At 43.4% G+C, this 48,539-nt stretch carries 38 protein-coding genes and 3 pseudogenes; 20 read left to right on the plus strand and 21 right to left on the minus strand.

From position 1 onward, the window contains the following. Positions 1-523: 523 nt before the first annotated feature. Positions 524-844 (plus strand): hypothetical protein, encoded by a 321-nt coding sequence (locus RIC07_RS31920; RefSeq protein WP_446398031.1) that lies wholly within the window; start codon positions 524-526, stop codon positions 842-844. A gap of 160 nt (positions 845-1,004) precedes the next feature. Here RIC07_RS31920 and RIC07_RS31925 read toward each other — a convergent pair whose 3' ends face one another. From RIC07_RS31925 to mgsA, 3 genes and pseudogenes are all read right to left on the minus strand, one after another. Continuing rightward, positions 1,005-1,751 (minus strand): 4'-phosphopantetheinyl transferase family protein, encoded by a 747-nt coding sequence (locus RIC07_RS31925; protein ID WP_446398032.1) that lies wholly within the window; start codon positions 1,749-1,751, stop codon positions 1,005-1,007. Positions 1,752-1,796: 45 nt separating this feature from the next. Next, a pseudogene (locus RIC07_RS31930) lies at positions 1,797-1,925 on the minus strand (DUF4870 domain-containing protein); the annotation flags it as partial. 380 nt (positions 1,926-2,305) lie between these two features. Continuing rightward, on the minus strand, positions 2,306-3,613 hold the full coding sequence (gene mgsA, locus RIC07_RS31935) for a methylglyoxal synthase (RefSeq protein WP_446398033.1): 1,308 nt from the start codon (positions 3,611-3,613) through the stop codon (positions 2,306-2,308). 369 nt (positions 3,614-3,982) lie between these two features. On the opposite strand from mgsA, the gene RIC07_RS31940 reads away from it, so the two are divergent. Further along, positions 3,983-4,195, plus strand: coding sequence for a hypothetical protein (locus RIC07_RS31940; RefSeq protein ID WP_446398034.1), 213 nt, complete (start codon positions 3,983-3,985; stop codon positions 4,193-4,195). A 66-nt stretch (positions 4,196-4,261) separates the two neighbouring features. Here the strand turns inward: RIC07_RS31940 and RIC07_RS31945 are convergent. From RIC07_RS31945 to RIC07_RS31960, 4 genes and pseudogenes are all read right to left on the minus strand, one after another. After that, positions 4,262-4,906: pseudogene (locus RIC07_RS31945) on the minus strand (DUF3226 domain-containing protein). A gap of 2 nt (positions 4,907-4,908) precedes the next feature. Continuing rightward, positions 4,909-6,048: an AAA family ATPase gene (locus RIC07_RS31950; RefSeq protein WP_446398035.1), complete on the minus strand. Its 1,140-nt coding sequence runs from the start codon at positions 6,046-6,048 to the stop codon at positions 4,909-4,911. 2 nt (positions 6,049-6,050) lie between these two features. Beyond that, positions 6,051-6,677 (minus strand): hypothetical protein, encoded by a 627-nt coding sequence (locus RIC07_RS31955; protein WP_446398036.1) that lies wholly within the window; start codon positions 6,675-6,677, stop codon positions 6,051-6,053. A gap of 284 nt (positions 6,678-6,961) precedes the next feature. Next, positions 6,962-7,660, minus strand: coding sequence for a glutathione S-transferase N-terminal domain-containing protein (locus RIC07_RS31960; RefSeq protein ID WP_446398037.1), 699 nt, complete (start codon positions 7,658-7,660; stop codon positions 6,962-6,964). Between the two features lie 391 nt (positions 7,661-8,051). On the opposite strand from RIC07_RS31960, the gene RIC07_RS31965 reads away from it, so the two are divergent. From RIC07_RS31965 to RIC07_RS31990, 6 genes are all read left to right on the plus strand, one after another. After that, a complete protein-coding gene (locus RIC07_RS31965; protein ID WP_446398038.1) occupies positions 8,052-10,760 on the plus strand; it encodes a PAS domain S-box protein in 2,709 nt (902 codons plus the stop codon). A gap of 26 nt (positions 10,761-10,786) precedes the next feature. After that, positions 10,787-12,430, plus strand: coding sequence for an ATP-binding protein (locus RIC07_RS31970; RefSeq protein ID WP_446398039.1), 1,644 nt, complete (start codon positions 10,787-10,789; stop codon positions 12,428-12,430). A 31-nt stretch (positions 12,431-12,461) separates the two neighbouring features. Beyond that, on the plus strand, positions 12,462-13,946 hold the full coding sequence (locus RIC07_RS31975; RefSeq protein WP_446398040.1) for an ATP-binding protein: 1,485 nt from the start codon (positions 12,462-12,464) through the stop codon (positions 13,944-13,946). Between the two features lie 267 nt (positions 13,947-14,213). Further along, complete coding sequence (locus RIC07_RS31980; RefSeq protein WP_446398041.1) at positions 14,214-16,163, plus strand: ATP-binding protein; 1,950 nt, start codon at positions 14,214-14,216, stop codon at positions 16,161-16,163. A gap of 383 nt (positions 16,164-16,546) precedes the next feature. After that, complete coding sequence (locus RIC07_RS31985) at positions 16,547-17,941, plus strand: collagen-like protein (RefSeq protein WP_446398042.1); 1,395 nt, start codon at positions 16,547-16,549, stop codon at positions 17,939-17,941. A 200-nt stretch (positions 17,942-18,141) separates the two neighbouring features. Continuing rightward, positions 18,142-19,248: a mechanosensitive ion channel family protein gene (locus tag RIC07_RS31990; RefSeq protein ID WP_446398043.1), complete on the plus strand. Its 1,107-nt coding sequence runs from the start codon at positions 18,142-18,144 to the stop codon at positions 19,246-19,248. 193 nt (positions 19,249-19,441) lie between these two features. Here the strand turns inward: RIC07_RS31990 and RIC07_RS31995 are convergent, their stop codons facing one another. The 4 genes from RIC07_RS31995 to RIC07_RS32010 all read right to left on the minus strand — a co-directional run bounded on the left by RIC07_RS31995 (position 19,442) and on the right by RIC07_RS32010 (position 21,772). After that, positions 19,442-19,753, minus strand: coding sequence for a type II toxin-antitoxin system RelE/ParE family toxin (locus RIC07_RS31995; protein WP_446398044.1), 312 nt, complete (start codon positions 19,751-19,753; stop codon positions 19,442-19,444). Further along, positions 19,750-20,019: a type II toxin-antitoxin system ParD family antitoxin gene (locus RIC07_RS32000; RefSeq protein ID WP_006101934.1), complete on the minus strand. Its 270-nt coding sequence runs from the start codon at positions 20,017-20,019 to the stop codon at positions 19,750-19,752. Before RIC07_RS32000 ends, RIC07_RS31995 begins: the two co-directional genes overlap by 4 nt. A 112-nt stretch (positions 20,020-20,131) precedes the next feature. Then, a complete protein-coding gene (gene tgt, locus RIC07_RS32005; protein WP_446398045.1) occupies positions 20,132-21,256 on the minus strand; it encodes a tRNA guanosine(34) transglycosylase Tgt in 1,125 nt (374 codons plus the stop codon). Positions 21,257-21,319: 63 nt separating this feature from the next. Continuing rightward, on the minus strand, positions 21,320-21,772 hold the full coding sequence (locus RIC07_RS32010; RefSeq protein WP_006102097.1) for a hypothetical protein: 453 nt from the start codon (positions 21,770-21,772) through the stop codon (positions 21,320-21,322). Positions 21,773-22,166: 394 nt separating this feature from the next. Here RIC07_RS32010 and cobS point away from each other — a divergent pair, with 394 nt between their 5' ends. After that, positions 22,167-22,958, plus strand: coding sequence for an adenosylcobinamide-GDP ribazoletransferase (gene cobS, locus RIC07_RS32015; protein WP_446378368.1), 792 nt, complete (start codon positions 22,167-22,169; stop codon positions 22,956-22,958). Between the two features lie 165 nt (positions 22,959-23,123). Here cobS and RIC07_RS32020 read toward each other — a convergent pair whose 3' ends face one another. From RIC07_RS32020 to RIC07_RS32030, 3 genes are all read right to left on the minus strand, one after another. After that, positions 23,124-23,921, minus strand: a complete 798-nt coding sequence (locus tag RIC07_RS32020) for a DUF3153 domain-containing protein (protein WP_446398046.1) — start codon at positions 23,919-23,921, stop codon at positions 23,124-23,126. Positions 23,922-24,235: 314 nt separating this feature from the next. Beyond that, a complete protein-coding gene (locus RIC07_RS32025; protein ID WP_446398047.1) occupies positions 24,236-25,540 on the minus strand; it encodes a TldD/PmbA family protein in 1,305 nt (434 codons plus the stop codon). 37 nt (positions 25,541-25,577) lie between these two features. Continuing rightward, complete coding sequence (locus RIC07_RS32030; RefSeq protein WP_446398048.1) at positions 25,578-26,414, minus strand: WecB/TagA/CpsF family glycosyltransferase; 837 nt, start codon at positions 26,412-26,414, stop codon at positions 25,578-25,580. A gap of 775 nt (positions 26,415-27,189) precedes the next feature. Here RIC07_RS32030 and RIC07_RS32035 point away from each other — a divergent pair. The 6 genes from RIC07_RS32035 to RIC07_RS32060 all read left to right on the plus strand — a co-directional run bounded on the left by RIC07_RS32035 (position 27,190) and on the right by RIC07_RS32060 (position 35,120). After that, positions 27,190-29,991 carry a DUF4114 domain-containing protein gene (locus RIC07_RS32035; protein WP_446398049.1) on the plus strand — a complete coding sequence of 934 codons (2,802 nt, stop codon included), beginning with the start codon at positions 27,190-27,192 and terminating at the stop codon, positions 29,989-29,991. Positions 29,992-30,030: 39 nt separating this feature from the next. Beyond that, positions 30,031-30,828, plus strand: a complete 798-nt coding sequence (locus tag RIC07_RS32040) for a hypothetical protein (RefSeq protein ID WP_446398050.1) — start codon at positions 30,031-30,033, stop codon at positions 30,826-30,828. A 78-nt stretch (positions 30,829-30,906) separates the two neighbouring features. Further along, positions 30,907-31,587, plus strand: coding sequence for a class I SAM-dependent methyltransferase (locus RIC07_RS32045; protein WP_446398051.1), 681 nt, complete (start codon positions 30,907-30,909; stop codon positions 31,585-31,587). 49 nt (positions 31,588-31,636) lie between these two features. Then, the gene (locus tag RIC07_RS32050) at positions 31,637-32,854 is read left to right on the plus strand and encodes a glycosyltransferase family 4 protein (RefSeq protein ID WP_446398052.1); all 1,218 of its coding nucleotides are present in this window, start codon (positions 31,637-31,639) and stop codon (positions 32,852-32,854) included. A gap of 51 nt (positions 32,855-32,905) precedes the next feature. Further along, positions 32,906-34,015 carry a glycosyltransferase family 1 protein gene (locus RIC07_RS32055; RefSeq protein WP_446398053.1) on the plus strand — a complete coding sequence of 370 codons (1,110 nt, stop codon included), beginning with the start codon at positions 32,906-32,908 and terminating at the stop codon, positions 34,013-34,015. A gap of 331 nt (positions 34,016-34,346) precedes the next feature. Beyond that, positions 34,347-35,120 carry an FkbM family methyltransferase gene (locus RIC07_RS32060; protein WP_446398054.1) on the plus strand — a complete coding sequence of 258 codons (774 nt, stop codon included), beginning with the start codon at positions 34,347-34,349 and terminating at the stop codon, positions 35,118-35,120. Between the two features lie 4 nt (positions 35,121-35,124). On the opposite strand, the gene RIC07_RS32065 is transcribed toward RIC07_RS32060, so the two are convergent. From RIC07_RS32065 to RIC07_RS32075, 3 genes are all read right to left on the minus strand, one after another. After that, on the minus strand, positions 35,125-36,300 hold the full coding sequence (locus RIC07_RS32065; RefSeq protein WP_446398055.1) for a glycosyltransferase family 4 protein: 1,176 nt from the start codon (positions 36,298-36,300) through the stop codon (positions 35,125-35,127). 68 nt (positions 36,301-36,368) lie between these two features. Then, positions 36,369-37,259, minus strand: a complete 891-nt coding sequence (locus RIC07_RS32070; protein WP_446398056.1) for a glycosyltransferase family 2 protein — start codon at positions 37,257-37,259, stop codon at positions 36,369-36,371. 72 nt (positions 37,260-37,331) lie between these two features. Beyond that, the gene (locus tag RIC07_RS32075) at positions 37,332-38,147 is read right to left on the minus strand and encodes an FkbM family methyltransferase (protein WP_446398057.1); all 816 of its coding nucleotides are present in this window, start codon (positions 38,145-38,147) and stop codon (positions 37,332-37,334) included. 462 nt (positions 38,148-38,609) lie between these two features. Here RIC07_RS32075 and RIC07_RS32080 point away from each other — a divergent pair, with 462 nt between their 5' ends. Further along, positions 38,610-39,428, plus strand: a complete 819-nt coding sequence (locus RIC07_RS32080) for a glycosyltransferase family 2 protein (RefSeq protein ID WP_446398058.1) — start codon at positions 38,610-38,612, stop codon at positions 39,426-39,428. Positions 39,429-39,507: 79 nt separating this feature from the next. Here RIC07_RS32080 and RIC07_RS32085 read toward each other — a convergent pair whose 3' ends face one another. Together RIC07_RS32085 and RIC07_RS32090 are read right to left on the minus strand one after the other, a co-directional pair. Then, positions 39,508-40,848 carry a flippase gene (locus RIC07_RS32085; protein WP_446398059.1) on the minus strand — a complete coding sequence of 447 codons (1,341 nt, stop codon included), beginning with the start codon at positions 40,846-40,848 and terminating at the stop codon, positions 39,508-39,510. Between the two features lie 58 nt (positions 40,849-40,906). Continuing rightward, the gene (locus RIC07_RS32090) at positions 40,907-42,313 is read right to left on the minus strand and encodes an O-antigen ligase family protein (RefSeq protein ID WP_446398060.1); all 1,407 of its coding nucleotides are present in this window, start codon (positions 42,311-42,313) and stop codon (positions 40,907-40,909) included. A gap of 202 nt (positions 42,314-42,515) precedes the next feature. Here RIC07_RS32090 and RIC07_RS32095 point away from each other — a divergent pair, with 202 nt between their 5' ends. The 4 genes from RIC07_RS32095 to RIC07_RS32110 all read left to right on the plus strand — a co-directional run bounded on the left by RIC07_RS32095 (position 42,516) and on the right by RIC07_RS32110 (position 47,313). Continuing rightward, complete coding sequence (locus tag RIC07_RS32095) at positions 42,516-43,979, plus strand: SLBB domain-containing protein (protein WP_446398061.1); 1,464 nt, start codon at positions 42,516-42,518, stop codon at positions 43,977-43,979. 325 nt (positions 43,980-44,304) lie between these two features. Next, complete coding sequence (locus tag RIC07_RS32100; RefSeq protein WP_446398062.1) at positions 44,305-45,396, plus strand: exostosin domain-containing protein; 1,092 nt, start codon at positions 44,305-44,307, stop codon at positions 45,394-45,396. 53 nt (positions 45,397-45,449) lie between these two features. Next, positions 45,450-46,184, plus strand: coding sequence for a class I SAM-dependent methyltransferase (locus tag RIC07_RS32105; RefSeq protein ID WP_446398063.1), 735 nt, complete (start codon positions 45,450-45,452; stop codon positions 46,182-46,184). Positions 46,185-46,221: 37 nt separating this feature from the next. After that, positions 46,222-47,313: an exostosin domain-containing protein gene (locus tag RIC07_RS32110; protein ID WP_446398064.1), complete on the plus strand. Its 1,092-nt coding sequence runs from the start codon at positions 46,222-46,224 to the stop codon at positions 47,311-47,313. Positions 47,314-47,365: 52 nt separating this feature from the next. Here the strand turns inward: RIC07_RS32110 and RIC07_RS32115 are convergent, their stop codons facing one another. Together RIC07_RS32115 and RIC07_RS32120 are read right to left on the minus strand one after the other, a co-directional pair. After that, positions 47,366-48,154: a hypothetical protein gene (locus tag RIC07_RS32115; protein ID WP_446398065.1), complete on the minus strand. Its 789-nt coding sequence runs from the start codon at positions 48,152-48,154 to the stop codon at positions 47,366-47,368. Between the two features lie 201 nt (positions 48,155-48,355). Next, positions 48,356-48,539 (minus strand): annotated as a pseudogene (locus RIC07_RS32120) (transposase); the annotation flags it as partial.

Here is a 48,539-nt window from a genome sequence, read left to right on the forward strand (position 1 = left end):
CGGTGCAAAGTGCAAGACCGTGGCACCTAGTCGAGTGGCTGCTTCTTGGGGGGTTAAACTAGACATTGCCTGACTATATCAGAGAAAATGTCTAGTTATGTCACTAATTGTCTAGATATTTACGGACTGTTAGTTAACCCCCCTTCACCCCCTCACCCCCTCACCCTCTCACCCCCTCACCCCATCTCCCTGGGAACCCTGGCGACTAGCAGGGTATTGCTGATTTTTATCTCCCCACGCTAAATTTCATCAAAACTTTACTTAAAGCGCCAGGTTGAAGGTGTGAGGCTTTACATAACTTTAGTTAGGGTATTGAATGAAAGCCAAGTTGTGAGTATTTAGGGCTTGGCATCAACAAGGAACTAACGCAGGAAACAGGGTGTAGTTAAGATGTGTAGCCTTCCGCACAATTATTCAGTCTCTACAGATAAAGGAATGCGTAAGTTCTGGACAAGTTTTTGTAAAGATTGCTGAAATCAAGGTAATCGCACTGAATGTACCAGTAGGGATTGAGCCGCTAACAGTGATTGTACTGCTCGAAACACTAATCTTCGAGCCAGAAGGCAAAATCTCAACCACCGATCGCAGGAGCCTAAAACCGATGAATAGGCATAAGCAGTGGAAAAAGGCATGTTTCAAAGTGACGACTTGGGTTTTATCCGAGATCGTTTTAAATGTGTTGGGATTGGATGATTTGGCTGACTATAGTGAATTTATTTTTGATCCAGAGGTGATCGTCTCTCAATATCATTCTGTAATTCTAGTGGCTCCCCCTCACCCGCCAGAAGTTGAGCAAGATTCGCTGTTTGGTCAAACAATCTGCGATCGCGTCGAGTTAGTTTAAGTCATTCGTCATTTGTCATTCGTCATTCGTCATTCGTCATTCGTCATTCGTCATTTGTCATTTGTCATTTGTCATTCGTCATTTGTCATTTGTCATTCGTCATTCGTCATTTGTCATTTGTAACAACCTGAACGTTTAGTCTAATACTTTGTCCAGGAACTTAATGTTCAAACTCAAGACATTTGATCTGCCAATTCTGCCCGAATACGGCAACAGCCGCTACATAATCTGATGCGGGGGTTAGGGGAAAAATCGACCAATGAGACGCCGCGTTAGAGTCTCCCGCGATACTCAGCAATTTAGCCGACTCTCCGGGCATCAGAGCGACTTCAATGTCTGATAACTTGGCTAACCCATCACCTGTTGCTTTTAAATAGGCTTCTTTGCTTGTCCAACCGTTGAAAAACGCGAGTTGTTGCTGATCCCCAGCCAGAGTCCGAATCGCAGTATATTCTTTTGGTGTAAAGAAACGTTGTGCGAGTTTCTCTGCATCAGGCATCGGACGCCGATATTCAAGATCGATCCCCAGGTCAAGAGTTAATGATAGAGCATATAAGGCTAATCCATGAGAATGAGAAAGATTAAAACCCAATGTTTGATTAGGGTTGCTGGTTGTGAGCGTGGGTTTGCCACGGGGACTATAGTCAAATTGGATTTGATTAGGCGGTTGATTTAAATAGCGACCTAAGATTGTCCGTAAGATCCCCCGACCTGCAATAAAATGGTTGCGATCGCGCTCAAAGTAGAATCGCTTTGCCCGTTGCTGTTCATCTGGGGAAAGGAGTTGTGCGAATCTCTCGATCTGTGCGATCGGTTGATTGAGATCCGCCCGCCAGACATGGATCTCCTGGGTAGAGAGGACTAAGGTAGAGGGTGGAGGATACCAAAGACGTTTCCCAGTGGTCATAACCTACACCAATCTAAAAATAAAAGGATAGCGGTAGGGTTGGTTAGGATCATCCGTCACGAACAAAATGACAATGGGGATCGCCACAGAAATAACCACTGAACTCAAAAAGATTGAGCCATGGCACAGGGCGGATAAAAGTTTGCGTTGATCGAAATCATGCTGATTAGTCATTAGTAACTCCTAGTATTAGTAAGCTGTTATGCATTTAAATTGGGTATTATAGCAGTAGACACATCGATTAGGACTTTCCGAACTGTTGTAGAGACGTTCCGCCGGAACGTCTCTACTAAATGATGTGTCCTAACCGCTATGGCGGTTGCTATAGTAGCGAGCAAGATGCTCGCACTCCAAGGATTTTGCCCTTGTTGGCATTAAGGTTTAAATGCCGAACAGCTTAGGTTGGTGGAAATAAACTTAACCCTATTAAGTCATGTTGACAAGCCTTAAATCCTTACATAAACGTAGCTTGCTTCTCCCGAAGCGAGTATGACGAATGACGAATGACGAATGACAATCCCCACCATTCACTTTAATTGTCCCCACCTACTTATTCACTCTGGTTCACTAACGGGTAGTTGTTCATCGGCAGGCTTGGACACTTCCAGGGGAGCAATGACGGTTAATCCCTGGGGAATACATTCAATCGTGACTGGAGTTGTGCCAATAATTTCCCCATCGACAACCACTTTTTGGGGAGGATTGGTGTTGACTTTAATTTGTCCCGTCCGTAAACAAATTGTATCCTCTCGACGGGCGGCTCGCCGCATCAATGCTGCACCGAGTAAATCCACGATCGCATCCATGGCTTCGATTTTGGTGTTTTGAGTATTAATCGTGACTTCCAATAACCCATCATTGGCAATGACTTGTCCCATCCCCTGTGCCATCAGAGAGGTTGGCGGTGCAGCATTGGCGATGGTAATGGCGGCGGCTTGACATTGACTGGTAATCCCAGCAATCTCTAATTCTGTCTCAAAAACGTTGTGTTCGTTGAGTTGCTGCATCCCTGCCAAAATATAGGCTAAGACGCCTAGGCGTTTTTTTGCCTCTCGATCTGCTCGTTCTACGGTTTCGGCTTCAAAGCCAATCCCAGCCAGTAAAATCATCGGATGCTGATTGCACCGTGCGGCATCAACCACCCGGGTAATGCCTGATAAAATCAGTTCACAGGCGGCGCGAAGTGTGGTGGGAATCCCTAACGCCCCCGCAAAGGCATTGGCGGTGCCTCTGGCGATGATCCCCAAGGGAATCTGGCTACCAATCAAAGCACCCGCCACAGCCGAAACTGTACCATCTCCACCGGAGGCGATAATCAGATCCGCACCGGATGCGATCGCCTCTTGCGCCAACTCTACCGAAGAGCGATCGGGCGTCGTTAGGTGAATATCTAGATGCAGTTGGGGTTTTAAAAGCTGCTGAATCAGCGTTAAATCCTTCTCAGCGTTGCCTTGACCCGAAACAGGGTTAAAAATCAGGTAAGCGAAGCGATTTTTGGCAAAATTGGCGATAATTGCTTCAGCCGTGGCAAGATTAGTAGCCAGAGGGACATTGTGAACATTACAGATGCGTAACAATGCCTGAATGTCCGGCTCATGGGGTTGAGCGTAAAGGGGATCGATGAGAAAAATCACCGCAACCACCTGACCTGTAGCCACTTCCGCCGCGATTTGGGCATCTCCGCCCAAGGGACCCGACAATAGGCACTCAACCTCTAACTTACTCCGGTCGTGAATGCGTTGTCCGGTGGTTCCGGTGGCGATTAAGCGGTAACGGGAGAGGATGGGGGTGTATTGTTTGGCAAAGTTAGCAATATCGTCTTTTTTGCGATCGTGGGCAATTAAGGCAATGGTTGGGGACATGATGGGAAGGCGGAATTCTTATATATTAGTGTAAATCTCACTGACTTAAGCTGGTTTTGTAGTAGGCACAAAGCGTGCCAGAAGCGCTCGCATCGCTGACTACAAACTCTAAAGCTGTAGGGTGGGCATTGCCCACCAGCATACCCATCATCTTAGTGTAGAGAGAATTGGCGCAGTTGGGAGCAGTTATTTATTTGAGCCGATGTTCAATTCGATACAGTTTGATAATTGTTGCCCCATCACTCCATCAGATAAGTCTATCGGGGGAATCAGCCGCACTACATTTGACTTTACGCTGTTAGGCATCATACAGTCTTATCCAGCAAACTACGATTCGATTTCGTTTGAAAGTCCAATCGAGGAACTCTTATGCTTAGAAAAGTTATTGACTCGGATCAAAATACGCTTTATGGGGTTTATTATACGGTGTATGGGTCACTCGCTGGTGATGAGCAATTAGTGAAGTCTTACCTCTGGGCAGGTCCTTATGATGACATGAAAACTGCTATCAATAAAGCTCAAGAACTAAGACATTCCCACCAAGAGGATGTATCATTTCTTGTGAAAAAGTATGTTGAGTGAAAAACTCAGACAGTAACCTCTCAGATGGCGATAATTTTTAAGGGTTAATTCCGGAAACTTGTCAACTTATAGGTTGTACAAGTTCTTAAACCAAGTCATAAACGGTTGAGCTTGGGGATGTTGGGGATTCAAAATACGCTCCATGATAGCATTATGCAATTGTCGTCCGGGTGGATTTTGCCATGCTAGCTAGGTGTAAATATTCGCTTTATCAAGATGAGCATCTTTAAAAGGTGCGCCTCTATGTTTGGCTTCGGTTACGACGTCTTGGGCGTATTGCCAAAACGGTTCACTCTCACCGGGTATCATGTAGGCTAAAAATGTTTCCAACATTCCTGCCTTTTGGTTATCTGGCATAATCCAGATACCAAACTTGATTCCATTTGTACTATGGATCAATCCTGTTTTTGGTAATTGTTCAGGAAAGTCAGGAATACTTTTTAAGCAGGCGTTTCTGATACTTGTCCAGCGTGCCGATAAATCATCATCTGCATCCACTATTAATCCTAATGTTGTCAATCCTGACTCTTTCAGTTCTGTGGAGATTACATCCGCATCAATAAAGTTATCACTTCCATAGGATTCAATGTAAGGAACTTTTATTCCTATGTCTATCCAAGGAATTCCATTAGCTTCAATTAGCTCTGGTATGACTCGTTTATCCTGATCTCCCTCTACAATAAGCTTCTTCGGATAATACTTGCTTGCCATTTCTAACGTACCTCAATCCCTCGTTGAGCCGCGATGACCATCTCACGTTCAGTGAAAACGACACCTGTTTCTTTACCAGGTTCTATTCGTTGAATTGTAATTTTATCTTCAGTGTCTTGTTCCTGACTGGCAAGGCTAGCTAAGCTAGTCCAACAATCACTATTGTGAGTCGTTGCGAAAACTTGTACATTTAAGTCTTTTGCCGTTTTCCAAATTAGTTTCCACATATCTTCCATCGCTGTGAAATGAAGTCCCGTATCAATTTCATCAACCAGCAATACTCCACCTCTAGCACATACCGTTGATAATGCTAGACCCAACATCCGCCATATTCCATCCCCCATACTCCCAATCGGAACGCGCTGATCACTGTCAGCAAGACGCACGACAAATCCACTACGAGACTCTGAATTTCTGAGGGTTTTAGACGTAATAGAAGCAAGACGCTCAATTTTAGGTTCAATCGTCTGAAGTGCTTTATAGACAAGCATTTCCTCTGGTGTTAAAACGACCTGATCAAATAAATCAGTCATGTTGGTTGTTGTTAAAGATGATGATGTAATATATTGAGTTGTTGCGGCATTTTTTGATGGCTTACCTATAACTCGCCATCGACGAATATAATCTTCAGATAGTCCTCCATTAGAGGACAAACTGCGTTTCCACCCCTCTCGCTTATTGCCATCAGTCCACAAAATTTTAAAAGCAAGTTCTATTAAGTTATCTGAAAATTCTTCAACTACACTGGTAGATTCATCAAATTCACTCTCTGAATCTACCTTAGAAGCAATCGGTTGTTTTTCTATAGATACGAAAAGTTTATTTTCAAGATTATCATTTGAAGCCAATATTGAAAATTCACTGCCTAATTCAATTTCATGACCGTGAAAAAGATGACAGATATCAAGTTCACGCTCTCTTCTGCCTCTTCTAATGTCATCACTCCAACAATATTCACCTCTGTTAGTCAGAGCCTCAAGTAATGGTTCAGGATTACCTCTGGAGCATAGAAGTTGAATTGCCTCTAGTATTGATGTCTTACCACTGTTATTTTTACCAACGAGTAAGTTAACTCTGCCAAGCTGCTGAAGCTCAAAATGTTTGAAACAGCGGAAATTATTTATTGTGAGATTTTTTAGCATATCTAATTTCCTCCGGTGCTTGTAGATAAATAAGCTTGAATGGGTTGTAAGAGGATTGCCAAAATCTTATCGACCTCTTTAATATAGTATTCTAACCGATCAATCAATACGGTATGTTCCTCTAAGACCAAAAACCGCCATACTGTCCCCGTTGTTACAGCACCATAAATTTTATCAATTTTATTTCCAGCACTTTGATTAAATATCTGGGCGGCGACCATTTCGGCAATACATTGACCAAAGCCTGAGGTAATTTTTTCATTCTTCGCTTCGGTAATTGTAATTACTGGAGCGTTGATATAAAATTGTTCTGCTGAACAGCTCAGAATAAAGTCACAATAGCCTTGCAATCCTTTCTCGACATCGACATTGAAATCCGTTCCAGAGAATAAACTGACTTGATAGTTAACCTGTCGCCTAACTTCTGATAAAACCGGAGCAATAATAAATTCAGAACGGGCTTTTTCGGTATCAATTGCTGTAGCTAGAGGGATATACTCAGCTAACGTGAGCGTTAACAGTTCTGAGGGGTGTACGCCTGGGATATTCGCGAATACGTTTTTAGTTTCATCAACCGTTAAGCCAAAATCTTCCTTGACTTTAGCTAAGGTAAAATTGCTATATGCCATTAGTAAATCTCTAGGTTAATTGGAATGTTACTGACTTAAAACTGGTGGGTTGAGCGAAGTCGAAACCCACCCTACGGTATATCAAAGGTTTCGGCGATTCCCTAATGCTTATTGAGCGTGCCTAACCTGTCATTCTGAACGAAGAGAAGAATCTGGAATTGACTTTCACGGGAAGTCTATAAACCTGAGTCAGGGCGGGTTTAGTTACATCTGGGTGCAACCAAAAAGATAGTAGTGAAACCCGCCCCTACACACTTAACACTCACCTTGACGCAAATGACAAATTATCGCTGATCCAATTGACGGGAACCAAATAGGGCGTCTCGTGCCTTTTCATCCATGTTGCTGACCCGTTTATCACTCAAAAGTGCTAACCCTCGCTGTACCGCAGGTCGCTGATTAATTGCGTCAAACCATCGCTGAAGATTAGGATAATCGGCTAAATTTTGTCCCTGTTTTTCATGGGAAATAATCCAGGGAAAAATTGCTATATCGGCAATGGAATACTCACCAGCAATGTACTCGACTTGGGAGAGTTGTTTATCGAGAACGCGATACAAGCGAGTGGCTTCATTTGTATAGCGATTAATCGCATACGGGATTTTTTCCGGTGCATATTGGCGGAAGTGGTGCGTTTGTCCCAGCATGGGTCCGACGCCTCCCATTTGGAACATTAGCCACTGAATTACAGCATAGCGATCGCGCGGTTGTTTGGGGATGAACTGTCCGGTTTTGTCCGCTAGATACAGCAGAATTGCACCCGACTCGAATAGGGATAGGGGTTGACCCTCAAATCCTTGGGGATCAACGATCGCAGGCATTTTATTATTGGGACTGATGGCGAGAAAGTCTGGCTTGAACTGATCCCCGGCGGTGATGTCTACCGGAATGAGATTGTAGGGGGTTTCAGTTTCCTCCAACATAATGCTGATTTTCCAGCCGTTGGGTGTGGGTCCATAGTAGAGATCGATGGGATGTGTCATGGTTGAATTGTTCTGCATCCTTTGCCTTGACTATACACTCTGAAGGGGTGACAAGCTACTTGGGATCTAAGGTGTGGGGTGTAGAGTTTTCCCGGATTGAGTATCTCCTCTTCCGCTTGAAAGTCCGGACGTGATACCTAAATGGTACCTTAATTAGGCATGATTTCTTCCCGAAAATTTCACTTTTTCGAGTTAAGCTGATTCGATTTTTTTGGTTATTTATTGTTAGAACCTTAACGAAGTTAATTTTTATTAAAATTCAGTAGTGTTCATTAATACATTTGCTAGATTGAGCGTGTCAACCCGGTTTTACTGTGAAGAAATGAAACTTTATTTTAACAGTTGAAACGTCCAAGTGAACGGTAAAAGTTTGAGTAAGTTGGAGAGGGAGATGAATGAGCAAGTTAAAACAAAACTCCAACAAGAAATACAGGATCTGCGCGATCGCTTACAGCAGGCTGAGGCGGAATTGCGAGCGTTTAGCCCAGACACCGTGGAGGCTATGGAGTTTGAGCCTCCAGAAACAGATAATATCAGGCGAGACAATCCATTCCTACTGCAAGCGATTCTGGATAACACCACCGATCTGATGGCGGCGCTGGATTTGAACTGGCGCTATATTGCCTTTAATCAAGCGTATAAAACTGAATTTATCAAGATTTTTGGTGGAGAAATTGATAGGGGTACGAGTTTGATCGCAGCCCTTGCCCATTTACCCCAAGAACAAGCAAACGCGCAGGAAATTTGGGGGCGGGCGCTACGGGGTGAAGAGTTTACTGTAATTCAGGAATTTGGCGATAGTCGCCGCGATCGCAATAAGTATCAGCTTACATTTCACAGTATCCGGGATGACCGGGGACAGATCCAGGGCGCTTTACACATTGTTAAGAATCTTAGCCAGATTGAGGCGCAAACCGGGCAATCTATCCAGGCGCAAGCCGCCCTACAAGAAAGCGAAGAACGATTCCGCAATGCCTTTGACTATGCCGGAATTGGCATGGCACTGGTTGACTTAGACGGGCGCTTCATGAAAGTTAATCAAAGCTTGTGTCAGATGACTGGGTATTCGGAATCTGAATTACTCGCCACCACCTTTCACGCGATTACCCATCCTGACGATTTAGCCGCCGATGTCACCTTGGCAAAACGATTACTAGGGGGTGAAATTCGCTTCTATCAACTGGAAAAACGCTATATCCACAAACAGGGGCAGATCCTCTGGATTCTGTTAAGTGTTTCTTTGGTTCGCGATTCCCAGAATCAACCGCTTTACTTTATCGCCCAGATTCAAGACATTAGCGATCGCAAATCCACCGAAGATCAATTACGTCAACATCAGCAACACTTGCAATATCTACTCACTTCCAGCCCTGCGGTGATTTTTAGCACCCAGCCTGATCCAAATTATAAGCTGACCTATATTAGTGAAAATGTCGCGAATATTCTGGGTTACGTCGCACAGGAATTTTTGAATGGCGCTAATTTCTGGCTCAATCATATTCATCCTGAGGATATTAACTTGATTCTCCAGGAATTACCCCAACGGTTAAAGCGGGGGAATTACTCCTTTGAATACCGTTTCCGCCATGGGGATGGAACCTATCGCTGGCTTTTGGATGAAGGGAAGTTAATTCGGGATGAAACGGGTCAACCGATTGAGGTTGTTGGGTATTTTGTGGATATCAGCGATCGCAAACAAGCGGAGTTAGCCCTAAGCCGCAGTCGAGAACTCAAAGAAGCGATTTTTAATGAATCCACTGATGCCCTATTTTTAGTTAATCCAGACACGGGACTGACGATTGACTGTAATCAACCCGCCGTTGACTTATTTGAAGCGGCTAGCGAAGATGAACTAATTAATATTGAAGGACATACTCTGCAAAAGTCCCGATTTACGCCAGAAGAGTTAGCCAGTATCCATCAAGCGATTAATCAGTACGGCGTTTGGAGTAAAGAAGTCGAATATATCACCAAAAAAGGGAAGCCATTCTGGGGCAACTTAGCAGTCAAGCGAATTCATGTTGCTGATACAGCGATTAATTTAGTCCGGGTTACGGATATCACAGCTCGCAAACAAACAGAAAAAGATATGAAACTCCAGGCTGTGATTACTCGAAACATGGCAGAAGGGATTTGTTTGGTTAGTGCGACTGACAAGAGGATTGTGTATGCCAATCCCAAGTTTGAGCAGATGTTTGGCTATGAAGGAGGTGAACTCAAAAACAAATCTGTGTCTATTCTGAATTATGAAGATGAGAAAAATAGCCCTAAAAAAACATCCAAAACTATTACGGACAACGTGATTAAAAATGGCGAATATACTTACCAAATTCATAACGTTAAAAAAGATGGAACTCCCTTCTGGTGTCAAGCGACAACGTCTCGTTTTGAGCATCCCGACTATGGCACTGTTATGGTTGCTGTCCAACAAGATATTACCGTGCAAAAGCAAACTCAAGATCAACTCAAAGCCTCCCTAAAAGAAAAAGAGGTCTTGCTCAAGGAAATTCATCACCGAGTTAAAAATAATTTGCAAATTGTCAGTAGTCTGCTGCAAATGCAGTCGCGGCGAACCAAAGATGAAGACGTGGCGTTAGTCTTGCAAGACAGTCAAAATCGCATTGCCTCGATCGCCCTGGTGCATGAAAAGTTATATCGGTCTGAGAATTTAGCTCAGATTGATTTTGCCCAATATGTTCCCGATTTAATCACTCATTTGTTTGATTCTTATAACATCAGTTCTAGTCAAGTTCGCATGTCCTATCAGGTTGAGGATATTGCTCTCGCCATTGACACAGCGATTCCCTGTGGCTTAATTTTAAATGAATTGGTGTCTAATGCCCTAAAATATGCCTTTCCAGAACATCAAAAGGGAGAAATACAGATTAAATTCCAGCGGAATACTGATGACTCGCTTACGCTTAAGGTTCGTGACAACGGTGTAGGAATACCCAAGTCCTTTGATATTGAAACAACCCCCTCATTAGGTTTGACGCTAGTTTTGGGATTAGTCGATCAAATCGATGGAACCTTAGACCTAAATCGTGATTCGGGAACAGAATTTACCATCACCTTTAACCATAAACTCAGAACTCGATAATGTATAGAACCAAGGATCATCCAATTATGTATACTAAACCACCGCCTAACTTAAAACAAACAATGAAAATTCTCGTCGTTGAAGATGAGAGAATTATCGCGATTAATCTAAAAGAGAGCTTAGAATCCCTCGGTTATACTGTACCCGCGATCGCAGCATCGGGAGAACAAGCGATTGAAAAAGCTACCGAGTTTCGTCCCGATTTAGTGTTGATGGATATTTGGCTAAAAGGGACTATCGATGGGATTGAAGCGGCGCAGCAAATCTGGGATCGCCTAAAAATTCCCACAATTTATGTCACCGGACATTCGGATCAAAGTACGGTAGAACGGGCAAAAATTACCGCTCCCTTTGGCTATATCCTCAAACCCGTTAAAGAACAAGCTCTTTATGTAGCGATTGAAACGGCACTCCAGCGATATGAACGAGAACAATTACTCAGCGCTATTCTTCGAGGGATTGGAGATGGGGTGATTGTTACCGATAAAGACTGTCGGGTTCAGTTTCTGAATCAGGTGGCGGAATCGTTAACGGGTTGGCAATTAGCGGAAGCCAGAGATCGGGAATTAACGGAGGTATTTAATATTGTCGATGAGCAAACCCAGCAACCTGTCGGCGATATGCTGAAAAATGTCCTAGAACAAGAGACAATTATTTATTTAGAAGAGCAGATTTTGTTGATCCCCAAGCAGGGAAAGCCGATCCCTGTTGCAGATAGCATTGCTCCGATTAAAAATAATAACGGTGCGATCGCGGGAGCCGTTTTGGTGTTTCGTGATGCCACACAACAGCGTTTAGCCCAGGAAAAGAATTGCGCCCTGGAACGTGCCCGCCAATTAGAGTATGATATAGCAGAACTGCAATGTTTGGATCTGCTCCATGATGAAAGTTTAAGTACCGCGTCATTAGAATTGCCTACATCTCCGGCAAAGATTAAATTGGCAGTTCGGATTCTGGAAACCATCTTAGATCAACAGAGTTTATTCGGTTCACAACTTCGTTCTGATGTCACCGTTATTGCTCGTTATTGGCAAATTGTCCAAGAGCAAGGCAAGCAAAAGCTCAATCTAGTGAATGATTTGCTGGATATCCGTGCGATTGAGACAGAGGTTTATCCCTTACAACTAACGTTGATTCAATTTTCCGAGTGGATGCTTGATTTGGTTAAACCGTTTGCAGCTTGGGCGCAATTTCAGCAGCAACAGTTGCATATTAATATTGCTCCGAATTTACCCCCTTTGGTTTCAGATCAGTTAAGTTTGACTCGGATTTTGAAAGAATTACTAAATAATGCATTTCAATACACGCCAGCCGGGGAAGATATTGGGGTAACAGTGCGGGTTGGGGGAGCAGGGGGAGCAGGGGGAGCAGGGGAAGATAAGGAGGTGTTGATTCAACAGTTTACTGTCGAGATTCAGGTGAGTAATTCTGGGGTGGAGATTCCCCCAGATGAACTGACGAAAATTTTTGAGCCATTCTATCGCATTCCTAGTCCCTATCCCTGGAAACAAGGAGGAACAGGTTTGGGATTGACAATGGTGAAAACGCTGGTACATCGACTCCAGGGCGAGATTGAGGTGATGAGCGATCGCGACGGGACAATGTTCACAATTTTTATACCAAGTTTACAATCCCAGGGGACGGAGGTGGAGCATGATCATGATCAGTGAAATTTGTTTATCTGAAACTGACATAGCAACAATGGCTCGAATTCTGGTTGTGGAAGATGAGAGAATTATTGCGCTGAACCTGAAGGAAAATTTAGAAGCTTTGGGTTACAGCGTTGTCGGAATTGCCGCCTCTGGAGAAAAAGCTGTAAAGAAAGCCTTGGCACTGCATCCTGATTTAGTGCTAATGGATATCTGGTTACAGGGAGACATGGATGGGATTTGTGCGGCACAACAGATTTGGGATGAGTTACAAATTCCGGTGATTTATTTAACCGGACATTCCGATAAAGTTACGTTGGAACGTGCAAAAGTAACCGCACCCTTTGGTTACATTCTCAAACCCGTGAATGAACGGCAATTATCCGTGGCGATTGAAATTGCCTTGCAGCGCTATGAACGGGAACAATTTTTGAGTGCGGTGCTACGGGGAATTGGGGATGGAGTAGTTTTGGTAGACAAAGATTGTCGGATTCAGTTTATGAATCGGGTGGCAGAAACTCTAACTGAGTGGCAATTTACAGACGCAAAAAATCGGGAGTTAACGGATGTATTTAAACTCATTGATGTCCAAAGCCAGCAGCCTGTTAATAACCCGGTGACTCTGGCGTTAGAACAAGATAAAATTGTCTATCTTACCGATGATATTGTCTTGATAACCAAGACGGGTCAACCCCTACCGATCGCAAACAGCGCCGCACCGATTCGGGATAACCAGGGGAACCTCGCCGGGGCGGTGTTGGTATTCCAAGATATACGCGATCGCAAGCAAGCCGAAGCCGCCTTGCGCCAACAGTTAGAAAAGGAACAACAACTCAATCAGTTTCAACGGCAATTTATTCACACCGTTTCCCATGAATATCGCACACCGCTCTCGATTATTCAAGCCTCAACCTTCCTCATCGAAGCCAATGGTTCATCGGTGCAATCTGAAAATAACCTGGTGAATTGCCAGCGCATTAAACAGGCGGTTAAATATATGGTGGGATTGCTGGAAGATGTATTAACCTTTGGGCAAGCTGAAGCCGGTCAACTTATACTTGATCCGGTTCCCTTGGATTTAAACCTCTTCTGTCAACAGCTTATTGAAGAATACCGCTTAATCGCTGGCGAACAAGCAGAAATAAAATGGATCAGTTGCGGTAAAGGTCAAATGGCTTATCTGGACAAAAAATTACTGCAACTGATCGTGCGAAATTTACTCACCAACGCCTTGAAATATTCTCCCGAAAAAAGTCCAGTTTATCTGACATTGAGCTGTGAAACTGATAGGCTAAAGGTAGAGATAAAAGATAATGGTATTGGGATTCCGCCAGAGGATCAACCCCATATATTCAATCCATTCCGCCGCGCCAGCAATGCTGGGACTATCCGAGGTTCAGGTATGGGATTAGCGATTGTTAAAAAAGCTGTTGATTTACATGGGGGTACAATAGCCGTTGAGAGTTCGTTGGGGGTTGGGACAACGTTTACCGTTACATTACCATTTCCCAAAACCCATGTCTGTCCACTACTTTGATTCTCGTTTAAAACTGCATCAAAATAGTACATTAAGGCTACTGAATTGTCCCTAGATTTAATGTTGAATTATTTTATATAAGTAGGTTAGTGGAAATAAAGTTAACTAGATTAAGTTATGTAAACAAACCTCAAACCCTTACTGTTCCCTGTTCCCTGTTCCCTGTTCCCTGTTCCCTGTTCCCTAATCTCCACCGCTAACTTTAATTGTGTCCACCTACTTAGCTAGTTGAAATAACTAGATTATCGTCTTTTCAGGATTTTTGTGATGAAAAAATTATCAAAACTCTTTTCTCGGAAACTGATTCAAATCCTCATCGTTGAAGATGAGCGAATTATCGCCATAAACCTGAAAGAACAGTTAGAAGCTTTTGGGTATTGTGTTTGCGCGATCGCGACATCGGGAGAGAAGGCAGTGGAAATGGCAACAAAATTCCGTCCTGACTTAGTGTTAATGGACATTTGCCTCCAGGGGGATATAGATGGTGTTGAAGCCGCCCAGGTTATTTGGGAACGTCTTTCCATTCCCGTGATTTATGCCACCGGACATTCTGATCTCAGTACATTGGAACGAGTCAAACTTTCTTCTCCCTTTGGTTACATTTTAAAACCTATCAAAGAACGAGAATTATTTGTCGCGATTGATATTGCCTTACATCGCTATTCTCGCGAACAATTACTCACCACGATTCTTCGCGAAATGGGGGATGGTGTGATTGTCACGGATACTCAATGTCGCATCCGTTTTCTCAACGAAGTGGCACAAACCTTTACAGGTTGGCAGTTCTCGGAGGCGATTGATCGAGAGTTAACTGAGGTTTTTCAAATCGTTGATCAAACCACGAGACAACCCGTAAACCTTCCATTAAGAACAGCAATTGAAACCAATTTTGCGTTTTCCATACCCAAACATAGTCTCTTAATTTCCCAGCCAAGTAAAACAATTCCCCTGGGTGGCAGTGTGACGCCAATTCACAACAAGCAAGAGAATGTAATCGGGGCGGTATTGGTGTTTCAAGATATCAGTAGTTCGAGCCAGTTAGAGAAAGCTAAGTTAAATCTAGAACAGGCATTAGCGGAGTTAAAAGCCACCCAATTTCAACTGATCCAATCTGAAAAACTCTCTAGCGTAGGGCGCATGGCAACGGCATTAATTCAGGAATTCAATAATCCGATTACCTGGATTTGTGGAAATATTGTTTTAGGTCGGTCTTATTTTAGAGATATGTTAGAATTGCTTGAGTTTTATCAGCAAGCGTATCCTAATCCAAATTCAGACATTCAGCATTTTAGGGAGCAGATTGATTTAGAGTTTATTGCCCAAGATTGGCAAAAGATGTTTAATTCGATTCAAATGGGTGCAGAACGGCTCATGGATGTCACAATTTCACTGCAAGCGCTGCGAAACTTCTCAACCTTAGATGAACTGGATCAAAAGACGATTGATATCAATGAAGCGATTGACTCAATATTATTGCTGGTATATCATCGGCTTAAACCTCAAGGTAAAAAGCCAGAAATTCAGGTGATCAAAAACTATGGTAAATTGCCCTTTTTAATTGGTTATGCGAGTCAGTTGCATCAGGTATTTATCCATTTGTTGAATAATGCCATTGATGCGATAGAAATGAAAGGGATGCCGGGTATCATTACCATTGATACCAGTATGAGTTGTCGTCAGTTTCCGCCCCAATTTGGAGATAAAGGGGATGAGGAAATGGCAAGAGGAGGAGATGGGATATCTGGGAGCGATGGAGAAATTAATTCATCTCTCAGTCAGCGCCAGTTTTGTACAGACGTTATGATCAATCGCGAAACAAAATTTCCTCAACCTGTCCCTACCAACCCAGTTTCAGATGAGCAAAGCGAAGAGTTAAAATTCAAAGCCCTGCCCTTGATTGAAGCGAATCAAAACCCTGCCCTCGAAGGTCGTGAAAGGTCAACACTCAATACTCAAAACTCAACACTCAAAAATCCCCCAAAGGCGCAAGATTTTGTGGTTATTCGCATTACTGATAATGGCTGTGGGATGAGTGAGGTGGAAAAAAAACAACTATTTGACCCGTTTTTCACGACAAAATCTGTAGGAACCGCCCTAGGATTGGGCTTGTCGGTTAGCTATAAAATTGTAGTTGAGAAACATGGCGGTCAAATTCAGTTTCACTCCGTCGAGGGTGAGGGTACTACCTTTGAAATTGAGTTACCTGTTATTAGTTAGGAAACAGGGAACAGGGAACACCTCGACTTACCTCGACTTCGCTCGGTAACACGCTCGGTGTGTAACAGGGAACAGGTGTTAGGTGTTATATCATGTCCGGTCAAACACCCCGAACAAAAACGCCTGAAACCCTTGTTATTACAGCATTGCAATTATGGGTAATCGTCAGGACATGATATTAGGTATTAGTACGATTAAAAAAAGGGCGGGTTTTGCAGCCAAGTTAGGGAAAAAATCAACAGTAATCCCTAAACCCGCCCCTACAAACCCGGTTCCCTTGCAGGTCGTGAAAGGTCAACACTCTCCGGAACTAATCCCCCTGCACCCAAGTCATTCCTTGACTGGGGAAATTCCCCCCAGGTTACAGAATTCTATTGATACCTATGCATTTCTCTGGAAAGCTATTCTTAATTCTATTAACCTTAACCTTCTCCTTTGTCTTCCCCCCGACATCAAACTCCCTGTTCTGTCCCTTAGTTGCGTGGAGTCGTCATCCAGAACGAGACTTTGGACAAGATGGTCGAGATGGTACAGATGGACGTGCGGGGAGACGGGGACGAGATGGGGAAAATCGGACAATTTTTGTAGATGGTTCTCCGATTAATCTGGAGTTGTCGGGAGGAGACGGCGGTGATGGGGATGATGGAAAACGGGGTGAGGATGGAGATTGTTCCCGACAGCCACGAAAGGTTGATTATGACCTAAAAGCCGCCGATGGGGGCGAAGGCGGTGATGGGGGGAATGGCGGTGATGGTGGGAATGGTGGATCATTGACGGTTTATTATACAAATCGAGAGGATTTGAAACAAATCTATGTACGTTCCCAGGGTGGACGTGGGGGACGTTCTGGACGCGGCGCTTATGGGGGTGATGGCTGTGACTGTGATGACCGCAGTTGGGAGATAGAAACCTGTACCAAAAAGTCAGACAATGGTGAGGAAGACTGTGAAACTGAGCGATTCGAGTGCGAAGAGGGTGACGATGGTCGCGATGGTCGAGATGGTCAAGACGGAAAAGACGGAAGCATGGGGACGCTGACATTAATTAATCGTACTGAAGCCTTACCCCCAGACAAACCCACCGCTACAGTGACTCTACCCCAACTGCAAAACGGCGCGATCGCACTCTCTCTAAATCAATGGCGAACTCGTAGTGGTGCAACCGCCTTACTCGCCCCCAATTCAATCATTGCTAACCAGTATCGGGAGTTTATCGGACGCTTAGAACGGTCTTTTGAGTTAGTCTGGAATGCAGACCGGGCGATTACCGACTTTTATAATCAACCCATATCCCTCAGTCTTAAATCTGACCGACGCATTGATGTATCCTTACCGGAGGACGTTTGGTTTGATGGCAAAATGATGCCACAGGAAAATGTAATCCAGTTTGTCGTCACCAATGCGCTACTGAAACAGGAAGCCACCCAACTAACGCGGGCAGATTTTGCCGGAAATCGTTCAGCGTTAACCTTTAGTGTGGTGGACTTAGCCGGAAAGTCTGACTTGTTAGACACCCAATTCTGGTTAAAATACCGCACCGCCAATTCAGGCGATCGCTTTCGTCGCTTCTATAATTACAGAACCCGGTATGAAGGGATTATTCCAGCAGAACTTGTCACTCGCCATAACAACCGCTACACGCTAGAAATCGGCAAACTCCCCATAGAAGCTGAATACCTACGTCCCGGAGTCGCGATCGAAATTGAGTTAGTCGCGACTCGTTCCTTTGCGGGAAACTCAGCCCAACAGGAAATGAATTGGCGCGGGGAAATTCGATAAGTTTGTCGTCTGGCTCGCTACTAATACCCAATTTAATTGTATGACAGCTTATGTACTACGCCACTACTTATAACAGGCTAAAGCCCTTACTACAAACTCCAAACTTCAAACTTCACCAAATTTATGTCTTAGGATTGATGTATGATTGAGAAAAACCATAAATCCTGATAGGGATTCAGTATAATTCGCTTAAGTAATTCATGACGCCAGATTTTTTACAGGTTACGTTTTTATACAATCAAGTCATAGACTATCTCATCGCCTTTGTCATCTTAGTTGTGGGAATTTTTCTGATCAAAATTCTCCGCCAAGTGATTGTAGGACGGCTCAAACGCTGGGCGGCGAAAACGACAACTCAGTTGGATGATTCCCTGATCCAGATGATTGAACGAGCTGTGATTCCTATCCTTTACGTTGGCACGTTTTATGTGGCAATTGCCAATCTCACCTTACATCCAATTCTGGATCAGGTAATTGACGCTTTGACGTTGATTGTTGCCACGATTCTAGGGATTCGCCTCTTGGTTTCCCTGGTGGAATACGGTTTCCGGTTATATTGGCTAACTCGCCGCCAAAGTGAAACGGTGCAACAGGCGCTTGATGCGTTAATTCCGGCGGCTCGAATTGCAATTTGGGCGCTGGGAATTGTCTTTTTGTTAGATAATCTAGGTTTTGATATCTCCGCTGTTGTAGCTGGATTAGGCATTGGCGGTGTGGCAATTGCTTTAGCGTCTCAAGGCTTTCTCCAGGATTTATTCAGCTACTTCTCTATCCTCTTTGACCGTCCCTTTGAATTGGGAGATTTTATCATTGTTGGCGATTTCCTCGGTTCAGTCGAACATATTGGCATTAAAACGACTCGTCTGCGGAGTTTAAGTGGAGAACAACTCATTTTTGCCAACACCGATTTAACCAGTTCGCGGATTCGCAACTATAAGCGGATGCCCAAACGACGGGTAGCATTTAAGTTTGGCGTGCTGTATGAAACGTCTCAAGAAAAACTCCAGATTATCCCCAAAATTGTTCAAGGTATTGTTGAAAATCTAGATAATACCACTTTTGATCGAGCGCATTTTAGCGATTATGGGGATTTTAGCTTGAATTTTGAGGTTGTTTATTATGTTTTAAGCAGTGATTACAACCTCTATATGGATATCCAGCAGCAGCTTAATTTACATCTGAAACAGGAATTTGAAGCGCGTCAGATTGAGTTTGCTTACCCCACCCAAGTCACCTATTTTGGGAATCTCAACACCGGAGAAATTAGCGATTCTTTAAGTGCTTTGGTCGCTGATGGCAAACCCTAAACCGTTGGCTGGCGTAATATAGCAGAAGGCAGAGGAGGGGGTAAGGGGGAGATGTTTTTATTATGGGTGATGGGTCCGGACATCATATAATACCAAGTTACAGTCATAATTGGACTGTGGACAAAAACATATATTTGCGTAAACAATCGGCAAATATATGTTTCGGCTTGATTTGGAGGTATATTTCAGTTTCTTACTCCCCATCTTCATCTGAGAACAGCGCCTCTAAATCTCTATAGCCACTAACAACCCGCAAAATCTCAATCCCCTCCTCAATTGGTTGATAAAAAATTAAATAATCACCAACAGGAAAGCTTCGCAACGAAGGTAAAAGCTCATCCCGCCTCCGCCCCATGTTCGGAAAACTAGCCAACGTCCGACACTTTTGATTAATCTTCTTAAGTAAACGCTCCGCTGCACCCAAACTACTCTGATCAGCAACATAGTCGATAATACTTTCAATATCTCGACTAGCTGGAACAGTAAATTGGCAAATATTACTCATTCACCCTCTTGAGAACGACGTAAAAGCAGCTTCTGTTCGAGTTGGCTAAAAACCGTCTCACCATCAACCACCTCTCCCCGTTTCGACGCTTCAACTCCAACCATAATTTCCCCCCTCAATTCCTCAAAGCGCCCCTTATAGATACGTTCCCGTTCAGCAAACGCCCTAAGTGCAGCCAGGATAACCTCCTCCGGTGATTTGTATTTCCCGCCCTCTACTTGGCGTTGAAGAAACTGCTCAAGTTCTGGAGTTAAAGACACATTCATCTTCCTTTACCCTATATCGTGTTAATGATCTTCCTATTTTAGTTCTAGAACTAAACTGAAGTTTCCCCAGCTTCCCCAGCTTCATCGTATCTACGAAGCTGCTCAAGTATTTTCATGCCCGCTGCACTAGCCATCTCGCAAAATCTGTGGTAAAGGTATCCTGCAAAATCGCCTCTCGAATACTTTGGGTAAAGCGAATCAACTCCGTCACATTATGGAGGGAGATTAACATAAAACCCAAAACTTCCCGCGATCGCACCAGATGACTCAAGTAGGCGCGGCTAAAGTTCTGACAGCAATAACAGGGACAAGTCGAATCCAACGCCGTAAAATCCTCCCGAAACCGAGCATTTTTCAAATTCCAGCGTTCCCCCTGAACCAACGCCGCCCCGTGACGCCCTAAGCGCGTAGGAATCACACAATCAAATAAATCCACACCTGATGCGATCGCCCGTGCCATTTCTCGATAAGTCCCCACCCCCATCAAATACCGTGGCTTATCAACAGGTAAATACGGTGCCGTCGCCGCCACGATGTCATGGATCAAGTCCACCGGTTCCCCCACACTCACCCCACCAATGGCATACCCCGGTAAATCCAAGGACACCAACGACTCAGCCGCCTGACGACGCAAATCCAGATACACACCGCCCTGAACAATACCAAATAAAGCTTGCTGATCCGCACGAGTGTGAGCATTGATACAGCGCTTCAGCCAGCGATCTGTTCGTTCCAATGACGCCTCAATCTCCGCCCGACTCGCTGGATACGGCGGACATTCATCAAATGCCATAATAATGTCCGCCCCTAGCGCATTTTGGATGGCAATAGACCGTTCTGGGGTGAGATTAATTAACCGTCCATCCCGAGGCGAACGAAAAACCACACCCTCTTCGCTAATTTGTCGTAATTTACTTAAGCTAAAAACTTGAAAGCCGCCCGAATCCGTCAAAATTGGGCGCTGCCAACCCATGAAGTGATGCAGTCCTCCCGCTTGCTGGACAATCGCTTCTCCGGGTTGTAAGTGCAGATGATAGGTATTGGCAAGAATAATTTGGGCTTGTGCTGCTTCTAACTGGGCAGGAGTTAGAGTTTTGACCGTTGCCAAAGTACCCACGGGCATAAACCGGGGCGTTTCAATCAGACCATGGGGACTGTGCAGTAATCCGGCGCGTGCCTTGGTTTGGCTGCACCATGCCTGACATTGAAAGGAAAATGAATTGTGTTTTTGAGCCAATGGGGTTAAGAGTTCGTGATCATGCTTTGATTATTGTGGCTCATCATCTCTTTTATTAGCGGTTTAGAACGGACATTCCCCCTCATCATCAATTTGTACATCCCACCGGGCATTGAGTACCTGGGTAACCATGGCTTCTAGGGCTTCGGCGTTGAGGGTTTCCACCGATTGCTCATGTAAAGGGTTGGATAGAGGAATCAGCCTTAGCCGACGGTTATCTTGGACTAAATCAAAATAAGCCTGCTTTTCCGGCGTCTGATGCAGTTGCAAGTAATCAAAACTCTGGACATTGATGTAGATAGCTTGATTCGCAATCAGGGTAGAACGGCGGGAATCGGCAAAGACTTCCAGCACATATCCTTCTCCCTCACTTTGCTTGTTGCTATCGATAGTGTGAATATAGCGGACGCGACCCAAATCAGTGAGTAGGCGTCCCATGTCTTGCTTATTGATAATAATGCCCGTATCAATGATACAAGGGGCGGGAAGTCGGCGTGGAGGTTGATGATAACTCATGGGTAAAGCCTATGATGCATAAGGGGCTGATATTGCCTTGCAAAGAGTATTGGCATTCGTGTAAAACCCGACTGAAAAACCTAATGCTTCGATTTTAGCGACTGCTCAGCTAAAGGCAAGTCAGAAGCTGTAGCAATCAAGAATCAGAAATTCATCCACGGGCTCGTGCCAGTGGATTATCATCTGAAATACTTGAGTGTTACGGGTATTACAGTAGGGTTACTAAACCATACTATCCCAATATTCACCCGCTATTCATCGGACAATATACGTAAATTTCTGTGTAGTGAACTATGAACCCAAATCCTGAGCCACTCAATATCTCTGTGACACCTGTATCCCCGTGCTTCCGGGCTTACCTGCACCTGTGTCCCTCTAGATTAGATTATTCTCCATGAAGTGGTTTAGAGTTCAATCGATGTGGCAAGCGGTGCAAAAGTCCTGGCAGTCTTGGTTGGGTGCTATCACCTTTTATACTTGTATCCCCATTCCCATGAGTTGGGGGTTAGACTTTGAGCGCATTGCCCGTTGGGCACCTGTCGTAGGACTATTTATTGGCATTCTATTAGCTATGCTAGACGCTCTGTTGCAACACTGGGGTATGCCCCACTTGACCCGGAGTGGAATTATCGTGGTGAGTTGGGTAGCACTCACCGGAGGATTACATCTAGATGGCGTGATGGATACGGCAGATGGCTTAGGTGTACAAGATCCTCAGCGACGGCTGGAGGTGATGGCAGATAGCGTTACTGGGGCGTTTGGGGCGATGGCAGCGATCGCGCTACTTTTACTAAAAATGGCGGCGCTTACGGATATTGAGACTCATCGCTGGTTGGCATTAATGACTGTAGCCGGATGGGGGCGCTGGGGACAAGTCGTGGCAATTTCGATTTATCCGTACCTGAAACCCACAGGAAAAGGCGCATTTCATCAACAAGGGATTCGGGTGCCGATTGATAGTCTGTGGGGGGCATTTTTACTCCTGGGGGTATGTGGATTACCTTTAATCGGGAATAGAGGTAGTCTGAAGTTAGCGATAATTAGCGCCGGAGGAGGATGTGCGATCGCGCTTTTGACCGGGTTCTGGTTTTACCGCCAGTTGGGAGGACATACCGGGGATACTTATGGGGCGGTGGTGGAATGGACAGAAGCCTTATTATTGTGTTTACTGACAATAGTTGTCTAAGCTGGGCAACGTATTGGTGAAAGTAGGGGTACGGCAATGCCCATTGGTGTCAACTTAAGGTGAAGAGCGCTGAGATCGGGGGGTGTAGGGGCGGGTTTTACAGAGAACATTTTGCACCAAACTGATAACTTGACTAAACCCGCCCTTCAAAAGAGTTAGGGAGTGTCAAACGGTTGATGTTCCGGGAAATGACTTATACTTAACCCAAAAACCACCCAACACCAACAGTACAATTACAATCGTTCCAATTCCCAGAGGACTAGGAACCCAAAACACCACAGCTAGGCGGTTCAGTTGACCCGGAATCAGAGTCCACACAAGCTGATGTTCATCCTCATAAATCTGGGGCGTAATCGTATTATCCCCTAAATCAAGAATGTTTGCCCCCCAAGGCGTTTGCAAACTAAACTGCAAATCCAACAGTGAACCCGGACTAACGATTACACTCCCATTTGCCGAAAGCACAGCTAGCGATCGCAAATCCAGCTCATAGTTTAACTGATTCCGTTGCACCACAAAAAAGCTACGTTGATCCAGACTTAATATCGAGTCAAGACTCGGTAAATCAACGTTCCCCCTATCCTTAGCACTTTTAGGAGTGGGGTTCACTGGGTTGAAAAATTGGTTAAACTTAGTGGTTAATTCCTGCCCATTACTAAATGGAATTGTGACGACCAGCGTTTGCGGAGAACGGCGCGTCGTTTTTCCGTGGAGTTCCTTAGCACGTCGTTCAATACTTTTGAGCCATTCAGTTGCTTGAGCATTACTAAAACTTCTCAGTTGTTCTCCCAAGCGGATTTGCTGCACAATCGCGCCGTGGTTTTCATCCTTGACGTTAACTAAAACATCATATTTAACACAGCCAGACAGGAGTAATGATACCAGCAGAACAACCCCAAGCACCCGTAGGCGACTGAGAACCGAACGAACAATCGAAAATTTATTTATCAATCCTGGCTTCACCGAATTTACTCCTTTCTCTATTCTCGTATCTTTTCTGTATTCCTGGGAATATCAGTACAGTTATTATCGGAATTCACCACTATTTTAATTCATTCTTTTATTATTGAAGCTTAGACTCAATTCCCAACGAAATCACATACAGCGCTTTTCAAGTAAGTGAGGTACACAGACAGATCCCCGCAATAAGTCGGGGATCTTGCGTAGAAGACTGTACCTCATCAACCTGAAATCTGCCTATTTATCAGGGCGGCTTCTGTTGATAGATTATCGGTCTGTATCATTAAACGGCTAAACCCGCCCCTACAATTGACCCTTCACGTTTTACTTTTTACACTTAACTGATCAAATAACAGACAAGGTAGATAAGCACTTCCGCCAACCCATTCTGGTGACGCACCTAAATCAACTAGACGTTTAAACGCCTCAAAAATACTACCCGCTACCATAGTATTCTTAACCCGACCGACTATTTCACCATTCTCGACTTTGTAACCTAAATCCAGATTCACGGAAAACTCTCCAGCTAGCTGATTCGATTGACCAGCACCCAGCACTTGATCGACAATCAACCCTTCTTTCATCCCAGCAATTAAATCCGGCATGGCTGTCTTTCCTGGAATCATACACAGATTGACTAAATCGGGTATGGGACGAGATAACCCACTCCGGAAACCATTCCCACTGGGTTGACATCCCCCTCGCGCTGCCCAACGTCGATCCCAATAAAATTGGTTAACAATACCATTTTCAATTAATACTTTTCTTTGGGTAGGCGTTCCTTCATCGTCAAACGGACAAGCGGAAGCACCGATGCTGGGGTCTTCAAACAAGGTTAAACGCGGATCAAAAAGTTGTTTACCCACTTTATCCGCTAAAGGAGACGCCTTTTGTACCACCGCTTGCCCAGAAAGAATCGTATCAAACAAGCGCCCAATGGTACTGGCTACTGCTCTGGGTGTAAATAGAACCGGAAATGTTCCACTGCTTATCGTCGCCTGTCGCTCTGCCCGTCTATACTTTAGCAGCAAGTCTTGCAGGATGCGATCGCAATCCGGATACCCATCCCGCTGAATATCATAGCTATAAGCCTGAAGAAAGTCTTCTCCCTTAACTAAATTCCCTGATAGACTAGCACTCAGGATTTGGCGGCTACGTTGTGTCCAAACGTTACTCGTGGTGGCAATTTTCACCGAGCTAGAGCGAATGTGAAACCCGAAATCCACTAAGATATCTGGGTTATAAGCATGAACCTGCTCAATTAACCCTTGTCCCACCTCGACCAATTCTTGGGTGGGTGGGGGCTGAAAATCGCTTGTCGGTGTCGTCAGTTGTACATCCCTAGCCAACTCGAACTCTACGGGAGCGCCAATTTCTGAGGTTTGTATCGCTGCGGATACTAAGTCATCCAAGCGACTCAAATCCGTAGAACTGGCAAATCCCAGACGCCCATCACAGACAAGACGCAGCGCTATTCCCTCACGGGCTTTGGTTTGTAGGGATTTTAAACGATTATTTTCAAAGGTAATCGGTGTATCTTGACTGGACAAATAGTAAACCTCAGCCGCTTCAGCCTGCTGAGTAGCTTGATTTAAAATCCGATCCAGCGTTGAATCACTCAATGAGAATCTCCCACTTTATGGAGTCGCCTTCCTACTTTCATATAATATGAGAGGCTTGATAGTCAATCGGATTATGCTTTTTTCGTCGGGGCAAGACTTTGAAAAGCTGCAAAGCGACCAGAATGAGATAAAGCGGATTGATTAATAAATAGCGCTTCCAGAGACGAACAGGTTCTTGCAAAAATCGATAGAGCCATTCTAAGCCAAACTGTTGCATTAAGATTGGGGCTTCGTCAACTTGACCCGCGTGCATATCAAACGCCGCACCGACACAAAGTACTGGACAATCCAAGCGATGACGATGGGTAAACGCCCACTCTTCCTGTTTTGGACATCCTAGTCCGACAAAAAGGATACCTGCTCCGGATTGGCGAATGGTTTGGACGTACTCAGCATCTTCCTCTGGAGTTAATGCTCGAAACGGTGGAGAGATTGCACCAGCGATTTTCAAATTCGGGAATTTTTCAGTCAGCTTGACTTTCAGTTGCTCTAACGTCGAATCGGTTGAACCATAGAGAAAAATACTCACGCCTTCAGCCGCTGCTCGTTCGCACACCTTTAACATAAGTTCAGGTCCCCGGACGCGATCGCGCAGATATTTTTCCCCCGATTTGCGAAACAGATTCAGCGCCCAGCGTACAGGTTGACCATCGGGGGTAACTACAGTAAAGTGGTTCAGGCGATAGCCATGACCTTGGGGGTCAAGATAACCACGCATCATGCTATGGACATCCGTTGCCGCTACTGTACAGGATTGATGCCGTTTAGCGTTTTGAATGATCAGATCGGTACATTCCTCATAGCTTGTCCGATGAACACCAATTCCGATGACACTGGTTTGACTGGGAGACACTGGTAATGTTTGAGTATTCATTCCTATTTCCTCATAGTTGCCCAAACTGAGTTTCGTATTTTTATCGCCCGAAGTCCCAAAACCTTGTTTCTATAGACCTGGAGTGAGCCAGACGCACGGTCAACGGCTTTTGGGTTTATCCTTATCTCGCGAAGTCTGGGGAGTTAGGTGTGAAACTATTTTGGGTTGGAGACTAAAATCCTTTATGGGAAGCAATTTACTTTTAATTGCTCAGCTATGTCAATGGTTGTACATAGATTGAAATGTAAATCCACTAATTGCGAGTATTTACGTAAAGACTCTTTACAAAGTTTTGTAAAGTCTCAACCGTTCCATCTGTCTGTAATCCGGCTAATCCAAGTTAACTTACCCCTTTTGGGTGAGGGCGAGGCAGATGGCAGATAATAAAAGGGTTGGTCAAATTACTGTGAAGTTTTCATGAAGATACGACAGGCTGTTTATGAAGAGTCTGTAAAGAGTCTATGTTTGGGTAGACAGTAGCTGATTAAATTCAGTAGTTTTACTACAGACAGAGAAAATATACTTACAGGGTTCAGTCCAGCGATTAAATTTTTCACAAGTCCCTCGACTTGAAACATGATCTAAGCCAAGTCGGTGACACTGTTTAGTTCGCGTCATTGTTTATGGGTTATGAACTGTAATCCAAGTTTGATGATGTATTAAAACGGTGACGCCCTGTTAGAGAATCCCTTGATCTAGATACACGTTGAGTTTCAACGTTCTGGGCGAGGGATAGATTTAATCTGGCAAAAAACGGGTGCATGCTATAGAAATTATGACTATTATTACAGTTACAAGCGCTGCTGACAGTGGAGCGGGTTCTCTGAGAGCTGCGATCACGCAAGCCCAGCCAGGGGATACAATTGAATTTGCTTCGAGTCTAGCGAATCAGACCATTACCCTCACCAGTGGTCAGCTAGATGTTAACAAAGACTTGATTATTAATGGGGCTAATGCTCCCGGTATAACCATCAGTGGGAATAACGCCTCCCGCGTTTTTTTTATTCAAGGTGATCCCACATGGGAACCTGTAGAAGTCACCCTAAAGCATTTGACCATTGCCAATGGCAAGACTACAGAAAAAGGTGAAGACGGTGCTGGGGCTGGAATTCGGACAGAAAGTTACACCAAACTAACGGTAGAAGATAGCGAATTTCGGAATAATCATGCTAACGGTGCAGGAGGTGGTGCCATCTTTGCCGGTTGGCGCAGTAACACGACTGTAATTAACTCTGAGTTTGAGAATAATAGCACATCGGGAAATAGTCAGACCGGTAAGAGTGAACGAGGTGGTGGTGCGATCGCAGTTGGTAGTGAAAGTTCACTTACCGTCAGAGATAGTCAGTTTACCAGCAATACCGGAATTAACGGCGGCGCAATTAACACAGTTTTGGGCGGGTTAATTGTGGAAAACTCCACCTTCACCAATAATGACTCCACTCCCGGTGGTGCATTTGGACCCCATACCTTTGGTTACGGTGGTGCCATTTATTCCGATGGCGCTTCAGCAACCAGTGATAGCAGTACCTCTGGCAAAATTGAGATTCGCAACAGTCGATTTGAGGGTAATACAGGTGCTGGACAAGGAGGAGGACTGCTGTTATATGGCTATCCGGGAGACCAAGTGATTATCGAAGATAGCACAATTATCGATAATCAGGTGATTGAATCGGTTAACGGAGATGCTCTCGGTGGGGGAGTGCGACACGGGAATAGCGAGTTAATTATCCGCAACACCACCTTTGCCAACAATCGGGCGTTGGTTCAAGGCGGGGGTTTGTGGATTGGTGAGAAATCACCTGTCACCATTGAAAACAGTATCTTTTACGGGAATCGAGCCGAGTCAACGGATGGCAAGAGCGGTTTAGGGGGAGCAATTCTTTTAGCGAATGGTTCTCAACCCACAACCATTACCGATACCACCATTGCCAATAATTATGCTGGATGGCAAGGCGCCGGATTCTGGGGGGGTGGATATAATGTTACCTTGAAAAATACCCTAGTTGCTGATAACATCGCTCATAATGGCGGTAATAATTGGGATATTTTTCATCACACCGGTACAGTATTTAGGGATGGGGGCGGTAACTTTCAGTCCAATTATCCCAATCCTGAGGATACGAAAGTAACCGATGGGGTGACGCTGGTTGATCCGCAACTGGGTGAGTTTACCCCTAAGAGGGGTGCGGTACAAATCGCCCCCAAACCGGGTAATCCATTAGTGATAGGGGGGGCTGCGGGGAGTCGTGCTCCAGATCCTCCTCCCACGACGCCGAGTGACTTGAGCCTGACAGCAGTTTCCGCTACAGAAATTGAATTGACATGGGCGGATAATAGTAATGACGAAACCGGATTTAGGATCGAGCGATCACGCGACCAAGAGAATTGGACGGTAGTAGCGACTACGGTAGCTGATGTTACCCGTTACCGGGATACTGAGTTAACCTCGAACACGCAATATTACTATCGCCTCAGGGCAATTAACGACATTGGTGATTCCGCTGCTATTTCCGCCCAGGTAACCACCGATAGCATAACCAACCCTAAACCCATCCAAGAGAATCCTCAACCCATTCCGGAACCTGCGCTGAGTCGCACATCTGAAGATGTTTTCTGGGTGGAAGGAGACTCTGATGCCGTTCAACTTCAATTTGAGCTAACTGGAAGTGACACCAATTCAGTTAATGAAGTTGGCATTTTTTGGGTGGATGATCAGTCGGGTTCTATTAACGGTATCGCTCCTGGTGAAGTCGGATATTTGGCAGCCGCCCTCAGCCAATCTCAAGTTGTTTTCTCCGTACTTCCTGGCAATCAATTTACGGATTTAAGCTTCACCCGTCAATTTGGGGTTGATGGGGCTCAGAACTTTGGGTTTTACCTGATACAAGATAGTACCACAGATACAGTACAGGCTGAGTTGGCGGCTGGAGGTACACCGGATAATGTATTTTTTGGTTTGACCTCTGCTAATGGAGATCAGTTTGACCCTGTACAGGTATCAGAACTGGGTAATAATGGTTATCACCTGGCGTGGGAAGATGGGAATGATGGGGACTTTGATGACTTAGTTTTCACCGTTCAAGTCACGGAGACTGAGCCAGGATTCGGAACTCAGTTACAAGGAGGACAAGAAGCAGAACTAATTGATTTACGGGATCAGGTAACGGGTATGATTCCAGCTCAGTTTGGCGTAAATAGTGACGCGGACTATGACAATAACTTTGGATTTTATATCATTGATGACCCAGATGGTCGCATTGGAGATTTGCGCCCTGGTGATCCCGGTTATGCGGAGGCGGCGGTTCGTCAGCGATTGGACACAGATGCTGGACTCCCGGCTGGGACGTTAGTGGCTCCCTTTATCATCGCCGATGGCAGCGCTGAGGAGTTTTTGGCAGAGAATCCCACCAATCAGAGTGGTGAAGACGTGATGGCTTATTTTGCCTTTATGGGAGCTAACCCGGATGGGGTAGACCACGTTCGCCTGTTGGGTGATAATACCATTGGGTTTGAGGATCAATGGAATGGAGGCGATCGCGATTATAATGATTTGGTGGTTCAGGTTAATTTTATTTAACGGGATTCCCAGGGTGTTTCGTATGAGGTATGATTTTTTATGTCCTTGATCAAAGGTAACCAATTGGCAGGAGTCGAAAAAAAAGTTACCAAAAAGGCAAAGCATATTCTCCGCGCCTCAAAGATCTGGTGGATGCACTTTTATCAGCCAGAGGAACCCTACCGCTATATTTTCCATCACCTGCCTAAGTGTGGCGGAACATCGGCATTGGATGCCCTCACTCACTGGTTTATCTGTATCAAAGATTATCCCCCACCCTGGGGTGATCAAGATAAGCCACAAGCGTATCAACGCTTTTGCCAAAATCCCAAGAACCTGGAAAAGCTGCATCATTACCATATTTTATGTGGACATTATCATGTATCCGGTTCCTTTCTTTTTGAACGGTATCCCCAGTGTTTACAGGAGGATAAATATCGACTGATTACCTTTCTTCGCGATCCTCTACAGGTTCAACTTTCACTTCATTATTATGAACTCCGAAATCAACGAATCAGTTCTCAGGAGTCTTTGGAAAAGCATTTATTAGAACGCAGCAATTATCTGGCTTCAGTAATTCCCTGTGATCCGTCAAATTATCAGGAAATTCTTAATCGCTATTTTTTTATTGGTTTAGTGGAAGAGTTTCAAGAATCCTTTAACCGATTAGCTAATTTACTGGATAAGCCTAAAATCGAACTGAATGTTTTAAATCAATCGCCTCGTAAGGAAAAGAACCTTTCCCAAGACTTTCTATCTGAGTTTAAGGAATTGAATCAGCTCGATTATCAAATTTATAGTTATGCCAAAACTCTTTGTAGAGACTCCGCTGATGAACATTATAATATCCACGGTTAAGTTCTCAGGTAAGGGCAACATGGCAATAGGCAATTATCTTTATTTTTCAATCAATCAAAATCAAAGAGGTAAGCTCCTATGAGAAAAATTCCCAGAGTTAAACTGATAAGACGTGATGATTGGATAGTTGAATTTTGTCGAGATAAGAGAGTCCTGCATATAGGATGTACTGATTATCCAATTACCCAGTCCAAAATAGCAAATGGATATTTGCTGCATGATAAGCTCAATCAGGTTACTCAGTATTTGGTGGGTCTTGACAATGATAAAGAAGGAATTGATACGCTGTCAAAAGCATTTCAAAATAGTCAATTTATTGTGCAAAATGCCGAAAAACTGGATGAATGTCTAGAAATTAGACCCGATCAGGATAAGTTTGATGTTATTGTCGCTGCCGATGTTATTGAACACATATCAAATATCGGTAATTTCTTAAAGGGACTTTATAGTTTGCTTCATGGTGATAATCGAGTTTTAATTACGACACCTCAGGCGTTTGCAATTAAACGCTTCCTGCCTATGATATTTTGGGGTTACGAATATGTTCATCCCGATCATATTGCTTACTTTTCCATTTCCACATTGTCCCGACTCTTATCTCGATACCAACTAGAGATTGAAGAGTTCTATGGATTTCAATGGTATAATCCCACCTTTAAAAATAGATTTGCTAACACTTTAGTTGCACCGGCGCTATGGTTATCAGGGGGTCGCTTGTGCGATGAACTGGCTCTGGTGATTAAGCGTCAGCCCCAATAGGTATTTCCCAAATACAAAAGATAGGGTTATAGAATAAGGGACTCCGCTGATGAAAATTTTAGTATCTGCCTATGCCTGTGAACCCGGTTGTGGCTCTGAGGAAGGAGTCGGATGGAATATGGCGCTATCACTTGCCAAGTACCATGAGATTTGGGTGCTAACCCGAACGATTTTCCGCGCTCCTATTGAGGCAGAACTGGCTACTCATCCCATCCCCAACCTGCATTTTATCTATTTCGATCCCTTTAATTGGACAGAAGATTGGAGAGGTAGGCAAGGGGCCGTCCAACTCCACTACTATTTGTGGCAAATTCAAGCCTATTTGGTCGCTCGTCCGTTACATCACCAGATAGGTTTTGACATAGTTCATCATGTTACCTACGTCAAGTTTTGGTCGCCCAGCTTCCTGGCGCTGCTGCCAGTTCCCTTTATTTGGGGACCTGTGGGTGGTGGTGAACATGCACCCAAGTCCTTCTGGCATGATTTTAGTTGGTGGGGAAAGGTTTATGAAACCCTGCGAGATTTGGCGCAACGTTTGGGTGAGCAAGACCCATTTACTCGGATGACAGCTCAGCGAAGTGTCTTAGCTAAGGCAACAACGGAGGAAACGGCTAAGCGTCTGTTAAAATTAGGCGCGACCAATGTGCAGGTGTTTTCCGAAACAGGCTTATCCAAGCCAGAGTTAGCCCGTCTAGAACAGTGTCCAATACCGGATAATTCTCCCGTGAGATTTATCAGTATGGGGCGGCTTTTGCATTGGAAAGGCTACCATCTGGCGGTGCGTGCTTTTGCCAAGGCGAATCTATTGGCGGCTGAGTACTGGCTGCTAGGGGATGGACCGGAACGAGAGCGGCTGCAAGCCATGGCTGAGGAACTAGGAGTACCTGCCCAAGTCAAATTCTGGGGAAAGCTACCGCGTGAGCAATTGATGGATAAGTTGGCAAAATGCCATGTCTTGGTTCACCCTAGCCTACATGACTCTGGAGGGTGGACCTGCTTGGAAGGAATGGCAGCCGGACGACCAGTGATTTGTTTGGATTTGGGTGGACCTGCTACCCAAGTTACGACGGAAACAGGAATTAAAGTGCCAGCCTTGAATCCGAACCAGGCGGTGCAGGATTTGGCAGAGGCGATGACTCGTTTGGCGAATGACCCAGAGTTACGAGTTCACTTGGGACAGGCAGGTCAAAAGCGGGTCAAGGAGATATATGATTGGGAGGTTAAGGGAGAAATTTGGGCCCAGATTTATGGGAGTTGTAAATTATGATCTATTAAATGATGACCCAAAAAATTTCTAATCATTAGGTTGAAACCGTTTATGAGTATGAATCATCAGGTCTTTTTCTATTGTCATCATTGCGATTCCCCTCAGGAATCAGCTTTCCAGCATTGGACTCTCTGCTTAGCTGAAGGCTTTAAAGCTCTAGGTATTCCCTTCTATTCTGATAAAAATTATTGGCAGTTATCACCCGATCATGAGCAATATATTTTCGCTTACAATCCTGAAGTAAAACCTGAAGACTGTTCAATTGTGATTGTTAATCATCATTGGATGGATTATGGAAAAGGATTTCCCCAAAACCTTTTCCGACCTGATCGAAAATATATTACTGTTTATGTTGATAGTTTATATGGAATCAACCCGGATTTATGGAAACCAGAATTTAGACAGTTCGATGTTATCCTTAGGTGTCATTTTAATCGAAAAATCAAATATCCTTATAATGTAAAGCCCTGGGTTTTTGGTATTTCCAATAGGATTTTGGATTACACCGATAATCCGATTAAATTTAATGAAAGAAAAAATAGTATTCTCTGGAATTACCGAGTTAGGGGTCATAGTGTCAGAATTATGGCTAAAGAAAAATTTTTGCCATCACTATCCAGAATTTTTTCAGTTGATGATTCTGTAGATAATTTTCATGCTCCCCAGTTGAGTGAACAGGATGCTCTTTTATGGAAGCAAACTGGTCGTCGTCATTACCCAAACTACTATACCCGCCTAAAGTCATCAGCCGCTAGTGCTTGCTTTGGCGGTCATTTAGAACCACCCATTTGGTTTAACTATGCTCCTCCTTACATCTACCTACATAGGGCTTTAAACAAGTTTTTTCCACAATCAAGGCGGATGGTATTGCAGTGGGACAGTTGGAGATTTTGGGAGTCTTTAGCCGCTGGCTGTGTCACCTTCCATGTTGATTTTGAAAAGTATGGGATTCAACTTCCAGTCATGCCGATAAATTATTTGCACTATATCGGAATTGACTTAGACAATCCAGAAGCAACGGTTGAAAAAATTGCTAATGAGCCAAACTTGTTAGAAAAAGTTGCTGTAGCTGGTAGAACATGGGCAATTGAATACTATAGTCCTGTTCCTACTGCAAAGCGTTTTTTGGATCTGGTAAATTTCACTTTAGCAAAGTCATAAAACGTGGGATTTATTCATCGGGGAGGATATCGCAAATTACTAATATGCATTACGAATAGGGTTGCACCGGAAAATATCATATTTACTTTAAATATCATATTTATTTTAGGGAACGCAAATTGAAACTGACCCCTCTCGGTATTGAATTGGTAGAGTAGAAGATGTTATAGTAAAAACGTTCAGCCAATCTTATTAGTACATAAAACTGATAGGTTATATAGTTATGAAACTAGATGGAAATTATTTCACAACTAAATGGGTATCGTTGAAGCGTCATAAAGCTTTTCAAAAGCATCCAATACTTACGCTTTTCCGAGTAATATCATGGTTTATGTATTGCCAACTATCAAGCTCATCGGTGGATATTAAAATTCCCAAATGGAATTGTCGCTTCCTCTTACCCCCCAAACTGAAAAGTGCTGGTTCGACAGGAATATTCATTTTTCGTGAATATTATGAGCCTGAGTTATCGGTATTGGATACCTATCTCACAGAGGGTAAAGTATTCATAGATGCCGGAGCCAATACGGGAATTTATACGATTATAGCGGGCAAATTAGTTGGTGATTCAGGCACGGTTATTTCCTTTGAGCCTGGAAGCGAATCCTTTCAAACTCTTGCTCGCAACGTAGAAATCAATCAATTAACCAATGTCAAGTTATTTCAATCTGCACTGTCGGAGCAAGAAGGTTATGCCAAATTGTATCATATTGATAATGCCCCTAATAGTTACTCTTTAGGCGGAGATTTAAATTCTGAGGCAAATTTTGAGGAGGTTCACACCACGACAATAGATAATGTGTTGAGTCGTGAACAAATTGAACAGGTCGATCTGATTAAAATGGATGTTGAGGGGGCTGAGGAATACGTTTTGCGGGGAGCCAGTTCCTTGTTTAGCCGTCTAAAACCCATTGTTATATTTGAGTACAATCCCCATATTACGTCTCGATTTAAGTCGTCACCCGATGGAGCCTGGAATTTTTTGAAAGAATTGGGATATGAGTTTTTTCAGGTGCAACCAACAGGCGAAGGTGACTTACTGAAGTTGGATGCCCCTAAAGTTGGAAATATTGTCGCAATTTCCCAAGCCAATCCTCAAAGTTAGTCAGTTAACCTATCTTTTTCTTGTTTGAGTTCAAGGTAAAAGAAGTTACCTCGATCAAGAAATCTGCGGCAGATTCTGGATGATGTAGGGCGATGATTTGTTTCGATTTTTCACCCATTGCTCCAATCAAATCAGGATTGTCGATAAATTGGCGCATCAGTTTGGCTAATTCCTCAGGATGATAGGGATCAAAGATATAGCCATTTTCTCCCTCAACCACTAGTTCAGAAGAACCCGCCCATTTAGAACACAAAATGGCTTGACCGAAAGCCATGGCTTCCAGCAAAACCACCCCCCAGATATCCTCTAAGGTGGGAAAGACGAAAATATCTGAGCGGCGGAAATACGCCCCCAAGCGGTCATAATTACCCCAACCTACCCAGTGTACGCAATGAGTTAACCCCTGAGTTTGACAATAAGCTTCCAGTTCTTCCCGTTGTTCTCCATCACCCACGATAAGCAATGTATAGGTTTGATCTCCCTGTTGTTTGAGAATCGTGCAAGCCTCCAACAGACACCGTAGTCCTTTGCGGGGGATGATTTTGCCCACAAACAGAAAAATGGGATGCTGTAACTCAGGTTCTGGTTCTGATTCAGGTTCCTGGCGTCCCAGCAATGTTTTGACATCGGGTACTTGGTAAGGTCGAGCAAACACTCGCTGTTCTTCAGCACCTAGGATTTTGGTCAGATAGTTTTTACCTCCACTCGTATTGGTGATATAGGCATCTGCAAAGCGAGCCATCGTACTTCGCAGGATTAAACGGGGTCTGGAATTGATATAGTCTATGGTTGGTGAACTGCCATCGTAAACAATAACAACTTTCCATTGTCCTAAGGGTAAGGGTTTAAATAGTAAGGCGAGGAGTGTCCAGAGGGAGAAACCACTGACAAAGATAACCTGGGGTCGAAACTTGAGCAGCTCACCCACAATAGTAGGGGATACATATATTAATCCTGGACTGTAACCACGTCCTTGAGTCGTCGGGACAAACTGGGTCTTGCCCACAACTTCAACGGTGAAGGCTCCTTCCAAGCCAGGAACAAATCCTTCCCAAAATCCCGTATAAACGGTGGTTTGCGGAAACGTTTTTGTGAATTCTTTAAATAATGGCTGCCAGTAATTTTGTCGTTCCATAGAGGGAAGCAGCCAAGCAATACGGGTATTCCTGTTAGGGTTCACGTTAATTTACCTCTATAAGGCTCATCTTAAATGATTAAGTTATGGCAGTAATTATCCCAGTAATCCTCCTATGCTTCCGCTTTCTCCTGCTTTAATCCGATTTTATAGGATAGGGAAACTAACACTAATCTAATGTAAGGAAGTAACCAAAAAAACAGCCATAACCAACCCGCATAACGTTGGCAAAAGACTTTTGACTCTCTAGGGGGTAAACCCTTGTGATCAGTTACAGCTTGCCATCGCTGTTTTAAGGTAAACTTTGGATCAAGCCAAGGGTGTCCTTGAGGAGGGTTCGTCTGACATTTTCCGGCATATCCGGGTGCAACCCAAACACTACACCCTTGACGTTGCGCTCGCAAGCCATAGTCGGTGTCGCCGATGCTATGGCTAAATGCGGGATCTAAGTTTCCCAGAATTTGAACCACGGCGCGAGGGATCAAAACACAGTTACCATTCAGGGTGTCAGCAGGTTTGGGTTCTGTACCGGGTTCTACGAGACTATATTTGAAAGGATGCCACCAGGTACTGCGCCCGAATCCACCATACGTCAGTTTGCCGGTGTTTGGATGGTGAGTGGAACCCACGATAATGGCTTTCTCATGCCCTTGTTTGGTTAAGTGATGGTAGGTTTGCCAGAGAGAGGATAGCGCATCTGGGTAAAGTAGAGTATCATCGTTGAGCCATAGGTAGTAGTCGTAGTCATACTTCATCGCCTCAGCGAAGGCTTTTCGCATTCCTCGGTTCCAGTAGAGATTCCCATTCCCCGGAAGGATCTTGACATGAGGATAGGCTTGCAGTACTGCTTGGGCTGTGCCATCAGTACTGCCATCATCGACTAAATAGACATCCAATTTTACTTCGCGAGGAAGTATTTGGTTAAATAAAGCAGCCAGACAGGATAATGTCTTTGGCTTGCGGTTATGGCAGGTCATGAGAACGGCAGTGCGATCGCGAGTCATTGGTTAACCAGACTGTAAGTTTTTTCGGTCATTATTGAAGCTCGTTCATTAATAGACTTTAAGGGGGAAATCTTACGACTTAGGGGTTAAAAATAAATTAACAATTCCATCGGTCGGAAATGTATTTAAGTTGAAATTGATCAGTGTATGAGAATCGGGTCTGATATAATCACCGCCACTATTCCAAAAGTACTTACCTTCATATTTTTCTATAGGAATAATTTTGAATACGTCGTCCACTACTCTTTGGTATTGGGTAATAGACTCTAAATGTAATTCAATCGCAATTTTAGGCAGAGATTTTAGTATCTCTTTACATCCTTCCAATACTTGAACTTCGTATCCTTCAACATCAATTTTCAGAAAATTAACTTTTCCCTGCTCCTCTAACAAGCTATCACCTGTGATAGCATCAACGATTAATGATTCATCGCTACTTCTTTTGATAAAAGCATTTCCTCCGTCATCATAGCGACAGTATATTTTTTTATTGGTTTCTGCGCCAGCAGCATTAATTACACGACAATTCGAGTTGAGATTATTTAAACTTAATTGGGCTTGAGAGTATAAGGCAGCTTTGGGTAATAATTCTACCCCTAAATATTTTCCGGATTCACTTAAGTTTTTGCAAATAAAAACGGCTAAGAAACCATAATGAACACCAAACTCTATAATTGAGTCATTGGGTTTTAGCATTTCTTTGATCGTTGTCAACTCGACGGCTTGCTCCCAAAAATTATGCTCGTACCATTGTTTACCCGTTGAATCAGGAATCCAAAAATCAAATTCTGTATCCTGAAAATTGTATCTTTTTTTGTAAGGATACCTAGATATCTCTTGATTATTTTGAATACTATATCCTAATTTATTAAATACTCTATTAATCATCGCTTAACCTCCAGGCAATACTGGTCACTTTATCGCTTTCATTTTACCATTAACTAAAATGTTTTCAATTAAATATAATGAATAAATATATAGTTATGTAAACTCATCAATAGTTTAAGCCACCCTAAGCCAGTTTGACCCTACCGGGGTGACAAGCGGAACCAAACAAAGATTATCGCTTGCTTTTACCTTTGTTTGGCTAAGTTAGAGATCGCTGACTTAAAGCCGAACCGAAAAAAATATTATGTTCTCATCTGAGGTAATTAATAGCACTCAGCTTTGTTTGAGTATTATTAATTGTTGATTGACAGGCACATCTGAGTAGGTTGAGGGCGTATCCTCAAAAACCTGTTAGAAAAAAGGGGACAGACAGGGGCAAAGCTCATCACTAGGTCAAATATTCTACTTCTGTAGTACAATAACAGCATACCTTGTCGTCAATCATAAATCAACTTTTGATATATGCATACTATTAGCTGTGTTATTGTCAGTTATAATAATGAACCGTTCTTAGCAGAGGCTATACTAAGTGTAGTCAATCAAACTTTCCCTGTCAATGAAATTATTGTCGCTGACGATGGTTCGACCGATGGTTCGAGAGAATTGATTACATCTCTGGCTCACAAATATCCGCAGATACAGCCAATTTTCCGAGAAAAAAATCTGGGAGTAGCGACCAATAGAGACTTGGCTATTAGAGCAGCGAAGAGTGAGCTAATCACCACTCTTGATGGCGATGATTGGTACTCGCCACAAAAGATTGAACAAGAGTTTCTAGCCTTTAACAAGCATGAGAACTCAATCGCCTATTCTGATTTTTGCATAGTTAAACGAGGGGGAGAAGAAAACCATTATTTAGATCTTGCTTTCTTTTCAATTTTTGATCAGCAGCAACGATTGCACTGGATCATCAATAATGTGGTCAAACTTCCTAGAGATATGCTTTTTGCTAAAAAACTCTACTTAGATGTTGAAGGAATTAGGCATAGTCTAAAAAAATATGAAGATTGGGAGTTGAAAATTCGATTAGCGGCTTGTGCGAACTCATGGGTACATTCTGGTCTTGTTGGTATTTATTACCGCAAAACAAACTCGGGACTCTCGCAGGATAACTCCTTAAGGCATATCAACTACCAATATCAGGCTCTTAGGCTAAATCACAAGTTGATTAAAGATTATTTAGGGGAACAAGAATTTTGGTTAGCGCTTACAAAAGTTTTATTGACAACAGGACGTTCTGTTTTTGGTATCCGTAGCAAGTTAAGAAAACTGGGTCGATAAAACTTGCTTTAGCTGTCCTAAATAAGTAGCCATAAATCAAAAAAAGAGTTGCTCTACTTCAATTTATTTAGCGACTTAATTATTGCGCTAATTTCTTAATCCTTAAAATAGCCGCATAAAAGTTGAAAGAACGCATGATTAGAGTGCCAACAAATCTCAATTCTTTAATCAGGAAATTTATCAAAATTATCACGATTAGGTAAGTAACAATTGTTGCAATTGTTGCTCCCATTGCTCCATAAGTTGGTATAAAGAGATAGTTAAGCATTAAATTAACTATCGCACCTATAATCGTCAAAATTAAATTGAATTTTAACTTGCTTTCTATAGTTAAAATAGTGCCTCTTGCTACGCCCCAACAACTATTAAATTGAGACCATACATAGACAGACAATAGAGTCCCAGCAGGCGCAAAATCTGAGCCATAGAGAATCTGAACGATATAGTGAGATAAAAGTGAAACCGGAATAGCACTAGCCAACCATATCAACGTTGATATGTCAAAGTAAACCTGAAGTTTATCGAGATAATCCTGATGATTTTTCTCTTTGAGTGCCGTCAGTTTGGGCAAAATGGATGACGCTAATGTCATGGGAAATAAATCTAGGATTCCCGATATCTTAACAGCCGCTGCGTAAAATCCCAATTCAGACTTATTTTGTAACATTGAACCTAGCATAAATTTATCAATATCAACATAAATATAAATAGCGATTCCCGCCGCAACTAGCAACCACCCTTCCTGTAGTAATTCTTTAACTCTTTGCCAGCTTACTCGCCATGCCTGAATGCGATTTCCCTGTTTTTGATAAGCAATGACTATCCCGATTGAACCCAATACCATCTCCGCAAATCTTGCCCAAGCAAATGCAATCAGAGGGGCTTGTAGCTGAATCAGTCCGATTCTCATCGCCGCCACAAATACATAGGCAGAATTCCTGGCAACAACCGTGTATTTTGATTGGACTTGGGATTGGAACCAAAAATCAATCGTATTAAATGCATTAAAAAGGGTTCCGGCGGCAATGATCCCCACTAGCCAGTGAGTTAAAGGTTCATTGGGCTGTAGCCAATAAATTATTCCTACGGCTGCCAATAGAGTAACTAAGCCACCAGCTAATTGAAGGGCAAATGTTGTACCTAGGGTTTCATTTTTAGTGGTAGGAGTGCGAGCAATATCACGCACTACAATAGTTTTTAAGGCTTGCAGGCTAGCAAATCTAAACATGCTCACAAAAGTTATGGCGTAGGTGAGCATGCCAAACTGGGTGGGCCCGAGATAACGAGTTACCCATACCCCAACCATTAGACTCAATCCAAGTTGTAGAAATTTACTAAAAACCAGCCATCCGATATTGTTGAGGACTTGGCGTAAACCCGGACTAAGCTTTTGAGTGAGTGAAGCGATTTTTTCTAACATTTTAATTTTAAACTTCTAGTGATTGAGGATTGTTTGTTGCGTACAACGATGACTCATTTCAATCACTGGAGTGATTCCTTTCCTCAAGGTTTATGGGGAGGGACGAAGACGTTGACTCAAACGCTAAACTGTGCTGGATAGGGGAATTATCATTAATATCTTCTGCTGTCATGTCCATAGTTAATCTTGCTGTCATCAACACATAAAATGCCCAACCACTAGAAATGGAAACTAGAGTAGTTTCTGTAAAATTTGTTATCATTAACCAAGTGAAAATTATGAGGGGTAATCCGGCTGTGGCATCTTGAGTGCGAATTAGATGCAGTACTCCGTAATAAATATTAACTAACAATGACAGGCTAAATAAGATTAATCCAAACCAGCCAAAATATAAGCCCATATCTAAAAACCCATTGTGAGCATGCATAGCTTTAAAACCACTAGGAGTTCTGATGTTAAATGAAGGGTCATCAGGTCCTCGCCACTCCTGCCAAAACCCTCCCACTCCATAACCAAAAAAAGGATGTTGGTTGATGGCATCGACGACTTGTGTCCAAATGTAGGTGCGACCGGTTAAGGTCATATCCTTCCCCAACTTTTCCACGATAATATACTCGGCATTTTCTGTAATCAAAATCAATAAAGATACGGCAAGAGCTAGAAATACACCCATGCAGGCAAAAGCCGTTCTCGGTGGTAAACGTTTAATGAATCGGAGAAAACCTAAAAGACATATCAATATAAACAGCAAGGCTTTACCCATGCCACTCCCAGCTTGTTGCACAAAGACAACGGCTAATGTGGCTAAACTCATGAAGATTAAATTATAGTTTCTAGATGCATTGATCGACCATAAATAAAGTATAATTGCACCAATAGCCATGGTTGGACCAGCATGATTTTTATGCCCCAAATGTTGCTGACCAAATACTAAGACAAAAATAACGGCAATGCCATGATACCAAGTTAATACTGTTAATAATTCTTTCCAATTATATTGTTTACCTATATAGATGAGCGCCAGGGTAACTCCGATATGAACGATACTTGCTTTAAACGTAGATGCCGGAATGTTAGAAAAGGCAAAAGACAAAAGCATTATCAGGAGATAGGCGCAAAAAAATAAATTTTTTTTCAGGAAAGATGATAAGACATAAACGGTATCTTTAAGATTATTATTTAACCGGGGCGCTAATAAAAGAAGACAAGCACCATAAGTCGCCAAGGTCAGGCTCATAGTTGGCAATGTCGTAGTTCTCAGAGATAAAACCCGAGGATGGAACTTATTCATCAGTCCGATGGTGATACCACCAATAATCATGAGAAATACAGTGGCACAGGCTTGTTCAAATAGCTTAGACCATCGACTATTGGAATTAATCAGTTGAAAGGCGATAACAAAATAGACTGACCCGGCTAAAAAGAGTAAACTGAAAATCAGGGGATGTAAAATTAGCTCTTTCATTTAATGACCTGTGATAGAGCAACCTTTAGAGTCTCAGGATGCAAGCCAATCAAAGATTTGAACGTTACCATTAGAAGTCTGATGGACGCTGCTTCCCCGAAGTGAGGCGTTACATAATCCTTAATTTTTTTGAACCTAGGGTAAAAAATTAATTATACAGATAAAATTGGAGAGTATCCAGTCTACAGCCAAGAGATAGCCTATGCGCTATGTACCTCAGCAACTGACCCGCCCAGTGGGTGTAGCTGTGTCGTTAGGGGTTTCCCTGACGCTCATCTGCCCCGGTTCTATAACTCGGGCGCAACTGCCCACCTTTGAGGATCTACAGCCTCAACCCCCACAAAGGAGCTTGGCACAATCCCAAACTGAGTATACCCTAGGCGGCGGCGATCGCATTCGCCTGGATATCTTGGAAGTTCCCCAATATAGCGGAGAGTATCAAATCCCGCCCAGCGGTTCACTCACCCTACCCCTGGTTGGCAGTGTATCACTGGAGGGACTTACCGAACAACAGGCTGCCCAAGTCATTTCTGCTCGATATCAAAGTGTTCTCAAACGCCCCCTAGTCACTGTCACCCTCCTAAGTCCTCGCCCCTTTAATGTGTCAGTTTCTGGGGAAGTCAATCGTCCAGGAGCTTATACCCTATCCTTTACAGGCGGTATCGGAAATGATCCAGGAGTACAATACCCCACTGTCACCCAAGCCATACAGCAAGCTGGGGGAGTAACCTTGTCGGCTGATCTTCGCAATGTCCAAGTTCGCCGACGCCAACAGTTTGGTTCAGGAGCGGTGATTACCGTTAATCTTTGGGAATTCGTACAGACGGGGAATCCACGTCAAAACTTACTCTTGCGTGATGGCGATACCGTCTTTGTCCCGATTTTAACGAATGTTAACTTAGCTGAAGCTCGACAAATAGCCACCAGTAGCCTTGCACCTGACCCCGAAGAACCCCTTACCGTTGCTGTGGTTGGTGAAGTGAACCGTCCAGGGACTTATACAATCATTGAAAGAAATACGGGAACGGCTGGAAGAACCCTGGGCTTACCCACTATCACCCAAGCCATTCAACTCGCAGGTGGGATTAAACCCATGGCTGATATTCGCCAAATCTCGGTACGCCGCGTGACCAAAACGGGGGCAGAGTATACGATTCCGGTCAATTTGTGGCAACTGTTGCAAATGGGAGATTTTAAACAAGACACTGTGTTGCAGGAGGGAGATACGATTATCGTTCCAACGGCTAGTGAGGTGAGTCCAGCCGAAGCCACTGAACTAGCAACGGCTAGTTTTTCTCCAGATACGATTCAAGTCAGTGTCGTTGGCGAAGTGACTCGACCTGGACTTGTAGAAGTTCCCCCGAATACTCCATTAAATCAGGCATTGCTAGCGGCTGGTGGATTTGATCAGAAGCGAGCGCGGAAAAGTTCGGTGGAATTGATTCGTCTGAATCCAGATGGCACCGTTTCTAAACAAACTATACCGATTGACTTTGCCCAAGGTATTAACGAGCAAAGGAATCCCATCCTGCGTGACAATGACATCATTGTTGTCAATCGCTCTGGCGTCGCTAGGATTGCCGATACGATTGAAACACCCCTAACTGCCGTCGGTGGTATTTTTAACGTGTTCAGACTGTTTGAGTTCTTGGGAGGCTTTTTCTAGCTAACAGGTATGATATTATCCGTTTATGCACTAGTGCTGCCTTGGGGCAGGAGTAATCTCACGCTTTTATCCCATTGTTGGTTGAGGAATAGCCAAAAGCTTGATTTTTAAGGCTTTCATAACCTGGGAAATACCTATAGCAATCCTATTTAGGTTGTGGCAATTTTCCAAACTGGAACCCTTACTATACCTGGGTTTCAAGCCGTTCACTTTTTGCATCCTATTTAGGATTGCTATAGATTATGAATCATGGGATTAACTCGATCAACATTTAAAAAATTCACCCGTAAAAATTGATAACAACACGATGAATGCGTCTAGGTCAATGTGGTCTGTTCAAAATCCTTTGGAACTATGGGTCAAGGACGATCTCGTCCTGCCAGGACGCCGTCCGGTTCCCTTACTGATGCATACGACTCCACCGGACACTGATCCCGAATTAGAGTTTTGGAATTTACTCAGGGAGAAATTACAAGGAGTCGTAAAAGTCCATTGGTTTAAGGAGTTGAAAGATGCTGGCGATTTGGTGGTAATTCCCAATGATATCAAAGATTACATTCTGGGTCGTAACCAATGGGAAGTCGTTCGTAAGTTTAATCAGCAAGTCTTAGCGTCAGGTAGAACAAGCATCAGTTTCATGGGAGGTTTGGAATATAAACCCCAACCCCGAGAAATCGTTTTTGCCGTTTCCAGCTATCGGTGCAACGTCGAACAATCAGTAGCTAAACCCAATTGGCTTTACGATATTGGACATAAGATTTCCCAACTCCAAAAACCCTCAATGCCCACTGTTGGTTTTGTCGGACATACCCGATATCCAGGAAAGGTGAATTCTGTCTTACGTCATTTCCCCATACCAGATAATGCAGTCGGATGGATGGCAGGCAGTCTCTCGGTCAATCGCAATATGAATATGTCGATGCGAAGAGTGATTGCTGCACGGGTAAGGCGGAAGGTCATTGAGGAAGTGCGAAGGGCAAAAAATCTTAAGACATCGATTATCGAGAGAACAGGAGACTACTTTATCTTGCCCAAGGAGGAAAAAGAACGCCAGAGAAATGAGTATCTCCAAAATATTCAAACTAACGCCTACACACTGGTGATGAGAGGAGACGTTAATGGTTGCTTCCAACTTTGGGAAGTCATGTCAGCCGGACGTATTCCCATCATAATTGATACGAATCAGCAGTTTCCTGATTTGGGGGATTTGAAATGGGAGGACTTTAGTGTTATTGTTCCTTACTCGCAAGTGCATCAGATTGGAGAGAGGGTGCAAAAATTCCACGACAGTCTGTCGGATGAAGGGTTTAGGCAAGCTTGCCAGAAGTCCCGGGCAGCTTTTGAATATTTGCTGCCTCATAATTTTGTTTTACCAACGCTGAGGCAGGAGCTTTTGCGTCGGCAAGCGCCAAGTTAACTCAAGCAAGCAAGATGAGTTTGAGATTCAGTAATAAAGGGTAAAATTAGGTTATGAGTTTAATCAATCAAAAACGCACATTTTCACACGGATTGACTGGGTTATCTCGCTTTCTCGAAGAGTCTTTTCTTGATGTTACTAAACCCAAACGAAAATTCAAATTTTTTCGGGGACTAATCTTTGCAAACTATGATTATGTCGTCCGATTTCCTAAAGTAAAAATCTGTGATTTTTTGTCAATGTATCCATCAGCTAGGGGTCTAGAGATTCTGATGAATCTTCACCAAGATGAACGGTGGTCACTTTCTGATTTAGAAACGCTCTATCTATTAGCTCTCATTTCCATGAAAAAAGCGCCCAAAATTTTTGAAATTGGCAGTGCCCATGGTGAAACAAGCTACGCGATGGCGAGAATTAATCAGGATACCCATATTTTCAGTTTAGATTTACCCGTTGACGATACCGTTGCCCATCAAAATAAAATGAGATGGAAAAATACCCCCCAAGAACAACATATTACCCAACTTTATGGCGACTCCACGACCTTTGATTATAGCCCTTATTTAGGACAAATGGATCTTGTGTTAATTGATGGAGATCATTCCTATTTAACCTGTAAAAGTGATTCAGTAAATGCTTTAAAGTTAATCAACGATAAAGGAATTATCATTTGGGATGATTATCAATCTCTAGAAGTGCGGCGAGCTGTCAATGAGTTGCTACCACAGGAAAACCTTTTTCAATTAAAAGGGACTAATTTTGCTGTATTAGATCGTAGTCTAACTTGATTTTTCCCGGAAATCCGTTAATCTGCATGTTAAGCCAATGTGGTCTGTTAAAAATCATTTGGAACTATGGGTCAAGGAAGATTTTGTCCTGTCCGGACGCCGTCCGGTTCCCTTACTGATGCATACGACTCCACCGGACACTGATCCTGAATTAGAGTTTTGGAATTTGCTCAGGGAGAAATTACAAGGAGTCGTAAAAGTCCATTGGTTTAAGGAGTTGAAAGATGCTGGCGATCTGGTGGTAATTCCCAATGATATCAAAGATTACATCCTAGGTCGTAACCAATGGGAAGCCGTTCGTAAGTTTAATCAGCAAGTCTTAGCGTCAAATCGAACACTGATCAGTTTCATTGGAGGTTTAGAACATAAACCTAAACCAGGCGAAATCGCTTTTGCCGGCTCAACGTATCGCTGTGAAGCTGAACAGTCAGTAGCTAAACCCAGTTGGCTTTACGATATTGGACATAAGATTTCCGAACTCCAAAAACCCTCAAAACCAACCGTTGGTTTTGTCGGACATACACGATATCCAGGAAAGGTGAATTCTGTCTTACGTTATTTCCCCATCCCCGATAATACAGTCGGATGGATGGCAGGCAGTCTCTTGGTTAATCGCAATCTAACTATGTCAATGCGAAGAGTGATTGCTCGACGGGTAAGGCAGAAGGTCATTGAGAAAGCGCGAAGGGCAAAAAATCTTAGAACATCGATTACCGAACGAACAGGAGACTATTTTATCCTACCCAAGGAGGAAAAAGAACGCCAGAGAAATGAGTATATCCAAACTATTCAAAATAACGCCTACACACTGGTGATGAGAGGAGACACGAATGGTTGCTTCCAACTCTGGGAAGTCATGTCAGCCGGACGTATTCCTATTATCATTGACACGAATCAGCAGTTTCCTGATCTGGGGGATTTGAAATGGGAGGACTTTAGTGTTATTATTCCTTACTCGCAAGTGCATCAGATTGGAGAGAGGGTGCAAAAATTCCACGACAGTCTGTCGGATGAAGGGTTTAGGCAAGCTTGCCAGAAATCCCGGGCAGCTTTTGAATATTTGCTGCCTCATAATTTTGTTTTACCAAGGCTGAAGCAGGAGCTTTTGCGTCGGCAAGCAACAAGTTAACTCAATCAGTACGATGAGTTTGAGATTCAGTAATAAAGCGTAAAATTACAAGTCAAAATTCGCCTTTTCTTTGTCTATTAGCACCTGGACTCAGCAAAAGTGAGCCTGTATCTTGAAGACTTGTCATCCAATGGACTAAAGAAAATCGAGGTGATTTTCTACTCTGGAAGCGGAGTATCGCTAATCCTTTCTTTGTAAATGTAGGATTGTAATAAACAAGTTTCAACCCTGGGTAAGAGTGTAACCATCGGAAGAGTGTCCATCTGTCATTATAACGCTCGGCATCATCCATAACAATAAGTGCGTTTGGTGCTAAATAATTGTAGATGATAGGTACTGCACCATCACGACCAAAGAAATATTGAGGAGCATCGATTAATACTAAATCGTAAAGACCTCTAGAAGCGATATCTTCTAGACAATGTTTGAAACAAAAATATACTCCCGATATTCCCAAGGAAAGCTTGGGCTGAGCCACAATCATAAAAGAGTCTACATTTTCTTTGTCATTGACAAGCTTCCAGGTTTCAGTACACCAGACCGGATTTTGTTCAATTGATGTGAGTTTGCCTCCCCCAGAAACAGACAATGAGGTAGCTAAGACTAAAGACGATGATCCAGCTCCAAACTCTAGTATGTTTTTAGAATTAAGTGTGACCACGGCATGTGCCAGAAAACGCGCTAAATCTTGTGAAATTGACCATCCACCTGAACAATTAGCAATAGCCACCTCTATATCGTCTTGAAACCTTTTCTGGTGAATCAGGTTAGGCATAACTTTATCATCACTGTCTGTTATAAAAGTTTGATCAAATAAGTTTTGAGCTAGGGTTCGCATCATATCCAATCCAGGTTTATTTCCTAATTTCCACTATACAATGAAAAAGTTATCGTGTATTGTATCTCTCCCGTACTTAAGGTGATAAGCAAACCTGACTACAGGATTGAATAAAGCTTTGGTGTAATGGGAGCATCCCATTTTGGAAAAGAGAGAAAAATTATTCGCGACTTATAATCGCGAATAATTTCTTAACCTAAATATTTAGATATCTTCTTGCTCAGAGTCAAAAGAAATATCTAGTAAGCTATTTTTAAGAGAATCAATGGTTTTTTGTAATTCGGACACTATCGTTCTTCTGGCAACAGACATCACAGAAGCGACATGGGCTTCACTTCCAGCCTTGCCTAAATGCTTATATTTACTTAACTTGGGTGGGTCACTTGTG

It is taken from the genome of Coleofasciculus sp. E1-EBD-02 (genome assembly GCF_040218245.1).
Lineage (GTDB): Bacteria > Cyanobacteriota > Cyanobacteriia > Cyanobacteriales > Coleofasciculaceae > Coleofasciculus.

Coding starts and splice junctions, on each gene's coding strand:
- RIC07_RS31925 (WP_446398032.1), bottom strand. CDS start 1,751: ATGACCACTGGGAAACGTCTTTGGTATCCTCCACCCTCTACCTTAGTC.
- mgsA (WP_446398033.1), bottom strand. CDS start 3,613: ATGTCCCCAACCATTGCCTTAATTGCCCACGATCGCAAAAAAGACGAT.
- RIC07_RS31940 (WP_446398034.1), top strand. CDS start 3,983: ATGCTTAGAAAAGTTATTGACTCGGATCAAAATACGCTTTATGGGGTT.
- RIC07_RS31950 (WP_446398035.1), bottom strand. CDS start 6,048: ATGCTAAAAAATCTCACAATAAATAATTTCCGCTGTTTCAAACATTTT.
- RIC07_RS31955 (WP_446398036.1), bottom strand. CDS start 6,677: ATGGCATATAGCAATTTTACCTTAGCTAAAGTCAAGGAAGATTTTGGC.
- RIC07_RS31960 (WP_446398037.1), bottom strand. CDS start 7,660: ATGACACATCCCATCGATCTCTACTATGGACCCACACCCAACGGCTGG.
- RIC07_RS31965 (WP_446398038.1), top strand. CDS start 8,052: ATGAATGAGCAAGTTAAAACAAAACTCCAACAAGAAATACAGGATCTG.
- RIC07_RS31970 (WP_446398039.1), top strand. CDS start 10,787: ATGTATACTAAACCACCGCCTAACTTAAAACAAACAATGAAAATTCTC.
- RIC07_RS31975 (WP_446398040.1), top strand. CDS start 12,462: ATGGCTCGAATTCTGGTTGTGGAAGATGAGAGAATTATTGCGCTGAAC.
- RIC07_RS31980 (WP_446398041.1), top strand. CDS start 14,214: ATGAAAAAATTATCAAAACTCTTTTCTCGGAAACTGATTCAAATCCTC.
- RIC07_RS31985 (WP_446398042.1), top strand. CDS start 16,547: ATGCATTTCTCTGGAAAGCTATTCTTAATTCTATTAACCTTAACCTTC.
- RIC07_RS31990 (WP_446398043.1), top strand. CDS start 18,142: ATGACGCCAGATTTTTTACAGGTTACGTTTTTATACAATCAAGTCATA.
- RIC07_RS31995 (WP_446398044.1), bottom strand. CDS start 19,753: ATGAGTAATATTTGCCAATTTACTGTTCCAGCTAGTCGAGATATTGAA.
- RIC07_RS32000 (WP_006101934.1), bottom strand. CDS start 20,019: ATGAATGTGTCTTTAACTCCAGAACTTGAGCAGTTTCTTCAACGCCAA.
- RIC07_RS32010 (WP_006102097.1), bottom strand. CDS start 21,772: ATGAGTTATCATCAACCTCCACGCCGACTTCCCGCCCCTTGTATCATT.
- cobS (WP_446378368.1), top strand. CDS start 22,167: ATGAAGTGGTTTAGAGTTCAATCGATGTGGCAAGCGGTGCAAAAGTCC.
- RIC07_RS32030 (WP_446398048.1), bottom strand. CDS start 26,414: ATGAATACTCAAACATTACCAGTGTCTCCCAGTCAAACCAGTGTCATC.
- RIC07_RS32035 (WP_446398049.1), top strand. CDS start 27,190: ATGACTATTATTACAGTTACAAGCGCTGCTGACAGTGGAGCGGGTTCT.
- RIC07_RS32040 (WP_446398050.1), top strand. CDS start 30,031: ATGTCCTTGATCAAAGGTAACCAATTGGCAGGAGTCGAAAAAAAAGTT.
- RIC07_RS32045 (WP_446398051.1), top strand. CDS start 30,907: ATGAGAAAAATTCCCAGAGTTAAACTGATAAGACGTGATGATTGGATA.
- RIC07_RS32050 (WP_446398052.1), top strand. CDS start 31,637: ATGAAAATTTTAGTATCTGCCTATGCCTGTGAACCCGGTTGTGGCTCT.
- RIC07_RS32055 (WP_446398053.1), top strand. CDS start 32,906: ATGAGTATGAATCATCAGGTCTTTTTCTATTGTCATCATTGCGATTCC.
- RIC07_RS32060 (WP_446398054.1), top strand. CDS start 34,347: ATGTATTGCCAACTATCAAGCTCATCGGTGGATATTAAAATTCCCAAA.
- RIC07_RS32070 (WP_446398056.1), bottom strand. CDS start 37,259: ATGACTCGCGATCGCACTGCCGTTCTCATGACCTGCCATAACCGCAAG.
- RIC07_RS32075 (WP_446398057.1), bottom strand. CDS start 38,147: ATGATTAATAGAGTATTTAATAAATTAGGATATAGTATTCAAAATAAT.
- RIC07_RS32080 (WP_446398058.1), top strand. CDS start 38,610: ATGCATACTATTAGCTGTGTTATTGTCAGTTATAATAATGAACCGTTC.
- RIC07_RS32085 (WP_446398059.1), bottom strand. CDS start 40,848: ATGTTAGAAAAAATCGCTTCACTCACTCAAAAGCTTAGTCCGGGTTTA.
- RIC07_RS32090 (WP_446398060.1), bottom strand. CDS start 42,313: ATGAAAGAGCTAATTTTACATCCCCTGATTTTCAGTTTACTCTTTTTA.
- RIC07_RS32095 (WP_446398061.1), top strand. CDS start 42,516: ATGCGCTATGTACCTCAGCAACTGACCCGCCCAGTGGGTGTAGCTGTG.
- RIC07_RS32100 (WP_446398062.1), top strand. CDS start 44,305: ATGTGGTCTGTTCAAAATCCTTTGGAACTATGGGTCAAGGACGATCTC.
- RIC07_RS32105 (WP_446398063.1), top strand. CDS start 45,450: ATGAGTTTAATCAATCAAAAACGCACATTTTCACACGGATTGACTGGG.
- RIC07_RS32110 (WP_446398064.1), top strand. CDS start 46,222: ATGTGGTCTGTTAAAAATCATTTGGAACTATGGGTCAAGGAAGATTTT.
- RIC07_RS32115 (WP_446398065.1), bottom strand. CDS start 48,154: ATGATGCGAACCCTAGCTCAAAACTTATTTGATCAAACTTTTATAACA.